General features: G+C 63.4%; 53 protein-coding genes and 2 pseudogenes (1 of these 55 only partly in view). 39 read left to right on the top strand and 16 right to left on the bottom strand.

The features are described from left to right. The 6 genes from Q7J58_RS02315 to Q7J58_RS02290 form a co-directional block, all read right to left on the bottom strand. Positions 1-313, bottom strand: partial view of an aspartate/glutamate racemase family protein gene (locus Q7J58_RS02315; RefSeq protein WP_304822838.1) — the 5' end (the start) only. Its footprint begins 440 nt before the window's first position; only the first 313 of its 753 coding nucleotides appear in the window; it begins with the start codon at positions 311-313; its stop codon lies beyond the left edge, outside the window. 26 nt (positions 314-339) lie between these two features. Continuing rightward, positions 340-1080, bottom strand: a complete 741-nt coding sequence (locus tag Q7J58_RS02310; protein WP_304822835.1) for a GntR family transcriptional regulator — start codon at positions 1078-1080, stop codon at positions 340-342. Continuing rightward, positions 1077-1970 (bottom strand): ABC transporter permease, encoded by an 894-nt coding sequence (locus Q7J58_RS02305; protein WP_304822833.1) that lies wholly within the window; start codon positions 1968-1970, stop codon positions 1077-1079. The genes Q7J58_RS02310 and Q7J58_RS02305 overlap by 4 nt, the downstream gene beginning before the upstream one ends. Before the next feature lie 2 nt (positions 1971-1972). Further along, on the bottom strand, positions 1973-2896 hold the full coding sequence (locus Q7J58_RS02300; protein WP_304822831.1) for an ABC transporter permease: 924 nt from the start codon (positions 2894-2896) through the stop codon (positions 1973-1975). A gap of 158 nt (positions 2897-3054) precedes the next feature. Next, positions 3055-4341 (bottom strand): extracellular solute-binding protein, encoded by a 1287-nt coding sequence (locus Q7J58_RS02295; RefSeq protein WP_304822829.1) that lies wholly within the window; start codon positions 4339-4341, stop codon positions 3055-3057. Positions 4342-4385: 44 nt separating this feature from the next. Then, positions 4386-5390 (bottom strand): ABC transporter ATP-binding protein, encoded by a 1005-nt coding sequence (locus Q7J58_RS02290; protein ID WP_304822827.1) that lies wholly within the window; start codon positions 5388-5390, stop codon positions 4386-4388. A 193-nt stretch (positions 5391-5583) separates the two neighbouring features. On the opposite strand from Q7J58_RS02290, the gene dapF reads away from it, so the two are divergent. The 6 genes from dapF (at position 5584) to Q7J58_RS02260 (ending at position 11263) form a co-directional block, all read left to right on the top strand. Then, positions 5584-6459, top strand: a complete 876-nt coding sequence (gene dapF / locus Q7J58_RS02285) for a diaminopimelate epimerase (protein WP_304822824.1) — start codon at positions 5584-5586, stop codon at positions 6457-6459. A 30-nt stretch (positions 6460-6489) separates the two neighbouring features. Next, a complete protein-coding gene (locus Q7J58_RS02280) occupies positions 6490-7155 on the top strand; it encodes a DUF484 family protein (protein WP_304822821.1) in 666 nt (221 codons plus the stop codon). A 91-nt stretch (positions 7156-7246) separates the two neighbouring features. Next, positions 7247-8254, top strand: coding sequence for a tyrosine recombinase XerC (locus Q7J58_RS02275; protein WP_304822818.1), 1008 nt, complete (start codon positions 7247-7249; stop codon positions 8252-8254). A 192-nt stretch (positions 8255-8446) separates the two neighbouring features. Then, positions 8447-8836, top strand: coding sequence for a DsrE family protein (locus Q7J58_RS02270; protein WP_304822861.1), 390 nt, complete (start codon positions 8447-8449; stop codon positions 8834-8836). Between the two features lie 84 nt (positions 8837-8920). Next, complete coding sequence (locus Q7J58_RS02265; protein ID WP_304822816.1) at positions 8921-10117, top strand: class I SAM-dependent methyltransferase; 1197 nt, start codon at positions 8921-8923, stop codon at positions 10115-10117. 78 nt (positions 10118-10195) lie between these two features. After that, positions 10196-11263, top strand: coding sequence for a GTP-binding protein (locus Q7J58_RS02260; RefSeq protein ID WP_304822813.1), 1068 nt, complete (start codon positions 10196-10198; stop codon positions 11261-11263). 471 nt (positions 11264-11734) lie between these two features. Here Q7J58_RS02260 and Q7J58_RS23175 read toward each other — a convergent pair whose 3' ends face one another. Then, positions 11735-12148 carry a hypothetical protein gene (locus Q7J58_RS23175; RefSeq protein WP_336623464.1) on the bottom strand — a complete coding sequence of 138 codons (414 nt, stop codon included), beginning with the start codon at positions 12146-12148 and terminating at the stop codon, positions 11735-11737. On the opposite strand from Q7J58_RS23175, the gene dksA reads away from it, so the two are divergent. The 21 genes from dksA (at position 12147) to Q7J58_RS02155 (ending at position 36250) form a co-directional block, all read left to right on the top strand. Further along, positions 12147-12647 carry an RNA polymerase-binding protein DksA gene (gene dksA / locus Q7J58_RS23170; RefSeq protein ID WP_336623463.1) on the top strand — a complete coding sequence of 167 codons (501 nt, stop codon included), beginning with the start codon at positions 12147-12149 and terminating at the stop codon, positions 12645-12647. The two genes, Q7J58_RS23175 and dksA, sit on opposite strands and share 2 nt — an antisense overlap. A gap of 45 nt (positions 12648-12692) precedes the next feature. Further along, complete coding sequence (locus Q7J58_RS02250) at positions 12693-14549, top strand: STAS domain-containing protein (protein ID WP_304822810.1); 1857 nt, start codon at positions 12693-12695, stop codon at positions 14547-14549. A gap of 97 nt (positions 14550-14646) precedes the next feature. After that, a complete protein-coding gene (gene hslV, locus Q7J58_RS02245) occupies positions 14647-15192 on the top strand; it encodes an ATP-dependent protease subunit HslV (protein ID WP_304822808.1) in 546 nt (181 codons plus the stop codon). Between the two features lie 93 nt (positions 15193-15285). Beyond that, complete coding sequence (gene hslU, locus Q7J58_RS02240; RefSeq protein WP_304822805.1) at positions 15286-16620, top strand: ATP-dependent protease ATPase subunit HslU; 1335 nt, start codon at positions 15286-15288, stop codon at positions 16618-16620. A 483-nt stretch (positions 16621-17103) separates the two neighbouring features. Beyond that, positions 17104-17532 (top strand): division/cell wall cluster transcriptional repressor MraZ, encoded by a 429-nt coding sequence (gene mraZ, locus Q7J58_RS02235; protein WP_304822856.1) that lies wholly within the window; start codon positions 17104-17106, stop codon positions 17530-17532. Between the two features lie 9 nt (positions 17533-17541). Further along, positions 17542-18465: a 16S rRNA (cytosine(1402)-N(4))-methyltransferase RsmH gene (rsmH, locus tag Q7J58_RS02230; RefSeq protein WP_304822802.1), complete on the top strand. Its 924-nt coding sequence runs from the start codon at positions 17542-17544 to the stop codon at positions 18463-18465. 73 nt (positions 18466-18538) lie between these two features. Beyond that, positions 18539-18844, top strand: coding sequence for a cell division protein FtsL (gene ftsL, locus Q7J58_RS02225; protein ID WP_304822799.1), 306 nt, complete (start codon positions 18539-18541; stop codon positions 18842-18844). A gap of 58 nt (positions 18845-18902) precedes the next feature. Beyond that, positions 18903-20636, top strand: a complete 1734-nt coding sequence (locus Q7J58_RS02220) for a penicillin-binding protein 2 (RefSeq protein ID WP_304822796.1) — start codon at positions 18903-18905, stop codon at positions 20634-20636. Then, a complete protein-coding gene (locus Q7J58_RS02215) occupies positions 20636-22183 on the top strand; it encodes a UDP-N-acetylmuramoyl-L-alanyl-D-glutamate--2,6-diaminopimelate ligase (RefSeq protein ID WP_304822793.1) in 1548 nt (515 codons plus the stop codon). Before Q7J58_RS02220 ends, Q7J58_RS02215 begins: the two co-directional genes overlap by 1 nt. After that, positions 22180-23619, top strand: a complete 1440-nt coding sequence (murF, locus tag Q7J58_RS02210; RefSeq protein ID WP_304822790.1) for a UDP-N-acetylmuramoyl-tripeptide--D-alanyl-D-alanine ligase — start codon at positions 22180-22182, stop codon at positions 23617-23619. The genes Q7J58_RS02215 and murF overlap by 4 nt, the downstream gene beginning before the upstream one ends. Beyond that, positions 23609-24787 (top strand): phospho-N-acetylmuramoyl-pentapeptide-transferase, encoded by a 1179-nt coding sequence (gene mraY / locus Q7J58_RS02205; RefSeq protein ID WP_304822787.1) that lies wholly within the window; start codon positions 23609-23611, stop codon positions 24785-24787. Before murF ends, mraY begins: the two co-directional genes overlap by 11 nt. Then, positions 24784-26622 (top strand): UDP-N-acetylmuramoyl-L-alanine--D-glutamate ligase, encoded by a 1839-nt coding sequence (murD, locus tag Q7J58_RS02200; RefSeq protein WP_304822785.1) that lies wholly within the window; start codon positions 24784-24786, stop codon positions 26620-26622. Before mraY ends, murD begins: the two co-directional genes overlap by 4 nt. Further along, on the top strand, positions 26619-27929 hold the full coding sequence (gene ftsW / locus Q7J58_RS02195) for a putative lipid II flippase FtsW (protein WP_304822782.1): 1311 nt from the start codon (positions 26619-26621) through the stop codon (positions 27927-27929). The genes murD and ftsW overlap by 4 nt, the downstream gene beginning before the upstream one ends. An 82-nt stretch (positions 27930-28011) precedes the next feature. Then, entirely contained in the window at positions 28012-29091 is a 1080-nt protein-coding gene (gene murG / locus Q7J58_RS02190) for an undecaprenyldiphospho-muramoylpentapeptide beta-N-acetylglucosaminyltransferase (protein WP_304822779.1), read from the top strand. Continuing rightward, complete coding sequence (murC, locus tag Q7J58_RS02185; RefSeq protein ID WP_304822777.1) at positions 29088-30506, top strand: UDP-N-acetylmuramate--L-alanine ligase; 1419 nt, start codon at positions 29088-29090, stop codon at positions 30504-30506. The genes murG and murC overlap by 4 nt, the downstream gene beginning before the upstream one ends. Next, entirely contained in the window at positions 30503-31474 is a 972-nt protein-coding gene (locus Q7J58_RS02180; protein ID WP_304822774.1) for a D-alanine--D-alanine ligase, read from the top strand. Before murC ends, Q7J58_RS02180 begins: the two co-directional genes overlap by 4 nt. A 10-nt stretch (positions 31475-31484) precedes the next feature. After that, on the top strand, positions 31485-32279 hold the full coding sequence (locus Q7J58_RS02175) for a cell division protein FtsQ/DivIB (RefSeq protein ID WP_304822772.1): 795 nt from the start codon (positions 31485-31487) through the stop codon (positions 32277-32279). A 12-nt stretch (positions 32280-32291) separates the two neighbouring features. Continuing rightward, positions 32292-33521, top strand: a complete 1230-nt coding sequence (gene ftsA / locus Q7J58_RS02170; RefSeq protein WP_304822770.1) for a cell division protein FtsA — start codon at positions 32292-32294, stop codon at positions 33519-33521. Positions 33522-33745: 224 nt separating this feature from the next. Next, the gene (gene ftsZ / locus Q7J58_RS02165) at positions 33746-34966 is read left to right on the top strand and encodes a cell division protein FtsZ (protein ID WP_304822767.1); all 1221 of its coding nucleotides are present in this window, start codon (positions 33746-33748) and stop codon (positions 34964-34966) included. A gap of 172 nt (positions 34967-35138) precedes the next feature. After that, a complete protein-coding gene (gene lpxC, locus Q7J58_RS02160; RefSeq protein ID WP_304822765.1) occupies positions 35139-36062 on the top strand; it encodes a UDP-3-O-acyl-N-acetylglucosamine deacetylase in 924 nt (307 codons plus the stop codon). 11 nt (positions 36063-36073) lie between these two features. Then, a complete protein-coding gene (locus tag Q7J58_RS02155) occupies positions 36074-36250 on the top strand; it encodes a hypothetical protein (protein WP_304822762.1) in 177 nt (58 codons plus the stop codon). Positions 36251-36271: 21 nt separating this feature from the next. Here Q7J58_RS02155 and ruvC read toward each other — a convergent pair whose 3' ends face one another. From ruvC to Q7J58_RS02120, 7 genes are all read right to left on the bottom strand, one after another. Continuing rightward, positions 36272-36820 (bottom strand): crossover junction endodeoxyribonuclease RuvC, encoded by a 549-nt coding sequence (ruvC, locus tag Q7J58_RS02150; RefSeq protein WP_304822759.1) that lies wholly within the window; start codon positions 36818-36820, stop codon positions 36272-36274. Next, positions 36817-37806 carry a phosphatidate cytidylyltransferase gene (locus tag Q7J58_RS02145; RefSeq protein WP_304822756.1) on the bottom strand — a complete coding sequence of 330 codons (990 nt, stop codon included), beginning with the start codon at positions 37804-37806 and terminating at the stop codon, positions 36817-36819. Before Q7J58_RS02145 ends, ruvC begins: the two co-directional genes overlap by 4 nt. Then, entirely contained in the window at positions 37807-38403 is a 597-nt protein-coding gene (locus Q7J58_RS02140) for a lysophospholipid acyltransferase family protein (protein WP_304822753.1), read from the bottom strand. A 64-nt stretch (positions 38404-38467) separates the two neighbouring features. Next, positions 38468-39253, bottom strand: a complete 786-nt coding sequence (locus Q7J58_RS02135; RefSeq protein ID WP_304822750.1) for a transglycosylase domain-containing protein — start codon at positions 39251-39253, stop codon at positions 38468-38470. Between the two features lie 9 nt (positions 39254-39262). Continuing rightward, positions 39263-40129 (bottom strand): TonB family protein, encoded by an 867-nt coding sequence (locus Q7J58_RS02130; RefSeq protein ID WP_304822748.1) that lies wholly within the window; start codon positions 40127-40129, stop codon positions 39263-39265. Between the two features lie 42 nt (positions 40130-40171). Continuing rightward, positions 40172-42241, bottom strand: coding sequence for a ribonuclease catalytic domain-containing protein (locus Q7J58_RS02125; protein ID WP_304822745.1), 2070 nt, complete (start codon positions 42239-42241; stop codon positions 40172-40174). 41 nt (positions 42242-42282) lie between these two features. Beyond that, entirely contained in the window at positions 42283-42894 is a 612-nt protein-coding gene (locus Q7J58_RS02120) for a YqiA/YcfP family alpha/beta fold hydrolase (RefSeq protein WP_304822742.1), read from the bottom strand. 94 nt (positions 42895-42988) lie between these two features. Here Q7J58_RS02120 and rodA point away from each other — a divergent pair, with 94 nt between their 5' ends. The 4 genes from rodA to Q7J58_RS02100 all read left to right on the top strand — a co-directional run bounded on the left by rodA (position 42989) and on the right by Q7J58_RS02100 (position 47530). Beyond that, complete coding sequence (gene rodA, locus Q7J58_RS02115; protein ID WP_304822739.1) at positions 42989-44143, top strand: rod shape-determining protein RodA; 1155 nt, start codon at positions 42989-42991, stop codon at positions 44141-44143. Between the two features lie 81 nt (positions 44144-44224). Next, on the top strand, positions 44225-45685 hold the full coding sequence (tldD, locus tag Q7J58_RS02110; protein WP_304822736.1) for a metalloprotease TldD: 1461 nt from the start codon (positions 44225-44227) through the stop codon (positions 45683-45685). Positions 45686-45913: 228 nt separating this feature from the next. Then, the gene (locus tag Q7J58_RS02105; protein WP_304822734.1) at positions 45914-47053 is read left to right on the top strand and encodes a 3-deoxy-7-phosphoheptulonate synthase; all 1140 of its coding nucleotides are present in this window, start codon (positions 45914-45916) and stop codon (positions 47051-47053) included. A gap of 156 nt (positions 47054-47209) precedes the next feature. Then, a complete protein-coding gene (locus tag Q7J58_RS02100; RefSeq protein WP_304822731.1) occupies positions 47210-47530 on the top strand; it encodes a hypothetical protein in 321 nt (106 codons plus the stop codon). 32 nt (positions 47531-47562) lie between these two features. Here Q7J58_RS02100 and mpl read toward each other — a convergent pair whose 3' ends face one another. Next, positions 47563-49017, bottom strand: coding sequence for a UDP-N-acetylmuramate:L-alanyl-gamma-D-glutamyl-meso-diaminopimelate ligase (gene mpl, locus Q7J58_RS02095; RefSeq protein WP_304822729.1), 1455 nt, complete (start codon positions 49015-49017; stop codon positions 47563-47565). 77 nt (positions 49018-49094) lie between these two features. On the opposite strand from mpl, the gene Q7J58_RS02090 reads away from it, so the two are divergent. The 8 genes and pseudogenes from Q7J58_RS02090 (at position 49095) to Q7J58_RS02055 (ending at position 55492) form a co-directional block, all read left to right on the top strand. After that, positions 49095-49721: a hypothetical protein gene (locus tag Q7J58_RS02090; protein ID WP_304822726.1), complete on the top strand. Its 627-nt coding sequence runs from the start codon at positions 49095-49097 to the stop codon at positions 49719-49721. Next, positions 49718-50245, top strand: a complete 528-nt coding sequence (locus Q7J58_RS02085) for a TlpA disulfide reductase family protein (RefSeq protein ID WP_304822724.1) — start codon at positions 49718-49720, stop codon at positions 50243-50245. Before Q7J58_RS02090 ends, Q7J58_RS02085 begins: the two co-directional genes overlap by 4 nt. Positions 50246-50522: 277 nt before the next feature. Then, entirely contained in the window at positions 50523-50984 is a 462-nt protein-coding gene (accB, locus tag Q7J58_RS02080; protein WP_304822721.1) for an acetyl-CoA carboxylase biotin carboxyl carrier protein, read from the top strand. Positions 50985-50998: 14 nt separating this feature from the next. Then, the gene (gene accC, locus Q7J58_RS02075; protein WP_304822718.1) at positions 50999-52348 is read left to right on the top strand and encodes an acetyl-CoA carboxylase biotin carboxylase subunit; all 1350 of its coding nucleotides are present in this window, start codon (positions 50999-51001) and stop codon (positions 52346-52348) included. Between the two features lie 31 nt (positions 52349-52379). Beyond that, complete coding sequence (gene prmA / locus Q7J58_RS02070) at positions 52380-53264, top strand: 50S ribosomal protein L11 methyltransferase (RefSeq protein WP_304822853.1); 885 nt, start codon at positions 52380-52382, stop codon at positions 53262-53264. Positions 53265-53377: 113 nt separating this feature from the next. Then, positions 53378-53482, top strand: a pseudogene (locus Q7J58_RS02065) (zinc-ribbon domain-containing protein); the annotation flags it as partial. A gap of 639 nt (positions 53483-54121) precedes the next feature. Beyond that, positions 54122-54568, top strand: a complete 447-nt coding sequence (locus tag Q7J58_RS02060; protein WP_304822850.1) for a DUF3426 domain-containing protein — start codon at positions 54122-54124, stop codon at positions 54566-54568. Positions 54569-54586: 18 nt separating this feature from the next. Then, positions 54587-55492, top strand: coding sequence for a carbohydrate kinase family protein (locus Q7J58_RS02055; protein WP_304822715.1), 906 nt, complete (start codon positions 54587-54589; stop codon positions 55490-55492). 338 nt (positions 55493-55830) lie between these two features. Here Q7J58_RS02055 and Q7J58_RS02050 read toward each other — a convergent pair. After that, a pseudogene (locus Q7J58_RS02050) lies at positions 55831-56319 on the bottom strand (hypothetical protein); the annotation flags it as partial.

Below are 56319 nucleotides of genomic sequence, written 5' to 3'. Positions count from 1 at the left end.
AGGCGGCTTCGGCCAGACCGGTGACCGGCACCGGGCTGCTTTCGCGCAGCGCCAGCAGACCGGGGTCGCCAAAGCAGCCGATCAGCACCGCATCGGGTGGTCTGGCCGTGCTGGCCAGCGTGGCGGCCCAGGCGTCGAGCGTGGCGTGGGCGGCCACCGCGTAGCTGGCTTCGTCGGCGATGTAGGGTGAGCCGAAGCGCGCTGTGACGGTGCGCACCTGCACATGCGTGCCCGCTGCCTGTTGCACATGCTGTTGCAGCAGGTCGGACACGTGCCCGGAGGTGTTGGGGTTGATGACGAGCAGCTGGCGCATGGGGTGTGGCGGCGGTGGACCGGCGTTCAGAAGGCCCCGACAGGCGCAAACAGGCTTTCCAGGTCGGGGGTCTGGTCGTTGGATGGCGTGAAGTCGAGTTGGGCTTCGAGCCGGTCGAGGTGCTCGCGCATCAGGCGCGCGGCCTCGGTGGCGTCGCGCAGACGAATGGCTGCCAGCAGGGCGCGGTGTTCCTGGCAGCCGCAGGCGGTGGCGTCGCGCCGTGTTTGGCTGTGGCTGGTGCTGTAGGTCATGAGGATGAGCGAGGTGCGCGACACCAACTCGCGCAGGATGCGCCCCATGGTCTGGTGCCCGGAGCGGTCGGCGATGTGCAGATGAAAGTCGCCCGAGAGCCGAATGGCGCGGCGCATTTCGCCGGCGCTGCGTGCGGCTTCCTCGTCCTGGATGCATTGCGTCAGCAGCGCGATGTCGCTGGCGACTGCGCAGGCCACAAAACGCTCCACCAGCCGCGACTCGATCATGCGGCGCACCTCGAACACCTCGCGGGCCTCCTGCTCGGTCGGTTGGGCAATGGCCGCGCCGCGGTTGGGGGTGAGGGTGACCACCTGTTCGTTGGCCAGGCGCACCAGCACCGGGCGGATGCGGGTGCGCGAGACGCCAAACGCGCTGGCCAGCCGGTCTTCGACGAGCTTGGTGCCGGGGGGCAGTTGGTGGTCGAGGATGGCCGAGACCATGCGGTCGTAGATGGCGTTTTCAGAGGCGGGGCCCGTGTCTTCGATGGCGGCGCTGGCGCGTGTGCGGGGGCTCATGCGGACGCCCCCGGTGTGTGCCGTCGACCCAGCCACAGGGCCAGACCCACGGCCGCGCCCATCACCAGCAGCGAGACCACGGTGGTGACGGTGCCCAGCGCATAAATGGCCGGTGTGGTGACGGTGGAGGTGAGGCCTTGCAGTTCCAGCGGCAGGGTGTTCACATCGCCAATGGCCTGCGAGGTGCGGGCGATCTCGTCCCAGCTGAGCGTGAAGCCGAACATGCCCACACCCACCACCGACGGGCCAATCAGCGGCAGCACCACGTGGCGGAAGGTTTGCCAAGGCGTGGCCCCGAGGTCGCGCGCGGCTTCTTCATAGGCCGGGTTGAAGCGGTTGAACACGGCAAACATGATGAGCAGACCAAACGGCAGCGTCCAGGTGAGGTGCGCACCCAGGGCCGAGGTGAACAGGCCCAGCGACGTGCCGTAGCCCTCCAGCGTGCTGGTGGCGCCCACGGTTTCGAGCAGCCATTTGAGCCCGCCATCGAGCAGGCGAAACTGCAAGCCAATGCCCAGCGACACGATGATGGACGGCATGATCAGGCTCGCCACCGTCACGTAAAACAAGGCGTTGCCGCCGCTGAGCTTTTTGCGGAACGCCAGCCCGGCCAGCACCGAGAGCAGCACGGTCAACAACATCACCACGCCGCCCAGCATGAGCGAGCGCAGAAAGGCCGAACCGATGTCCACCGTGCCCAGGCCCTCGGCGAGCTGGCGGAACCAGTGCAGCGACACCCCCCGCAGCGGGAAGGTGAGACCGCCTTCCGGCCCCTGGAACGAGAGCACGAAGATGACGAACATCGGGCCGTACATGAACAGCACGAAGAGCGCGAAGACGGCCGCCAGCGGCCAGAAGCCGGGAGCGCGCGATTCGGTGGTGTGGGCCATGGTCAGAGTTCCTTTCGGATGTCCACGAGGCGTGTGAGGCCCCAGATGATCATCAGCACCACCGCAAGCAGGATCACCGCGTTGGCCGCTGCCAGCGGAAATTGCAGGTAATTGGTCTGCACCTGGATGATCTTGCCGACCGAGGCGATCTGCTGGCCGCCCATGACGCCGATGGTCACGAAGTCGCCCATGACGATGGTGATGACGAAGATGGAGCCGATGATGATGCCGGTCTTGCACAGCGGCACGACCACGTTCCACAGCGTCTGCCAGCCGCTGGCGCCGGCATCGCTGGCGGCTTCCAGCAGGCTGCGGTCGATGCGCATCATGCTGTTGAAGATCGGCACGATCATGAACATGGTGTAGAGGTGCACGAAGGCCAGCACCACGGAAAAGTCGGAAAACAGCAGCCATTCGATGGGCTGGTCGATCAGACCGACGCCTTGCAGCGACTGGTTGACCAGGCCGTTGCGTCCGAGCAGCGGCACCCAGGAAATCATGCGGATGACGTTCGAGGTCCAGAACGGCACGGTGCACAGCACGAACAGCAGCGTCTGCATGCCCGGCGAGCGCACGTGAAACGCCAGAAAGTAGGCCACGGCAAAGCCCAGCACCAGTGTGATCAGCCACACCAGCACGCTGAATTTGAGCGTGGACAGATAGGTGGAGAGCGAGACGCACAGGTCACCGTGTTCGGTCAGGCTGGAGCAGCCCTCAAAAATGGCGGCGTAATTGCGCAGTGTGAACGCGGGCAGCAGCTCGTATTCGTTGAAGTCCCAGAAACTGACCATCAGCACCAGGCCCAGCGGGATGAGGAAGAACAGCACGAACACCAGTGTGTACGGCGCGGCCTGCCACCAGGCGTGCAGCGTGCGGTTGGGGCTGTCGGTGACCGGTGCCGCGGTGGAGGTGGATGGACTGCTCATGGGTTCACGCAATCAAACAAAGATGTAGGGGGAGGGGTGTTTGCGCGGCGAGCGCAGCGAAGCCCCCTCCAGGCCACCGCGGAACCGGCATTGCCGGGCCGCCAGTGGCGCCCCCCTCCGGGGGGTGACGCCGCAGGCGGCGCGGGGGGCAGAGTTCGTCACGCAGCGACGAACTCGTTCCATTTCCTGACCATGTACTCGTTCTCGTCCATCACCGCGTTCCAGCAGGCGATGCCGCCCATGCGCGCTTCGTAGCTGCCGCCGTCGCGCACCGCGCCGGCCTTGGCCAGCACATCGCCGTTCGGGCTCTTGATGTCCTGCGCGGCGGGCTTGCCTTCCATCCAGTAGGCCCACTCGTAGGCTTCCATCTGGGACTTGGCGGTGTCGAGCACGGCGCTGTAGTAGCCCTGGCGGTTGAGGTAGGCGCCGGCCCAGCCGTCGAGGAACCAGTTGATGAACTCGTAAGCGCCATCGAGTTTGCGGCCCGACAGCGTGGCCGGCAGACCGAAGCCGGCGGCCCAGGCGCGGTAGCCCTCTTTCAGCGGCTGGAAGTTGCAGGCGATGCCTTTGGTGCGCACGGCGGTCACGGCCGGGCTCCACATGGACTGGATCACCACTTCGCCCGAGGCCATCAGGTTCACCGACTCGTTGAAGTCCTTCCACAGCGCGCGGAACTGGCCGGCCTTCTTGGCTTCGATCAGGGTCTTGATCGTCAGGTCAATTTCCTTCTTCGTCATGTTGCCCTTGTCGGGGTACTTGTAGAGGCCCATGGCTTCCACCACCATGGCCGCGTCCATGATGCCGATGCTGGGGATGTTCAGGATCGCGGCCTTGCCCTTGAATTCGGGGTTCAGCAGCTCGGCCCAGGAGTTGATGGGGCGCTTGATCAGGTCGGGGCGGATGCCCAGCGTGTCGGCGTTGTACACGGTGGGGATCAGGCTCATGAACTGGGTCGGGCTCTTGGCGAAGACCTTGCTCTTTTCGCCTTCCAGGAAGATCACCTTCTTGGGCGCGGTGCCCTGGTCACCCACGGCCTTGCCGGCCACGCTGCCGGTGGTGAACAGCGGGGTGATCTTGTCGGCGTTCTTGATCTTCTTGACGTCGATGCCCTTGAGGTTGCCGGTGGGCACGATCTTCTTGAGCGAGAAGTACTCGGTGTCGATCAGGTCGAAGCTGTTGGGCGCGGTGACGGCGCGCTTGGTCACGTCGTCGGTGGTCACGGCCACGTACTGGATCTTGATGCCGGTGTCTTTTTCGAACTTGTCGCCGATGGCCTTGTCCTGGTTCACTGCGGTGCCCAGGTAGCGCAGGGTGATCTTTTCCTGGCCGATGGCCGGTGCGATGCCGCTGGCCAGGATACCGGCCATGCCAGCGGTGCCCTGCAACAGACTGCGGCGCGAAATGCCGGTGGTGTCGGCGGGCTTGGAATCAAACGTGTCGGACATGGAACAACTCCTGGGTGGGTGGAAAAGAAACAGCGGGATGGGGTTCAGGCGGTGAGCGTGTGGGCCAGGGCGGGGTCCCAGCTCAGGTCCACCCGCTCGCCAGGGGCGTAGGGGCGCTGCACAAAAGTGGCCTCGGGCAGCATCACCGAGACCGGGCCGGTGGCCTCGCCGTCGAGCTGCAGACCCAGCAGCACGTAGGTGCCCTGGTACTCGACATCGCTCACGGTGGCGGGCCAGCCGGTGCTGCTGGTGGGGGCGAGTTGGATGTGGTCGTTGCGCACGGCGACCTTGCCTTGGGTGGTGGCGAATACGTTGTGGCCACCCATGAAGCGCGCCACGAACTCGCTGGCGGGCCGGTTGTAGATCTCGCGCGGGGCGCCCACCTGCTCGATACGGCCGTGGTCCATCACCACCATGGTGTCGGCCAGCGCCATCGCTTCTTCCTGCGAGTGGGTGACGTGGATGAAGGTGAGGCCGAGTTCGCGTTGCCAGTGGCGCAGTTCGGCCCGCATCTGGGTGCGCAGAAATGGGTCCAGCGCCGAGAGCGGTTCGTCCAGCAGCAGCACGCGGGGCTGCGTGATCAGCGCCCGCGCCAGCGCCACACGCTGTTGTTGTCCACCCGAGAGCTCGCCCGGTTTGCGGGTGCTGAGGTGTCCCATGGCCACCCGTTCCAGCAAGGCTTGCGCTTGCTGCTGGCGCGTGGCTTTGTCCACGCCTTTCATCTTCAGGCTGAAGGCCACGTTGTCCCGTGCCGAGAGGTGCGGGAACAGCGCAAAGCTCTGAAACATCATGGCTGTGCCACGGTTGGCCGCGGGCAGCGCGGTGATGTTGCGGTTCTCCAGCAGGATGTCGCCGCTGGTGGTGCTTTCGTGGCCTGCAATCATGCGCAGCGTGGTGCTTTTTCCGCAGCCCGATGGGCCCAGCAGGCAGCAATAGCTGCCGCTGGCGATACGCAGGTTGATGCCGTCCACCGCCACACTGCCTTGGGCGTAGCGTTTGGTCAGTGCAATCAGTTCGATGCCGGCGGGGGAGGGCTGTGGGGCGTTCATGCCAATCTGTCTTGCACAAGCCGTGCCAGGCTTTTTGTACGCAATCTGGTCAAAATTGCATACAAAAATGCACGCGAATTGTGCGCACTGTGGGTGTGTCCGTGCGAGCCAGCCCTTGGTGGTGCGCGGTGCCGTGGTTCGGTGCACCGCGGCGGCGCCCAGCGGGCCGGCGCTGTGGACGGATAATCCGCCCATGCACATCCGATTCACCAAAATGCAGGGCGCGGGCAACGACTTTGTGGTGCTCGACGAAACCCGTGGCCGTCTGGGCCTGAGCACAGCCCAATACCGGTGGATGGCCGACCGGCACTTTGGCGTGGGTGCCGACCAGATCCTGAGCGTGCGCCCGTCGCCCGCGCCGGGGCTCGACTTCGAATATGTGATTCACAACGCCGATGGCGGCGAGGTGGAGCACTGTGGCAACGGCGCGCGCTGCTTTGTGCGCTACGTGCATGAAAAAGCCTTGAGCGCGCGCAACCCGCTGCGGGTGAAGGTGCAGCAGGGCGAGATTGAACTGCGCATGGACCCCGACGGCCGCGTCACGGTGGACATGGGCGCACCGGTGTTTGACCTGGCGCGCGTGCCCTTCGATGGCCTCGGTCTGAGCCCACAGCCCCTGTCTGGCTTTGAACGCTGGCCGCTGGCGCAGCCCGACGGCAGCGAGGCGTGGGTGTCGGTCTTGTCCATGGGCAATCCGCACGCCGTGCTGCTGGTGGACGACGTGGACACCGCACCGGTGCAGGCGCTGGGCCCGTTGATCGAGCGGCACGCGCGTTTCCCGCGCCGTGTCAACGTGGGCTTTTTGCAGGCGGTGACCCGCAGCCAGGTGCGCTTGCGCGTGTACGAGCGCGGCGCGGGCGAAACGCTGGCCTGCGGCACCGGCGCTTGCGCGGCCGTGGTGGCGGGTATTCGCCTGGGCCTGCTCGACGCCCGGGTGGACGTGCACACCCACGGTGGCGTGCTCACCATTGAATGGCACGACAGCCCCTTACACGATGGCGCGGTGCGGATGACCGGCCCGGCCACCACCGTTTTTGAGGGCGAGATCGATGTGCCGGACCTGCCCTGACCCGTTTAACCCTCTATGAAGCAAGAACCGATGGCCCCGATCACCGAAGAAGAAATAGCGAATTACCTGGCCAATACGCCCGATTTCTTCGAGCGCCACGCCAACCTGCTGGCTGCGGTGCAGCTCAGCAGCCCGCATGGTCATCGGGCGGTGAGTCTGCAGGAGCGTCAGGCCGTTCTGCTGCGCGAAAAAATCCGGGCACTGGAACTCAAGGCGGCCGACATGATCCGCCATGGAACTGAAAACAGCGCCATCGCCGACAAGCTGCAGCGTTGGACGCGCGAGCTGCTGCGCACCCGCGAAGCGCGCGACTTGCCTGCGGTGGCCACGCGGGCCATTGCCACCCAGTTTCTGGTGCCGCAGGTGGCCATCAAGGTCTGGGGCGTGTCGCCCGAGCACGCACACGAACCGTTTGCCCAGGGTGCCAGCGACGACGTGGTGGCGTTGGTCTCATCGCTTACCCGGCCTTATTGCGGTGCCAACCCGGGCCTGGAAGCCGTGCAGTGGTTGGACGATCCCGCTGCCGCTGCCTCGATTGCGCTGATTCCGCTGCGTGAGGGGGCGGGGCCGCAAGCGTTTGGCCTGCTGGTGCTGGCCTCGGGCGACGCCCAGCGCTTTGTGTCCGACATGGGCACCGATTTCCTGGAGCGCATCGGTGAATTCGCCAGCGCGGCGCTGTCGCGCCTGAGGCCTTGATGATTTTGCGCAAATCCTGTTCGTGCACTGCGCGGCCCACCGGGAGCGCTGGTCTGGCCGGGGGCGGCCCGGTGGCACCCCGCTCGCACGCATGAACGCCACCACCCGCGACGACGCTGCCCTGGTGCAGGCCTACCTGACCCATGTGCGGGTGGAAAAACGGCTGGCCGAGCGCACGGTGGCGCTCTACACCCTGGATCTGGAAAAACTCGTGGCCAACGCCACGGCGGCTGGGCTGCCTTTGCGTTCGGTACAGAGTCCGCATATTCGCCGCTGGGTGGCGCACATGCACAGCGGCGGACGCAGTGCCCGCGGTATTGCGCTCATCTTGTCGGGTTGGCGTGGTTTGTATGTGTGGCTGGGTCGCCAGGGCCTGATGGACCACAACCCGGTGCAAGACGTGCGCGCGCCCAAGGCCGGCAAGCCCTTGCCCAAGGCGCTGGGGGTGGACGACGCGGTGCAGCTGGCGGGGTACGAGCACGAAGCCGACGACCCGATGCTGGAAACCCGCGACCGTTGCATCACCGAGTTGCTGTACGGCTGCGGCCTGCGCATCGGCGAGCTGGTGGGGCTGGACGTGGTGGCCAGTGCACAGGCGCGCGGCTGGATCGATGCCGAGGCCGGCGAGGCCCATGTGCTGGGCAAAGGCGCCAAGCGCCGCAGTGTGCCGGTGGGCCGTGCTGCTCTGGTCGCGCTGGCCGCCTGGCTGGCGGCCCGCAGCGCATGGCCGCAAGAAGACCCGGCGCTGTTCATCAGCGCACGCGGCCAGCGCCTCACGCCGCAGCACATTCGGGTGCGCCTCAAGCGCCGCTCCATGCTCGCGGGACTGACCACGCCGGTGCACCCCCACATGCTGCGCCACTCGTTTGCCAGCCATGTGTTGCAATCCAGCGGCGACTTGCGCGCCGTGCAAGAGTTGCTGGGCCACGCCAGCATCAGCACCACGCAGGTGTATACCCGGCTGGACTTTCAGCACCTGGCGCAGGTGTACGACGCGGCCCACCCGCGGGCGCAGGCGCGCGGCGGTTCGTCTGCCGAGCCCGCCACCGACGAGCCTGGCGCGGCACGGCCCTGCAGCCCGACCACCCCCAACCGCTGAACAACCCTTTCTGACGCCGGGACGTGCTGTGGGGGGCGGGGCCGTCTCGGGTAATCCCTGTAGCATTTCGAAGCGTATGTTTGACAATCCATCGGTCTATAAGCAATGGCTGTCAGTTCTTTTTATCTATTCTGGAGACCCGCTATGTTCAAGATCCTCGCCACCTTCAAGGCTTTGTTGTTCGCTGCTGTCATGGCCACCTCGGTGCAGGCCCAGGCCGCAGACGATGTCATCAAAGTCGTTTACCACATGAGCGAAGGCATTCCCCAAGCCTCGCGCGGGCTCAACAACATCCGCACCCACCTGGCCGCCGACCCCAAGGCCAAGATCGTGGTGGTCACGCATGGCCTCGGTATCGATTTCTTGCTGCAGGGTGCGACCAACCAGATGGAGCAGCCGTTCGCCGGCGCCATCGCCGATCTGGCCAACAAAGGCGTGGAGTTCCGGGTCTGCAACAACACCCTCGTGTCGCGCAAGATCGACGCCAGCAAGCTGGTGATGGAAGCTTCGGTGGTGCCCGCTGGCGTGCACGAAGTGGCCAAGCTGCAGGCCCGTGAAGGTTTTGTTTACCTGCGTCCCTGAGCGTTCTGCGCTCCACGCCAAAAGGCCGGGCCATGCCTGGCCTTTTGTTTTTGGGTCTGGCGTGCAAGCCCGACAATACCGCTCATGAAAACCATACGACTCAAGCCCGGCAAAGACCGCTCCTTGCTGCGCCGCCACCCCTGGGTGTTTGACGGCGCCATTGCCAAAGGCGGGGCCGACGCGGGTGAAACCGTGCGCGTGGAGAGCCATGAAGGGCAGTTTCTGGCCTGGGGCGCCTACTCCCCAGCCTCACGCATCCGCGTGCGGGTCTGGAGCTTTGACGAAACGCAGCGCATGGACGCGGCCTTTTTGCGCACCCTGCTGGCCCGTGCCATCGCTCTGCGCGCCCGCCTGGGCATTCAAAGCGACGGCCTGCGGCTGGTGCACGGCGAGTCCGACGGCCTGCCAGGCCTGATCGTTGACCGCTATGGCGACACCCTGGTGGCTCAGTTCACCGCCTGCGGCGTGGAACGCTGGAAAAACGTGCTGGCCGACGCGCTGATTGAACTCACCGGCTGCCCCCGACTGTATGAGCGCTCCGACACCAGTTCGCGCAAGCTCGAAGGCCTGGCCGAAGCTACCGGCTGGCTGCGTGGCTGCGGCGACACCGCCTTGGTACTGAACGAGCACGGCTGGCGCCTGGGGCTGGACATTGCCCACGGCCACAAAACCGGCTACTACCTGGACCAGCGCGACAGCCGCCAAGTCTGTTACCAATACACCCAACGGCTGGGGTTTGCCCAGGTGCTCAACTGCTTCAGTTACACCGGCGGCTTCACCGTGGCCGCACTCGCGGGCGGGGCAGGGCATGTCACCTCCATCGACTCATCAGGCCCAGCGCTGGAGCAGGCTGCGGCCAACGTGGCGCTCAACGGTTTTGAAGCAACGCGCGCCACCTTCATGGACGCCGATGTCAACGCCTCGTTGCGTCGGTTCATCAGCGAAGGCCGCCAGTTTGACGCCATCGTGCTCGACCCGCCCAAGCTCGCTCCCACCGCCGCACACGCCGAGCGCGCAGCCCGCGCCTACAAAGACATCAACCGCCTGGCCTTCAAGCTGCTGACCCCCGGCGGCGTGCTGTTCACGTTTTCCTGCTCGGGCGGCATTGGCGTGGAACTGTTTCACAAAATCGTCGCCTCGGCCGGTCTGGACGCCGGTGTGGACGGCGCCATTCTGCAGCGCCTGGGCGGTGCCTGCGACCATCCGATGACCGTGAATTTCCCCGAAGGCGAGTACCTCAAGGGCCTCGTCGTCATGAAAAATACCGGATTCAACCCATAACAGACAAACAGCGGGCGGGTCGAATACACTCCCCGGCTGTTGCCTTCCCGTCACCTTGTCGTTCGAGCACCGATCACCATGTCCCTGATTCCCGCCACCATCCTTACCGGTTTTCTCGGCTCGGGGAAAACCACGCTGCTCAAGCGCGTGCTGAGCGAGGCCCACGGCCAGAAAATCGCCGTCATCGAAAACGAATTCGGCGAAGAAAACATCGACAACGAGATCCTGGTGGCCGATACCACCGAAAACATCATCCAGATGAGCAACGGCTGCATCTGCTGTACCATCCGCGACGATCTGCGCGCCACGCTGCAAGACCTGGCCGAGAAAAAGCGCAAAGGCGAACTGGTTTTTGACCGCGTGGTGATTGAAACCACCGGCCTGGCCGACCCCGGCCCCGTGGCGCAAACCTTTTTCATGGACGATGAGGTGGCCGAGCAGTACCTGCTCGACTCCATCCTGACCCTGGTGGACGCCAAACACGCGGCCCAGCAGCTCAACGAGCGCCAGGAAGCCCGCCGCCAGGTGGGTTTTGCCGACCAGATTTTCATCAGCAAGACCGATCTGGTGGACGCGGGCGAGCTTGAAGCGCTGACGCACCGCCTGAAGCACATGAACCCGCGTGCGCCCATGCGGGCGGTGCATTTTGGCGAGGTGTCGTTGAAAGAGGTGTTTGACCTGCGTGGCTTCAACCTGAACGCCAAGCTCGACATCGACCCCGATTTCCTGAAGGTCGAAGACGACCATGGTCACGAGCACCACGATCATGACCACGAGCACGGCGAACACTGCAACCACCCGTCGCACCAGCACGGCCACGAAGGGCACGGTCACCACCACCATCACGACGATGACGTAAAAAGCTTCGTCTACCGGGCCACCCGACCGTTCAATCCGGCCAAACTGGAAGATTTTCTGGGCGCCATCGTGCAGGTGTACGGCCCGCGCATGCTGCGCTACAAAGGTGTGCTCGATATGGAAGGCACCGACCGCAAGGTCATCTTCCAGGGCGTGCACCAGCTCATGGGCAGCGACCTCGGACCGCCATGGGCCGAAGGCGAAACCCGTGTGAGCAAAATGGTGTTCATCGGCATCGACCTGCCGCGCGACATTTTGGTCCAGGGTCTTGACCAATCCCTGGTTTGAAGACCGCTGGGCATGACGACTGTATAAACAAGGTCTGATCGTGCTCTTTGTATCCTTTCTTCAACGTCTTGGCTTTCTTTCTGGGGCCGTTGCGGAGTCTTCGCCGCCAGCCTCGTTACAATCGCGGCCCAAGTCGGTCGCCCAAGGCTCCACCAGACCCGCTAACCGCCAACGCACGGGGATCGCCTTGGAGCCTGACCGCCATGGGGGTATAACAACCGACAAGCCGCTTTCCCCGGCTCAACGTGACGCGCAGCGAACCCCGGTTCGCCGCACCGACCGGCCCCAAGATCCCGCACCGTCAGGTACTGAGAGGAGACCCGTTGTGAAAGCCTCGGCCAACAAAACCGCAAAATCAGGCAATTCCGCTGCAGTGGGGGCCCAAGAACGTTCGGTCGTTGTCCCCGCCAAGGTCCCCGCCGCCAAAGCACCGGCTAAAACTGCGTCCCAAGTGGTGGTCAAACCGGCGATTCAATCCACCTTGTCTGTTGCAGAGATCAAAAAATCTGCGGTGTCAACCAAGTCCAGTTCATCCCAACCCTCCAGCCCGACCGCAAATCCTGCGGTTTTGCCGGCCAAACCAGACAACCAAACCGTGGCCAAATCTGCCGTGAAACCCGCGGCCAAGACCGCGGCCAAAGTGGCAGCCCAACTGCCTGCAAAGCCGACTGTGACCGTTGAAAAAACGGCCGTAAAAATAGCCAAAACCCCCGCCAAAACCCCTGCAAAAACCGCTCGCTCCGCACCCGCGCCGGTCATTGTTGAGCCCACTCCGAGGCCACTGGGCAAACGTGCCGCCAAAAAGGTGATGATGGAGCAGATGACGCAGGCGGCGGTGGTTCCCACCCACGCACCCGATGCCGCCAAGGCGACTTTTTCCACCATGAACGAACGTGCCGTAATGACCCCTCCCGTGCCATCCTCCATCCAGAAAGATCCCACGCGGGCCGACAACTGGAAATCCCTGTCGATCGAGCAGATGACCGACCAAGACGTGTTGGCCATGCCCGACAGCGAGTACATGAGCGATTTGCAATTGGCTTACTTTCGCCGCAAGCTTTCACAGCTCAAAGCCGACATGCTGGCCAACGCGGGCGAAACCACCGAACACCTCCGCGAAGACACGGTGGTGGTGCCCGATCCTGCCGACCGCGCCACCATCGAAGAAGAACATGCACTGGAGTTGCGTACCCGCGACCGCGAGCGCAAATTGCTCAAGAAAATTGAGCAGGCCATTGCCCGCATCGATGCGGGGGACTATGGTTATTGCGAAGAGACCGGTGAAGTCATCGGCGTTGGCCGCCTCATGGCCCGCCCCACGGCCAGTCTCTCGCTCGAAGCGCAGCAGCGTCGCGAGTTGAAGCAAAAAATGTTTGGGGACTGAATGCCAGTCTTCTGCCCTGCTGTTTTTATTCAACGCTGACGTTTCATGGCCAAGGACGACTCCAACGGCGGCTTCCTGTCCAAAATGGTGAAGTTCGTGCGCCACCCGACCACCAGTTGGTCGGAGTTGGACTCGCGCTTGGCCGACCGTGAGAGCGAGTTCAGCAAGGCTGCGCTCAAAGAAATGATTGAGCGCAAAAAGCGCAACGACTTTGTGCGCAAGCGCGAATTTGACCTGCTGCGCAAGGTCCGCAGCCGCGAAGCGGCTGCGGGTGAAGGTCAAGAGGGTGCCAGACCATCGTTTTTCCAAAGCAGTCTGCAGTCCAGGCCGGATGACCGGGCCGGTACCCTCAAGAAAATCGATGAAATCGAAGCGCAGATGTCCATGCAGTGGTGGAAGACCAAAGGCGCCGACTCGCAGTTGACGGTACCAAGTCAGAACGCCGGATCACAAAACATCTCTGGCCTGATGCCTTTTGTGCGCAGGAGCGATGCCACTGATCAAAAAACCTCCGCAGACCTTCAAGAAAAGCGGCGAGTTCAGCAATACAACGAAACCCAGGCGAATCCTTTGGCTCTGGGCGGAGCGGGGCGAGAGCCCTTGGCTGCGCCAGCCGACACCGAACCGCTGTCTATCCGCAAAGGGTGGACGCCAACCCAACAGAGCAAGCCGACTGCGCATGCGCCCGCCGTGCCTGCAGCCAAAACCGCTCGCACGGGACTGATGGCCCCAGCCACCCAGGGCGATTCCAAAAACGTCAATTCGGTGTTTTCAGCGTCCCACTTTTTGGCCCTCGATATGCAGGAGATTGCCCAAGATCCTGAGGTCGAAGAAGCTGCCATCCGCTTCGCCAATGGGGACGACGCAGGTGCCGAGCAAGGCCTCCTAGATGCACTGGGCGAAGGGGGTGCACGGAGCAATCAGCAGGAGGATTGGCTGGCTTTGTTCGATCTGTACCGCTCAACGGGGCAGTTGGCTTTGTTCGAGAGCCATGCGGTGGATTTCGTCAACCGATTCCATCGGTCGGCACCCCAGTGGTTCAGCATGCCAGAGATCGTCTCCAGCATGCAAGGTAAAAACACCCAGCATTCGGCTGTGTCCAACCGTGCGGTTTGGGTGTGCGAGCCACTGATCGATGCGCACGCGGTGGGCACACTGCAAAACGTGCTTACGCGCGCCAGCCAACCCTGGGTGCTGGACTGGTCGCCAGTGAAGTCGATTGATCTTAAGGCTGCCCGTGCCTTGCTGGGTATTTTCACGCTGTGGGGCGACCAGGATGTGGCTTTGCGCTTTTGCGGTACCAATGAGTTGAGTCACCTCCTCAAAACGCTCACGCCGTCGGGGCAGCGCGATGTGGAGCAGCTCTGGTGGGAGCTGCGCATGGCGGTCTTGCGTGTTATGAATCGGCCGGATGAGTTTGAACTCACTGCGCTCGACTTTTGCGTCACGTACGAGCTGTCTCCGCCCGGTTGGGAGCGGCCCCGCTGCCATTTTCGGGAGGTGTCTGGTGAGGGTTTGGTTGAATCCGGCAAGCCCTCACAGGGCGACCTCGATTCGAAACTGGGGCATTCGTCTTTTCTCAGCGATTCCGTCATGGACGGACCGGTTTCCGATTTCAACCAACTGGGAATGGTGGAGTTGTCGGGTGAAATTCGTGGCGACCCGCAGGACCTGTTGAATGCGCTGGAGCGCCGATTGAAGGGCGCCGATGCGCTCATCATTTCTTGCCGCAACCTGATTCGCGTGGATTTTTCGGCCGCAGGCACCTTGCTGAATTGGGTGTCGGGGCACCATGCTGAAGGTCGCATGGTGCAGTTTGTTGACGCACACCGTTTGGTGTCCGCCTTTTTCCATGTGGTCGGCATCACCGAATACGCCAAAGTGGTGCTGCGCAACGACTGAGCATGCGCGTTTCGGTGTCCACAGTCCCTGCGTTCACCGGCGCTTACACCTTCCCCACCCGGTACCTCATCGGGTCATACAACCCCAGTTAAACACCATGGAATCATTTCACGGAACCACCATCGTCTGTGTGCGCCGCGAGACGCCGGATGGCGTACAGGTCGCCATCGGTGGCGACGGTCAAGTCACGTTGGGCCACATCGTGGTCAAAGGCACGGCGCGCAAGGTGCGCAAGTTGCACCATGGCAAGGTGCTGGCGGGTTTTGCCGGGGCCACAGCCGACGCCTTCACGCTGTTTGAGCGTTTTGAAGCCAAGCTGGAAAAGCACCAGGGACACTTGGTGAGGGCGGCCATTGAGTTGACCCGCGACTGGCGCACCGACCGTGTGTTGCGCCGCCTGGAGGCCATGCTGGCCGTGGCCGACCACAGCGCGGCCTTGATCATCACCGGGAACGGCGATGTGCTGGAGCCCGAGCACGGCGTGGTGGCCATTGGCTCCGGCGGTGCTTACGCCCAGGCAGCGGCCAGGGCTCTGACGCAGCACACCGCTTTGAGCGCCGAAGACGTGGTACGCCAGTCGCTTCAGATTGCCGGCGAGATCTGCATTTACACCAACATGAACCACACCATTGAAGTGCTTTGACGTTTTGGGATGCTTGCTGTGCGGTGCACAGCGCTGTGCAGCACCCCTGCCTTTGGCTTTCTTCAACGCTTAACCGCTTACCGATTGACGCGCATGTCTTCCATGACCCCCCAGGAAATCGTTTCCGAGCTCGACCGATTCATCATCGGACAAACCGGTGCCAAGCGTGCCGTGGCCATTGCGTTGCGCAACCGTTGGCGCCGCCAACAGGTGGACGACAAGTTGCGTCCCGAAATCACGCCCAAAAACATCCTGATGATCGGCCCCACCGGCGTGGGCAAGACCGAGATTGCACGCCGTCTGGCCAAATTGGCCGATGCGCCTTTCATCAAGGTGGAGGCCACCAAGTTCACCGAGGTGGGCTACGTGGGCAAGGACGTGGATTCCATCATCCGAGATTTGGCCGATATTGCGATCAAACAGACGCGCGAGGTCGAGATGCGCAAACAGCGCGTGCGTGCAGAAGACGCTGCAGAAGAACGCATTCTGGATATTCTGATTCCCCCGCCGCGTGCCGTGGGGGCTGAACCCGCTCTGGTGCCCATGCCCGAGAGCACCGCGCGCCAGACCTTTCGCAAAAAGCTGCGCGAGGGTGTGTTGAACGAGCGCGAAATCGAAATCGATTTGATTGAGGCGCGGCCCGCCATGGAAATCATGGGTCCCAGTGGCATGGAAGAGATGACCGAACAGTTGCGCGGTATGTTCAGCCAGCTCGGGCAGGACAAGCGCCGCAAGCGAAAGCTGAAAATTGCCGAAGCTTTGCAACTGCTGATCGACGAAGAAGCGGGGAAATTGGTCAACGAAGAAGAGATCAAGACCCGCGCATTGCACAACGCCGAACAAAACGGGATTGTGTTCATCGATGAGATTGACAAAGTGGCCTCGCGCAGCGATTCAGGCACTGCTGAGGTGTCGCGCCAAGGCGTGCAGCGGGATCTGTTGCCGCTGGTGGAGGGCACCACCGTGACCACCAAGTACGGCATGGTCAAGACCGACCATATTTTGTTCATCGCCAGCGGCGCATTTCACCTTGCAAAACCGAGTGACCTGATTCCAGAGTTGCAAGGCCGTTTCCCGATCCGTGTGGAGCTGCAATCGCTGTCGGTGGACGACTTTGAAGCGATCCTGACACAGACCCACGCCTCCTTGGTGCGCCAATACCAGGCGTTGCTTGCCACCGAAGGCGTCACTTTGGTGTTCACACCCGAAGGCATTCGCCAATTGGCGCAAATTGCCTGTGATGTGAACGAGCGCACCGAAAATATCGGCGCACGCCGCCTGTCCACGGTGATGGAGCACCTGCTGGACGAAGTCAGCTTTGACGCCGCGCGCCTGCAGGGCCAGACCATCACCATCGACGCGCCGTACGTGAACGGTCGCTTGGCCGCGCTCAGCCGCAACGAAGACCTGTCGCGCTACATCCTTTGAGTGCAGGATTGTTCCAGGGCAGTGCATGGGCTGGTACGCTGTGAAGCACTGAACTGACCCGACCACTTGCGTGGGTCGTGGCGCATGCCAGACCAGGTTGGAGGTCAAACCATCTTTGTCGTGCTTGAGTGCGACGTTGCTTAAGACGGTCTGACAAGACCTTCTCCGCAGGCTATTGCCTGCAGCCTTGGTTGCACAGAGGCCGTCTGTGCTCGCCGATCGCCCTTGCTCCTGGATGGGGCATACACCTTGCCCGCCACCAACCCATCTTCGGCAACATTTTGAACGCATCACATGCAAAGCATGCTGTAAGTGCTTGCTTTGGCTGAGTTTTCAAGTGTGCGTATTGTTTCAAAATGTTTGCTAAGTGGTTGATTTCATTGAAAAATAGATTTCTTCACGGTTTTTGTTGCTCGGTTTTCCTGATAAAGTGGGAAGAAGTGCAATTAAGTGGTGAAAAGTGTTTTTTTGGAATCTGCTGCGGTGTTTCAAGGTGCTTCTTCTCTTAGTCTGGATGTCAAGGGGCGGCTTTCGGTGCCGACCCGGCACCGTGACGTTTTGAGCAACGCAGCGTCCAGTCAGCTCACGATCACCAAGCATCCACATGGCTGTCTGATGATTTTCCCGCGCAACGAGTGGGAGAGGTTTCGCGACCGCATTGCGGCCTTGCCCATGCAGGCGCAGTGGTGGAAGCGTATTTTTCTCGGCAATGCCATGGATGTGGATATGGACAGTTCGGGTCGCGTGCTCGTCTCCCCCGAGTTGCGTGCGGCAGCGGGTATCAGCAAAGACGCCATCTTGCTGGGCATGGGTGCTTATTTCGAGCTTTGGGATGCGCAGGTCTATGCCGTTCAGGAAGCCGAGGCGATGAAAGGCAATATGCCCGATGTATTCAAAGATTTCTCTTTCTGAAGGACTGTGGTGCAAGGCGCTTTGATTCATCACACCGTTCTTTTGGACGAAGCCATTGAGTCTTTGGCGATAAACGCAGACGGTCACTATGTGGACGCCACGTTCGGGCGGGGAGGGCATTCGCGCCTCATCCTGCAGCGCCTGTCGCCGCTCGGGCGCCTGACGGCGTTCGACAAGGATCCGCAGGCCGTGGCGGCTGCGCAGGAACTGGCGGCCAGCGATGGCCGTTTTTCCATCCGGCACCAGGGCTTTTGCCATGTGAGCGAGTTGGGGCCGGCGAGTGCCGACGGATTGCTGATGGACCTGGGGGTCAGCTCGCCCCAGATTGACGACCCCGAGCGGGGTTTTTCTTTTCGTCACGACGGTCCTTTGGATATGCGCATGGACACCACGCGCGGCCAAAGCGTGGCTCAGTGGCTGGAAACAGCCGATATTTCCACCCTGGCGGAGGTGATTCGTGACTATGGCGAAGAACGGTTTGCTCAACCGATTGCAAAGGCGATTGATCGTCGCCGACAGGAGCGGGGTCCATTTCGAACCACCCGTGAGTTGGCCGAAGTCGTGGCTGGCGCGGTCAAGACCCGTGAGCCGGGCAAGGATCCTGCAACGCGCACATTTCAGGCTTTTCGGATTTTCATCAACGCCGAGCTTGAAGAACTGCAGCAAGCGCTAGAGGCCAGTCTGCAGGTGCTGCGTCCGAACGGGCAACTGGTGGTGATCAGTTTCCATTCGCTGGAAGACCGGATCGTCAAGCAGTTCATGGCCCGCCATTCCCGTACGGTGGTGGATCGCCGCGTCCCGTTTGCCGAACCTGCGCCCATGCGTCTGCGTGGGGTTCGCCGTATCAAGCCTTCCGACGCCGAAGTCAAGGCCAATCCACGTTCGCGCAGCGCGGTGATGCGGGTGGCCGAACGTTCGGAGGTGGCAGCATGAAGTTTGCGCAGCGTCTTCTTGAGAAAACCATGCCTCGCCGTTTGCCGGCTGTGGCCGGTGGGAGGGCGCGTGCATGATTCGGCTCAACCTGGCGCTTCTGGTTGCGGTGCTGGTCAGTGCGTTTTATCTGGTGCATACCCAGTACGAATCGCGCCGCTTGTACACCGCGCTGGACCGTGCCCAGGCGCTGACGCACAAGCTCAATGCCGAGCACGAGCAGTTGCAGGTGCAAAAGCGCGCGGAGGCCACGCCTGCGCGCGTGCAGCAACTGGCCAGTCGGGAGTTGCAGATGCGCCCGGTGAATCCGGCCATCACACAGTATGTGATGGTGTCCCAATCGCCTGTGGTGGCACCGCAGGGTGGGGTTGCGCAACCATGACGTGCTGCTTTTGCGTGGTGAGCATGCAAGTCTCCGTGTGCAACCGGGGGGCGCTCGCGTGAGCCGAAGCATCAATTACAGCGCCAGCCCTCTGCTGGCGAGCAAGACGCCGGTCTGGCGCAGCAAGCTCATCATGGCTGGGTTGGCTTTGGCGTTTGCGGGTTTGGGCGCGCGTGCAGCCTATGTGCAGGTGTTTGGCAACGAATTTTTCCAGCGCCAGGGTGAGGTGCGGTTTGCGCGCACGCTGGAGCTGCCGGCCAACCGCGGTCGCGTCCTGGACCGCAACGGCTTGATTCTGGCTTCCAGCGTGGTGGCGCAAAGCATCTGGGCCATTCCGGAAGATGTGGACCGTGCCGACCCCAGGTTGCGCGAGTTGGCGAAGTTGCTGGAGATGCCGCTGACCGAGTTGCACAAACGCCTGGGTCCGGAGGACAAAACCTTTGTCTGGGTGAAGCGCCAGGTGGACGAACCGGTGGCCAAGGAGATTGCAGAACTGGGCATCAAGGGCATTTACCAGCGTCGCGAATACAAGCGCCAGTACCCCGAGGGAGAGGCCGCCGCGCACGTGGTGGGTTTCACCAATGTGGAAGACCGTGGGCAGGAGGGTGTCGAGCTGGCGTTCAATCAGCAGCTGTCGGGCAAGGCGGGTTCCCGTCGCGTCATCAAAGACCGGCTGGGCCGCGTGGTGGAAGACATGCGCGATGTGGTGCCGCCGGTGGACGGCCCCGATCTGCAGTTGTCGATTGACAGCAAGGTGCAGTACTTTGCTTACCAGAAGCTGCGCGATGCGGTGCAGGAGCACAAGGCACGTGCGGGCAGCGTGGTGGTGCTTGACGTGCAGACCGGCGAAGTGCTGGCGCTGGCGAATTACCCCAGCTACAACCCCAACCGGCGCCAGAACCTGAGCGGCGAGCAACTGCGCAACCGCGCACTCACCGACAGTTTTGAGCCGGGTTCAACCATGAAGCCGTTCATCGCCGCGCTCGCGTTGGACAAAGGCCTGGTCAGGCCGACCACGCCGATCCAGACCGCGCCTGGGCGCATCAGCATTGGTGGCTCCACCATCAACGATGCACATCCGCATGGCATTCTGACGGTCAACGAGATCATCCAGAAGTCGAGCAACGTGGGCACGGTCAAGATGGCCATGCAGATGTCGCCGCGGGACATGTGGGAAATTTACGCACAGGCCGGCTTTGGCCAGAAGCCGCAAGTGCCTTTCCCGGGGGCGGTGAGCGGGCGTCTGCGGCCCTACAAAACGTGGCGCCCGATTGAGCAGGCCACCATGAGTTACGGTTATGGTCTCTCCGCTTCGCTGTTTCAACTGGCGCAGGCGTACACCATCTTTGCGCGCGATGGTGCGCTGATCCCGGTCAGCATGGTCAAGACCGACACAGCCGCCAGCGGCGTGGCGGTGTTCAGCGAGAAAAATGCCGCGGCCGTGCGCAAGATGCTGGAAATGGCCGCAGGCCCCGGTGGCACCGGCCAGCGCGCCCAGACCATGGGCTATTCGGTGGGCGGCAAGTCGGGTACCGCCCGCAAGCAAGAGGGCAAAGGCTATGCGGACCGAAAGTACCGCAGCTTCTTTGTCGGTCTGGCGCCGGTCGAGTCTCCGCGCATCGTGGTGGCGGTGATGGTGGATGAACCCACCAACGGCGTTTACTACGGCGGTGCGGTGGCCGGCCCGGTGTTCAGCGAGACCGTTCAGCAAACCTTGCGCATCATGGGCGTGCAACCCGACATGCGTGTCAAACCCCAGATCGTGGCCGAAGTGGTCGAGGAGTCGTTCTGATGCTGTCCATGCACCATCCTCAGGTTGTCGCCGACTGGCTGCGCAGCCGCGTGCAGGGTGACTTGCAATGCGATAGCCGCCACATCCGTGCGGGTGATGGTTTCGTGGCCTGGCCAGGGGCCGCCACCGATGGGCGCCGCTTTGTGGCCGGCGCTTTGCACGCCGGCGCTGCTGCCGTACTGGTGGAGACGCAAGGTGTTGAGGCTTTTGGTTTCAACGACCAGCGGGTGCTGGCGGTGCCGGGCCTGAAGGCACAGGCCGGTTCGATTGCGAGCGCGTATTACGGCGACCCGAGCGGCCAGCTCGACCTGATCGCCATCACCGGCACCAACGGCAAAACCTCGACCGCGTGGTGGGTGGGGCAGTTGCTGTCGGCCGTTGGCCAGCCTTGCGCGGTGGTGGGCACGCTGGGCATCGGCCAGCCGCCGCTGGCGGGTGACACTGGCCACGCACTGGTGCCCACCGGCCTGACCACGCCCGACCCGGTGCTGCTGCAGGCGCGTTTGCGCGGCATGGTGGACGCGGGCTTGCGCGCCTGCGCCATCGAGGCTTCGTCCATCGGCCTGGTGGAAGGGCGCCTGAACGCCAGCCGCATCCGTGTGGCGGTGTTCACCAATTTCACCCAGGACCACCTCGACTTTCACGGTAGCATGGACCGCTACTGGTCGGCCAAAGCCAGCCTGTTTGACTGGCCAGGTCTGGTGAGCGCGGTGGTCAACCTGGACGACCCCCGCGGAGCACCGCTGGCCGCCACGCTGGCGGCGCGCGGGCTGGACGTGTGGACCGTGGGCATGAAAGGCGCCGGACATGCGCCGGGCGCCCGGCTGTTTGCACAGGACATTGGCTTCACCGACCACGGCATGTGCCTGGTGGTGGGCGAACGCAACGCCGACGGCGGTATGGCCGAATCACACGCCTTGAGCCTGCCGCTGGTGGGCCGCTACAACGTGTCCAACCTGCTGGGCGTGCTGGCGGTGGCCCGCGCGCAAGGGGTGGCGCTGACCGATGCGGTGCAGGCCTGTCGCGCGCTCACGCCCGTGCCCGGCCGCATGGAGCAGGTGCCCGGCACCGCACCCGGGCAACCGCTGGTGCTGGTGGATTACGCCCACACGCCCGACGCACTGGAAAAAGCCTTGCAAGCGCTGCAACCACTGGCTCAGCAACGCGGTGGCGCGCTCTGGGCGGTGGTGGGCTGTGGCGGTGACCGTGACGCGAGCAAGCGCCCGGTCATGGCGGCGGTGGCCGAGCGCGGCGCACAACATGTGGTGCTCACCAGCGACAACCCGCGCAGCGAAGACCCGCTGGCGATTTTGGCGCAGATGCAGGCCGGACTGACGCAGCCCGACGCCGCCCACACCGAGCCCGACCGCGCTCGCGCCATCGCTTGGGCCGTGCACAGCGCACAAGCGGCGGATGTGGTGCTGGTTGCCGGCAAAGGACATGAGGATTACCAAGACGTGATGGGTATAAAAAAACCGTTTTCTGATCTTGCGCAAGCTCAGGCTGCGCTGCAGCAGCGTGCCGCTGCGTCGGAAGCCTGCGCATGAAAAACCTGGCTCTGTTGCTGACCCAACTCACCGGCGCCAGCGCTGTGGGCACGCTGGACGTGCCCATCACCCGCGTGCACACCGACACCCGCAGCCTGCAACCCGGCGACCTGTTTGTGGCCCTGAAAGGGGAGCGGTTTGACGCGCACGACTTTCTGCCCCAGGCCGCCGCCCAAGGCGCGGTGGCCGCCATCGCCCACGCGGGCCTGGCTGCAGCGGGCTTGCCCGGCGTGGAAGTGCCCGACACCCGGTTGGCGCTGGGTGAACTGGCCCGCCTGTGGCGCGAACAGTTCAACGTGCCGCTGATCGCGGTGACCGGCAGCAACGGCAAAACCACGGTCACGCAAATGGTGGCGTCCATCTTGCGGGCGCAGGCGGGCGAGCAGGCACTGGCCACGCAGGGCAACCTGAACAACGACATTGGCGTGCCGCTCACACTGCTGCGCCTGCGCGAAACGCACCGCCTGGCGGTGGTGGAGCTGGGCATGAACCACCCTGGCGAAATCGCGTACCTGGCGGCACTCACGCAGCCCACGGTGGCGCTGGTGAACAACGCCCAGCGCGAGCACCTGGAATACATGGCCACGGTGGATGCGGTGGCCGCTGAAAACGGCGCCGTCATCAGCGTGCTGGCGCCCGACGGCGTGGCCGTGTTCCCGAGCGACGACGACCACACCCCGCTGTGGCGCACGCTGGCCGCTGGCCACTCTGTGCTGACCTTCAGCGACACCGATGACCGTGCCGACGTGCACACGCTGCAAACCACCTGGGCCGATGGCGCATGGGCCTTGCGCTGCGCCACACCCGCAGGCGTGCTGAGCTGCCGCCTGCGCATTGCCGGGCGGCACAATGTGCGCAACGCCCTGGCCGCCACCGCCTGTGCGCTGGCCGCTGGCGTGCCGCTGGACGCCATCGGGCGCGGGCTGGATGCTTTTGAACCCGTGGGTGGCCGTTCGCGGGCGCTGTCGCTGCACGTGGCGGGCCGTGCGGTGACCCTGATTGACGACACCTACAACGCCAACCCCGACTCGGTGCTGGCCGCCATTCGGGTGCTGGCCGAACTGCCCGGCCCGCGCCTGCTGGCGCTGGGCGACATGGGCGAGGTGGGCGAGCAGGGCCTGGCCTTTCACCTCGAAGTGCTGCGCCATGCCCAAGCCTGTGGCATTGAAACCGTGTATTGCGTGGGCGACTGGATGCAGCAAGCCACGGCTGCCCTGCAAGCCGCAGGCGAGCCCGCGCCCACGCATGGGGCCGATGTGCCCGCCCTGGCGGCCCAGGTGTGCGCCACCGTGACCGCCACCGGCACCGCCAGTGTCCTGATCAAGGGTTCGCGCTTCATGCGCATGGAACGCGCCGTGCAGGCGCTGCAAGCCCTTGTGGCGGCACCTGCAGAGAACCCCCAACAACAAGAAACCAAGGAAGCCCATGCTGCTTAGCCTGGCCCTGTGGCTGCAAACCCTCGGACCCGAGTTCGGGTTTCTGCGCGTCTTTCAGTACCTGACCTTTCGCGCCGTCATGGCCGCCCTGACGGCGCTCATCGTTGGTCTGGTCGCAGGCCCTTACTTCATTCGCCGCCTGGCCGCGCTCAAGATTGGCCAGCCCATCCGCGAATACGCCATGCAAACGCACCTGAGCAAGGGCGGTACGCCGACCATGGGCGGCGTGCTGATTTTGTTTGCCATTGCGCTGTCCACGCTGCTGTGGTTTGACCTGTCCAACCGCTTTGTGTGGATTGTGCTGCTGGTGACGCTGGGCTTTGGTGCCATCGGCTGGGTGGACGACTGGCGCAAGGTGGTGCACAAAGACCCCGAGGGCATGCGCTCGCGCGAAAAGTACTTCTGGCAGTCGGTCATCGGCCTGGTGGCCGCGCTGTATTTGGTGTTCAGCGTGTCTGAAACCAGCAATATGCGGGTGCTGGAACTGTTCATTCAGTGGGTGGCCTCGGGCTTCACTGTGGATCTGCCGCCGCAAGCCGGGCTGATGGTGCCGTTCTTCAAGGAAATCAGCTACCCGCTGGGCGTGTTCGGCTTCGTGGTCATGACCTACCTGGTGATCGTCGGGTCGAGCAATGCCGTCAACCTCACCGACGGGCTCGACGGCCTGGCCATCATGCCGGTGGTGATGGTGGGCTCGGCCCTGGGTGTGTTCGCCTACGTGACGGGCAGCGCGGTGTTTTCGCGCTATCTGCTGCTGCCGCACATTCCGGGTACCGGCGAGCTGCTCATTTTCTGCGCCGCCATGGCCGGCGCCGGACTGGCCTTTTTGTGGTTCAACGCCCACCCCGCCCAGGTGTTCATGGGCGACGTGGGTGCACTCGCACTCGGTGGCGCCCTGGGCACCATTGCCGTCATCGTGCGCCAGGAAATTGTGCTGGCCATCATGGGCGGTATTTTTGTGGTGGAAGCCTTGTCGGTCATGCTGCAAGTGGGGTATTTCAAATACACCAAGCGCCGCTTTGGCCAGGGCCGCCGCCTGTTCCAGATGGCGCCACTGCACCACCATTTTGAGAAAAAAGGCTGGAAAGAAACCCAGGTTGTGGTCCGGTTCTGGATCATCACCATGCTGCTGTGTCTGGTCGGCCTGTCCACGCTGAAACTCCGATGAACGCCCTGCGCGACCAATCCATTCTCATCCTGGGCCTGGGTCTCTCCGGTCTGTCCATGGCGCGCTGGTGCACGCGCCACGGTGCCCGCGTGACCGTGGCCGATACCCGCGCTGTGCCGCCGCAACTGGCCACCTTGCAGGCCGACTGCCCCAGCGCGCGTTTTGTGTCGGGTGCGTTTGACGACACCCTGCTGGCACAGGAGGCCTGGACCTTGATCGCGCGCAGTCCGGGTCTGGTGCCCGCTCAGTTGGAGCCGGTGCGCACGTGGGTGCAGGCCCATGGTGTGGCGCTGGTGGGCGAACTCGACCTGTTCGCCCAGGCATTGGGTGCCTTGGCCCAACGTGAGCACCAGCCCTACACCCCCCAGGTGCTGGCCATCACCGGCACCAACGGCAAAACCACCGTGACCTCGCTCACCGGTTTGCTGTTGCAGCGCGCAGGTTTGAACGTGGCCGTGGCCGGCAACATTGGCCCAGCCTTGCTCGATGTGCTGAGTCAGGCGCTGGACGCCGAAGCCATGGCCGAAGCCGCTGACGCCGCAGCACAACAAGCCGCTGAAGCTGCAGAAGCCGAAGAAGCCACCACCCAAGCACAGGCCTCAGACGCCCGTGCCTCAACGCCCTGCGCCCCGATGGATGGGGCGCCAGCCCGCGCACCCGACGGTACCGCTGACGCAACACCGCTGCCGACCGAAGAAGAGGCGTTTGCGCCAGAGGCTGGAGAGGGCGAAGAGGCCGAAGGTCCAGCCCTGCTGGTGCCGCCGCCGCTGAAGCCGCTGCCCCCGCCACACCTGCCCCGCGTCTGGGTGCTCGAACTCTCCAGCTTCCAGCTCGACGGCGTGGCCGGCGGCGCCTGGGACCGCGTGCCCACCGCCGCCACGGTGCTCAACATCACCGAAGACCACCTGGACTGGCACGGCTCGTTGAGTGCCTACGCGCAGGCCAAAGCCGCCATTTTTGGCACCCAGGCGCTCATGCTGCTCAACCGCGACGACCCACAGGTCATGGCCATGCAACCACCGCGGGTCACCGTGAAGGTGAGCGGGCGCAACCGCCAGCAGCCCGCGCGCGCCTACGCCACGTTTGGGTTTGACGCGCCCACCCGCCCAGGTGACTGGGGCATTGAGACGGTGAACGGCATGCAATGGCTGGTGCGCGCGGTGGCACTGGACGAAACCCGCAAGCGCGGCCGCGCCGCAGACGGCGAAGATGAGGTGTATTTCCAGCGCATGATGCCGGTGGATGCGCTGCGCATTCGCGGTCGCCACAACGCCGCCAATGCGCTGGCCGCGCTGGCCCTGGCCACGTCCACCGGCGCTGCGCTGGGGGCCATGCTGCACGGTTTGCGCGAATACCGTGGCGAGCCGCACCGCGTGGAGCCGGTCGGCATTCTGGACGGTGTGGAGTATTTTGATGACAGCAAAGGCACCAACGTGGGTGCCACGCTGGCGGCCATCAACGGCTTGGGCGCCGATCGGCGGCTGGTGGCGATTCTGGGTGGTGACGGCAAGGGCCAGGACTTCAGCCCACTGACCGAGGCGCTGGTGCGCCATGCGCGTGCGGTGGTGTTGATCGGGCGCGATGCGCCGCTGATCCGCCGCACCGTGGCCGCCGCCATGGCACAGGCGCAGCAGCCCTTGCTGGACGCCGCCAGCCTGCCCGAAGCGGTGGCGCTGGCCGCGCAGCAGGCCCAGCCGGGTGATGCGGTTCTGATGTCGCCCGCCTGCGCCAGCCTGGACATGTTTGACAACTACGTGCACCGCGCCCGCGTGTTCGTGGCGGCCGTGTCCGAGTTGGCCGCCGAACGGGGCATGGACCTGGAGCACTTCGCATGATGGCAGCCCTGGTCCAGCGACTGGCGAAGTGGCGTGGTGCTGTGGCGTCTGCGCTGCCGCGCTTGGTGGGCCGCGACCTGGCGGGCGCGCTGGCCGGTGGTTCCTCACGAGACGGCTTGCCGGTGCGCCTGTCCAACCGCACCTACGCGGGCACCCGCAACGTGGCCGTGCGGGAACTGGGTTTTGACCAGCCCCTGCTCTGGGTGGTGGTGGCGCTGTTGGCCTGGGGCCTGGTCATGGTGTATTCGGCCTCGATCGCGCTGCCCGACAACCCGCGCTTTGCCAACTACGCCCAGACCCATTTTGTGGTGCGCCATGGCGTTTCCATGGTGATCGGTGTGGTGGCAGGCATGCTGGCCTTCCAGTTCCCCATGCGCAGCTGGGAAAAGATGGCGCCCTGGATGTTCGCCCTGGCCCTGCTGCTGCTGGTGCTGGTGCTGTTTCCCTTCATCGGCAAAGGGGTCAACGGTGCCCGCCGCTGGATCTCGCTGGGCATCATGAATTTCCAGCCCTCCGAGTTGGCCAAGCTGGCCGTGCTGCTGTATGCGGCCGACTACATGGTGCGCAAGATGGACGTGAAGCAGCGCTTCTTCCAGGCGGTCACGCCCATGGCCGTGGCCGTGGCCGTGGTGGGTATGCTGCTGCTGGCCGAGCCCGACATGGGCGCCTTTATGGTGATCGTGGTGATCGCCATGGGCATTCTGTTTCTGGGTGGGGTCAATGCGCGCATGTTCTTTCTCATTGCGGCGGTGGTGATCTCGGCTTTCGCGCTGATGATCATGGCCAGCGACTGGCGCCGCGAACGCATCTTTGCCTACCTTGATCCCTGGAGCGTGGAGCACGCACTGGGCAAGGGTTACCAGCTCTCGCACTCGCTGATTGCGTTTGGCCGGGGTGAGATTTTCGGCGTTGGCCTGGGCGGCAGCGTGGAAATACTGCACTGGCTGCCCGAGGCCCACACCGACTTCCTGCTGGCGGTGATCGGCGAAGAGTTCGGCCTGATCGGCGTGCTGGTGCTGATTGGCCTCTTCATGTGGCTCACCCGCCGCATCCTGCACATTGGCCGCCAGGCCATCGCCCTTGACCAGGTGTTTGCGGGTTTGGTGGCGCAAGGCGTGGGTCTGTGGATCGGTTTTCAGGCCTTCATCAACATCGGCGTGAACCTTGGCGCACTGCCCACCAAGGGCCTGACCTTGCCGTTGATGAGCTACGGCGGCTCGGCCATTTTGTTGAATTTGATTGCGATTGCGATCGTGCTGCGCGTGGATTATGAAAACCGCCAGCTGATGAAGGGTGGCCGCACATGACGCAGCGGTTTCAACAAAACCGGCAGGCAGGCGCGCAGCGGCTGCAGATGCGGCACGCATCGCTGATGAAAGGGGGCCGCGCATGAGCAAGATGCCTTGCGCCCTGATCATGGCCGGTGGCACAGGCGGCCACATTTTCCCTGGCCTCGCCGTGGCAGAAGCCTTGCGTGAGCGTGGCTGGCGTGTGCACTGGCTGGGCGCTCCCGGCAGCATGGAAAGCCGCATCGTGCCACCGCGTGGTTTCGCACTCGAAATGATCGACTTTGGTGGCGTGCGCGGAAAGAGTCTCAAGACCCTGTTTCTGCTGCCTTTGCGCTTGCTGCGGGCATTCTGGCAAGCCTTGCAGGTGGTGCGCCGTGTGCAGCCCGACGTGTTGGTGGGTCTGGGCGGTTACATCACCTTCCCCGGCGGCATGATGGGCACCCTGCTGGGCAAGCCGCTGGTGCTGCACGAACAAAACTCGGTGGCGGGCATGGCCAACAAGGTGCTCGCAGGCATAGCCGACCGCGTGTTCACCGCTTTTCCCAACGTGCTGAAAAAAGCCGAGTGGGTGGGCAATCCGTTGCGGGCCGAATTTTTGCGCCAGCCCGCGCCCGAAGTCCGTCTGGCTGGCCGCACCGGGCCGCTGCGCCTGCTGGTGGTGGGGGGCAGCCTGGGTGCCAAAGCGCTCAACGACACCGTGCCGCAGGCGCTGGCCCTGATTCCTGCTGCCCAGCGCCCGTTCGTGGTGCACCAAAGCGGCGAAAAACAGATCGATGCGCTGCGGGCCAACTACAGCGCCGCGGGTGTGCAGGCCGAGCTCACGCCCTTCATCGACGACACGGCCCAGGCGTTTGCCGATGCCGACCTGATCGTGTGCCGCGCCGGGGCCAGCACCGTGACCGAAATGGCCGCCGTGGGCGCTGCCGCGCTGTTTGTGCCGTACCCGCACGCGGTCGACGACCACCAGACCACCAATGCCCGTTTTTTGGCCGATGCCGGTGGCGCCTGGGTGGTGCAACAGACCGAGCTGACGCCACACATGCTGGCACACAAGCTGCAAACCGTGCAGCGCGAACAACTCATCAACATGGGGCGCAAAGCCAAACACATGGAAAAAACAAACGCTGTGGCGGCCGTGGTGGCCGCCTGCGAGCAGCTCGCGAAAGTGAAACCCACATGAAACATGCCATTCGCCATATCCATTTTGTCGGCATCGGCGGTGCGGGCATGAGCGGCATTGCCGAGGTGCTGCTCAACCAGGGCTACCGTATTTCGGGCAGCGACCTGGGTGAGAACGCGGCCACGCGTCGGTTGGTCGATATGGGGGCCGAGGTGTTTGTGGGCCACGATGCCCGGTACATCGAAGGGGCCGACGCCATCGTCACCTCCACCGCCGTGAAAGAAGACAACCCCGAGGTGGTCGCCGCCCACGCCAAGCTGGTGCCGGTGGTGCCGCGCGCGGTGATGCTGGCCGAGCTGATGCGCATGAAAAAAGGCGTGGCCATTGCCGGCACCCACGGCAAAACCACCACCACCAGCCTGGTGGCCAGCGTGTTGGCGGCGGCCCACCTGGACCCCACGTTTGTGATCGGAGGGCGCCTCAACAGCGCAGGTGCCAACGCGCAGCTGGGCTCGGGCGAGTACATCGTGGTCGAGGCCGATGAGTCCGACGCCTCGTTCCTGAACCTCCTGCCGGTGTTGTCGGTGGTGACCAACATCGATGCCGACCACATGGACACCTACGGCCACGACTTTGGCCGACTCAAAAGTGCATTCGTTGAGTTTTTGCACCGCATGCCGTTCTATGGTGCCGCCGTGGTGTGTGTGGACGACCCGTCCATCCGCGAAATACTGCCGCAGATTGCGCGCCCCATCACCAGCTACGGCTTCTCTGAAGACGCCCAGGTGCGGGCTGTGAATGTGCGTGCCGTGGGTGCCCAGATGCACTTCACGGTGCAGCGCAGAAACGGCATTGAGCTGCCCGACCTGGACGTGGTGCTGAACCTGCCTGGCCACCACAACGTGCTCAACGCACTGGCCGCCATCGGCATTGCGGTGGAGCTGGGTGTGGACGATGCCGCCGTGGTGCAGGCGCTGGCCGAGTTCAAGGGTGTGGGTCGGCGCTTTCAGCGCTACGGTGAAGCTGTGCTGCCCTCGGGCGGCCGTTGCACGCTGGTGGACGACTACGGCCACCACCCGGTGGAAATGGCGGCCACCTTGTCGGCCGCGCGCGGAGCCTTCCCGGGCCGGCGCCTGGTGCTGGCGTTTCAGCCGCACCGCTACAGCCGCACGCGCGACTGCTTTGAAGACTTTGTGAAGGTGATCGGCCAGGCCGACGCGGTGTTGCTGGCCGAGGTGTACGCCGCAGGCGAAGCCCCTATCGTGGCCGCCGATGGCCGTTCTCTCTCGCGTGCGCTGCGCGTGGCAGGCAAGCTGGAGCCCCTGTTTGTGGACGATATCGCCGCCATGCCCCAGGCCATCCTGGACAACGCGCGCGATGGCGATGTGGTGCTGTGCATGGGTGCTGGCTCCATCGGCACGGTGGCCGCCCGCGTGGTGGTGTTGGCGCAAGAGGTGCAAGAGGTGCAAGCATGACAACGGCAGATCGCATGGACGCCAAGCCACTGGGCAAGGTGGCGGTGCTGATGGGTGGTCGCTCGGCCGAGCGCGAGGTCTCGCTGATGTCGGGCGCCGGCGTGCTGGCCGCGCTGCGCTCACATGGGGTGGACGCCCATCCGTTTGATCCCGCCGAGCGCGATCTGGGAGCGCTCAAGCGCGAGGGTTTTGCGCGCTGTTTCATCGCGCTGCACGGCCGTTTTGGTGAAGACGGCACGGTACAGGGCGCGCTGGAGCTGCTGGGCATTCCTTACACCGGCCCCGGTGTGATGGCCTCGGCGGTGGCCATGGACAAGCTCATGACCAAACGCATCTGGCTGGCCGAGGGTCTGCCCACGCCGGCCTGGCGTCATGTGCACAGCGCCGAAGAAACCCGTTCAGCCTTGGATGCGTTGGGCACGCCCATGATCGTCAAGCCGGTGCGCGAAGGCTCTACCATTGGCCTGACCAAGGTGGTTTCGGCCGGGCAGTGCGAGGCCGCTTACGCCCTGGCGTCGCAGCAAGACCCCATGGTCATGTGCGAGCAGTTCATTGCCGGCGACGAAGTCACCTGCCCGGTGCTTGGCTCGGGCCCCCTGGCGCGTGCCTTGCCTGTGATCCGCATCGTGGCGCCCGACGGCAACTACGACTACCAGCACAAATACTTTACCGACGACACGCAATACCTGGTGCCCTGTGGTCTGCCTGAAGGCGAAGAAGCCGCCATTCAGGCGCTGGTGCTCAAAGCCTTTCGCACGCTGGACTGCCGGGGCTGGGCCCGCGCCGATGTGATGATCGACGGCAAGACGCGCCAGCCCTATCTGCTGGAGATCAACACCTCGCCGGGCATGACCAGCCATTCGCTGGTGCCCATGTCGGCCCGCGCCACCGGCCTGTCTTACGAAGACCTGTGTCTGAGCGTGCTGGCCAGCGCCGCGTTGGACAACGCGGCGCCCACCACGGTCTGAGCCCTCAGCCATGACCCAGCCCGTCCTGCCCATCGATGTCAAGCTCATGACCGCGGCCACCCATGCTTTGGTCGCGCTGTTTGCCATGCTGTGCCTGGTCGTACTGGGTGCCTGGGCGGTGCGCCATCCGGTGTGGTCGGTCCAGGCCATCACCGTGCACGGCGATGTGGCGCACCAGAATGCCGTGACCTTCCGTGCGCAATTGGCCACCCAGATGAAAAGCAGTTTGTCAGCCAGCTTCCTCACCGTGGACCTGCAGCAGGTCAAGCGCCTGTTTGAATCGGTGCCTTGGGTGCGTCAGGCGGTGGTGCAGCGCGAGTTTCCCAACCGTTTGCGTGTCACGCTGCAGGAACACGAGGCGGTGGCCTGGTGGGGATCATCGGGCTCTGGCCAACTGGTGAGCCGCCTGGGCGAGGTGTTTGACGCCAGCCCCGACGACAGCGATGGCCTGCCCGAACTGGCGGGTCCTGCCGCACAGTCGGCCGAGTTGTGGGCGCTGTACCAGCGGCTCAGTGCGGAACTGGCCCGGCTGGAGCTGGGCCTGGCCCGGTTGGAACTCACCGAGCGAGGCAGCTGGCGCGCTGAGCTGGACAATGGCGCTCGCTTGGAACTCGGGCGCGGCACCCCCGACGAGCTGGTGGCACGCACACAGCGCTTCACAGCCACATTGAGCCAGTTGACCCAACGCTACGCTGGCGCGGTGCAGTCGGTGGACTTGCGCTACCCCAACGGTTACGCGCTGCGCATGCGCGGCGTGACCACGGTCACCGAAAACACCGTGACCTCCACACCGAGAACCAGGTAACCAAAAACAATCATGGCCAAGGAATACAAGGATTTGGTGGTCGGACTTGACATTGGCACCGCCAAGATCATGGTGGTGGTGGCCGAGGTCCAAGCCAACGGCCAACTCAAGCTGGCCGGACTGGGCGTGTCGGCCAGCCACGGTTTGAAGCGCGGCGTGGTGGTCAACATCGACGCCACCGTGCAGAGCATCCAGGCCGCGCTGAAGGAGGCCGAGCTGATGGCCGACTGCCGCATTGCACGGGTTTACACCGGCATCACCGGCAGCCACATCCGCGGCATCAACTCCAGCGGCATGGTGGCCATCAAAGACCGCGAGGTCACGCCTGCCGACGTGGCCCGCGTGATTGAAACCGCCAAGGCCATCAACATCTCCACCGACCAGCGCCTGCTGCTGGTGGAGCCGCAAGAATTCGTCATCGACAACCAAGAGGTGAAAGAGCCCATTGGCATGAGCGGCATTCGCCTGGAGGCCAAGGTGCACATCGTCACCGGTGCGCAGAGCGCGGCCGAAAACATCATCAAATGCGTGCGCCGCTGCGGTCTGGAGGTGGACCAGCTGATGCTCAATCCACTGGCTTCCAGCCAGGCCGTGCTGACCGACGACGAAAAAGAGCTGGGTGTGGCGCTGGTGGACATTGGCGCGGGTACCACCGACGTGGCCATTTTTGCCGGAGGCGCCATCCGCCACACCGCTGTGATTCCGATTGCGGGCGACCTCATTACCAGCGACATTGCCATGGCGCTGCGCACCCCCACCAAAGACGCCGAAGACATCAAAGTGGAGCACGGCTGCGCAAAGCAGCTGCTGGCCAACCCCGACACCCAGGTGGAGGTGCCCGGTCTGGGCGACCGCGCCCCGCGCATGCTCAGCCGCCAGGCGCTGGCCGGTGTGATCGAGCCCCGGGTGGAAGAAATCTTTGCCTTGGTGCAACAAGTGGTGCGCGATTCGGGCTACGAAGAGATTTTGTCTTCGGGCATCGTGCTCACGGGGGGCAGTGCCGTCATGCCGGGCATGGTAGAACTGGGCGAAGACATTTTTCTGAAGCCGGTGCGTCGGGGCGTTCCCAACTACAACAGTGCCCTGTCCGACATGGTGGCGCAGACGCGCGCAGCCACGGTCATGGGTTTGCTGGAAGAGGCCCGGCTGGCCCGTGTGCGAGGGCACAAGGTGGCGCAAAAAGCAGGTTCCATGCAGGGCGTGCTGGAGCGCATGAAAAACTGGTTTGTGGGGACCTTCTGATGCACGGTATGCACACGCTGAACCTTCGCTTTCGGACGGCTGTTCCTGCTTCATCGCACTGCCGTTTTGCCGGGCTCTACCCGGTCCACCGATATTCCGAGTACACCGGGCCGCCAGGGTGATGCCTATGTCACCATCCGGCCCTTTTTTCGCCGAATCGCTGAGATTTTTTATTGATAGCTGCCCGATACAGATAGGTTACCGGGTACCAACAGGAGAGAGAAATGAGCATCGACATGATTGAAATTGAAGAATTCAACCAAGGCACCCAGATCAAGGTGATTGGTGTGGGTGGTGGTGGTGCCAACGCGGTGGAGCACATGATTTCGCGCAGTGTGCAGGGTGTCGAATTCATTTGCGCCAACACCGACGCGCAGTCTTTGTCCCGCAGCACGGCGCACAAAACCATCCAGCTCGGTGCCACCGGTCTGGGTGCTGGCAGCAAACCTGAAAAGGGCCGCAACGCCGCTGAACTGGCCGTGGACGAAATCCGCTCAGCCATCGAAGGCGCCCATATGCTGTTCATCACCGCCGGCATGGGTGGCGGCACCGGCACCGGTGCAGCACCCGTGATCGCCCGTGTGGCCAAGGAAATGGGCATCTTGACCGTGGGCGTGGTCACCAAACCGTTCGACTGGGAAGGTGGTCGCCGCATGAGCAATGCCGACAGCGGTCTGACCGAACTCGAAGCCAATGTGGATTCGCTGATCGTGGTGCTCAACGAAAAGCTGTTGGACGTGCTGGGCGATGACGTGACCCAGGACGAGGCTTTTGCACACGCCAACGACGTGTTGAAAAACGCCGTGGGCGGCATAGCCGAAATCATCAACGAGTACGGCAATGTCAACGTGGACTTTGAAGACGTGCGCACCGTGATGGGTGAGCCCGGCAAAGCCATGATGGGCACCGCTGTGGCCTCCGGTCCGGACCGGGCCCGCATTGCGGCCGAGCAGGCGGTGGCCTGCCCGCTGCTGGAAGGTGTGGACCTCTCAGGTGCCAAGGGCGTGCTGGTGTTGGTGACGGCATCCAAAGACTCCCTGAAGCTCAAGGAATCCAAGGAAGCCATGACCGCCATCAAGGCCTACGCGTCACCCGACGCCCATGTGATCTTTGGTGCCGCCTACGATGAGGGCTTGGGCGACAGCATGCGCGTGACCGTGGTGGCCACCGGCCTGAGCCGTCAGGGCAGTATGCGCCGCACCGCGCCACCGTTGCAGGTGCTGCGTACCGGCACCGACAACGTGCCGTTCAACAACGTACCCACCGTCAACACGGTGGTGGGTGGTGCGGGCGCTGGCGCCTCCCAGCCCGACTACAACCCCATGACCGTGCCGAGCGTCTGGCGCACCAACCGCACCCAGGCTGCAGCCAAGGTGGACGCCTTGTCTTCAGGCGGTATGGACGACTTCGAGATCCCTGCCTTCCTGCGCAAACAAGCCGATTGAAAAGCTCCCCCCGCGCCGCCTGCGGCGTCACCCCCAGGGGCAACACCTGCGGCCCGGCAAAGCCGGTTCCGCGGTGTTCTTGGCTCGGGGCCTCTCTGGCCATCGGTGGTGTCCATCACCGGGATAGTTTTCCTGCCGAGCGCGAAACCGTTCAAAAAATTAAAATCACTGGATGCTTGCACAACGTACCCTCAAATCCCTGACCAAAGCCGTTGGCGTGGGCTTGCACAGCGGTCAGCGGGTGGAGTTGACGTTGCGCCCTGCGCCGCCAGACACCGGGATTGTGTTTCGGCGCGTCGATCTGCCCGAGCCGGTGGAGATCGCGGTCACGGCGCAGGCGGTGTCGGACACCAAGCTGGCATCGACCATCTCCAACGGCGGTGTGAAGGTCTACACCATTGAGCACCTGATGAGTGCAGCCGCCGGGCTGGGGCTGGACAACCTGTATGTGGATATCACCGCCGAAGAGGTGCCCATTCTCGACGGTTCATCGGCTTCGTTTGTCTACCTGCTGCAAAGCGCGGGTATCGTGATGCAGAAAGCGCCCAAGCGCTTTATTCGGGTGACCCAGCCGGTGGAGGTGCGCGAGGGTGAGGGCCGCACGCTCAAGTGGGCGCGGCTCGACCCATACCACGGCTACAAGCTCGCTTTTGAAATTGAGTTTGATCACCCGGCGGTCACGTCAACGGGGCAGCGCGTGGAGTTTGACATGGGCAGCGGTACCTACGCCCGCGAGATCGCGCGGGCCCGCACCTTCGGTTTCACGCGCGATGTGGAAATGATGCGCTCACACGGTCTGGCCATGGGCGGCGGGCTGGACAACGCCATCGTGATGGACGATGTGAAAGTGCTCAACGCCGACGGCCTGCGCTACCAGGACGAGTTCGTGAAACACAAGATCCTGGACGCCATTGGCGACTTGTACATTGTGGGCAAACCGCTGCTGGCCGCCTACAGCGCGTTTCGCAGCGGCCACGGCATGAACAACCAGTTGCTGCGCGCTTTGCTGGCCCGCCCAGATGCGTATGAGGTGGTCAGTTTTGAGCGCGACCGCGACGCCCCGGCCGGCTTTGCACAATTGGCTCCGGCCTGGTAAGGCCTGCGGACATGCTGTTGTTTCGCTTCACCATATTCTTTTTGCTCATCGCCGCGGGCGTGTGCTTTGCGTTTTACATCGGCACCGGCAAAGCCTACTTTCGCCAGTGGGGCTTGATCATCCTGAAGTGGACCGTGATTGCCGCGCTGGGCTTTTTCGGCGTTTTGGTGCTGGAGCGGCTGTTGTAGAACCGCATCGGGTGCTGGGGTTCAGTAGCTGCGCCCACCTTTGTAAGCCGCGTGCGTGCGCGCCTGCAAGGCCGACACTTTGTTGATGGCCGCCACCGAGCGTGCCACCTGCGCGTGGGTGATGCACAGGCCCAGGGCGTCGGCGGCGTCTTTGCCGGGCAGGCCGGGCAGTTGCAGCAAGCGTTTCACCATCTCTTGCATCTGCGCCTTGTCGGCCCGGCCGTAGCCCACCACCGCCTTTTTCAGTTGCAACGCGGTGTACTCGGCCACATTCAGGCCATTGGCCACCAGCGCGGTGAGGCAGCATCCGCGCGCCTGGCCCAGGAGCAGCGTGGCTTGCGGGTTCACGTTCACAAACACGATTTCGCAGACGGACACCCCGGGCTGGTAGCGCGCCACCACCTCGCTGATGCCGTCAAACAGAATCTTCAGCCGCTCGGGCAGCAGCGCGCCGTCTTTGGGGCTGGTTTGAATGGTGCCGCTGGCCACGTAGTGCAGGTCGGCGCCTTCGGCATCAACCACGCCGAAACCGGTGCACTGCAGTCCGGGGTCGATGCCGAGAATTCTCATAGGTTGAAGGTCCAGCGCACCGAGTGGAAGAACACCGGGGCTGCAAAACAGAGCGCGTCCACCCGGTCCAGCAAGCCGCTGGCGCCGGTGACCGAGCGACCCGCGCTGCCCCAGTGCGTAACGCCACGGTCGCGTTTGATGGCTTTCATGACAAGGTGGCCCAACGAGCCCGCCACACACGCCACCAAGGCCATACCCAGCGCCTGCAGCGGTTTGAACGGCGTGAATCCCGAGAGCAGGGCGCCCACCAGCCCGCCGGCCAGCAACCCCCAGACCCAGCTGCGCCAGTGAAAGCTGGCGCTGATGGCGGGCGCGGCGGGACGGCTGAGCCCGCGCGCCGCCAGGTGTTGCACCAGCATGCAGGTTTGCACCACCAGCACCAGAAAAAAGACCAAAAACGCTTCGCGTCCGGCAAACCGGGGGAAGTTCAGCAGCATCAGGGCCGGCACGTGGCTCATGCCGTACACGCACACCATGATGCCCCACTGCAGCTTGGCGTTGCGCTCCAGGAAACGCTGTGGATCGTTGCCCAGCGCACTCACCACGGGAATGGCGAGAAACACATACACCGGAATGAACACGGTGAAGAGGTTGAAATGTTGGGTCCAGACCAGCGCATATTGCAGCGGCAGCACCAGAAAGAACGCCAGCACCAGGCTGCGGTGGTCGCTGCGGCGCGTGGGTGACAGGCTGATGAACTCACGCAGCACAAAAAACGAGAGCAGGCCAAACAGCACAATGCCCGCGCCATCGCCCAGCGCCCAGCCGATCCAGAACACCCAGGCCATCACCCACGAGGTGCGCAGCAGGGCACGGTTGTCGTGCCGGCGCAGGGCGCGGCGGGCTTCTTCGTCGCTGGGGGGGTGCCGCTCACGGAGCGACAGCAACACCGCCCCAACGCTGGCCAACACCAGCAAGCCGAACACCCCCACAAACAGCAGGCTGACCTGTTGTTCCGGCGTGAGGCTGCGCAAAAAGGAGCCCATTCAGACCTCCCGCAAGGCCATGACGGCGGCCCGGGCGCGCTGCAGAAAGTCGGCACGGGGCTCGCCAGGCGCCAGCTTCATGGGCTCACCAAAGGTGACCGAGCACAGCACCGGCACCGGCACCACTTCGCCCTTGGGCATGACGCGTTGCACGTTGTGGATCCAGGTGGGCACCAGCACCACGTCGGGAAAGCGCTGGGCCAGGTTGTACAAACCGCTTTTGAACGGCTGCGGATCTTCTTCAAAACCGCGCGTGCCTTCGGGAAACAAAATCAACGAGTCGCCGCTTTCCAGGGCGCTGATCAGCGGTTGCAGCGGGTCTTCGTCGCCCTTGCGTTCACGCTCCACATACACCGCGTTGAATACCTCGGTGGTCATCCAGCGCTTGAACCGGGACGCGGTCCAGTAATCTTTGGCCGCGATGGGGCGGGTGATGCTGCGCAGCGCGGTGGGCAGCGCCGCCCAGATCAGCACCAGGTCGGCGTGGCTTTGGTGGTTGGCGAAATAAATGCGTTGTTCGGCCTTGGGTGGGCAGCCGTGCCAGCGCGCTTGTGCGCCGGTGAGCAGGCGCACAAAGCCCAATAGGAACGTGCCCATGGCGTGGGCCGCCAGCCTCACAGTGCCCTCTCTTTGGGCCCATACGGCATGCCCGAGCGCTTGTTCACGGCGCGTTCACCGCGCCCATGCGCGCCACGATGGTGCCGGTGCGGCGTGCGAGATAGGCCGAGTTCTGGCGGTTCTCAAAAAACTTCGGGCTGGGCAGCATCACGGCGAGCCGCGCGGCCTCGTGCGGGCTGAGCTGGGCGGCCGACTTCTTGAAATACCGCTGGGCCGCGGCTTCAGCGCCAAAAACGCCCTCGCCCCACTCCACACTGTTGAGGTAAATCTCCAGAATGCGCTGCTTGCTCAGCAGCGCTTCGAGCGTGAGCGTGAGCAGCAATTCTTGCCCCTTGCGCAGCAGGTTGCGCTCGCCCGAGAGCAACAGGTTCTTGGCCAGTTGTTGGGTGATGGTGGAGCCACCCACCACCTTGGCGGGCTTGATCGCCTTGACTGCGGCCTCGGCAGCTTCGGGTTTTTTGGCCAGACGCCGTTCGATCTGTTCGGCGCGCTTGTCGGCCAGTTCCTGCCGCTTCTCATTTTTTTTCCAGGCTGCTTCGATCGCGCCCCAGTCCACGCCACCGTGGGTGACAAAGCCCGCATCTTCCGAGGCCATCACCGCGCGCTTGAGGTGTGGGCTGATCTGGTCGTAGTCCACCCACTGGTGCGACCAGCGCCCCTCTTTCTCGCTGCCCAGGCTGGCACCCGCGATGCGCCAGGCCTCGGAGCGCATGAACGCTGTGCTGTGGGGATTCACCACCACCATGAGCGCCACCCGCAACACAAAAAAGAGCTGCAGTGCTGCGCCGGCCAGCAACAACCACAACACCCAGCGTCCGAAAGATTTCATGGGGCGTTCTTATTGGCTTGAAAGCTGGGTTTGCAGCGTTTCGTCGCGCATGAATCGAAAGCGTGAGACGACCACAATCTCATCGGCTCGGCGACGCATGGCGTCGCTGAAGCGGCCAAAGTCCAGTCCGCGCACGATAGCCTGGGCTCGGCGATCCAGCGTGGCGTTGCCCGAGGTTTGCACCACTTCGGTGTTCAATACGTTGCCCGTGTGGTTGACGGTGATGATCATGGTGAGCTCGCCGTAGAGTTTGCGGCCCCCAGCCTCCGGGAAGTTGCTGGTGCCACGGTCTTCTATCTTGCGGCGCAGCGCATCGTAATAAATGGCATAAACCTCTTCCCGTGTGGCTGGGCTGATGTAGCGCTTCTTCGGGCGAGCGTTTTCTTCGTTGATGCGTTTTTCAATCTCGGCCAGGATTTTGATCAGTGCCTGGCGTTTTCGCTCGCGCTCAATCACGGCCGGGTTGGTGTTCAGCGCGTCCAGATCGGGCGGCGGCATGCTGGCCAGTTGCTGGCGAACCTGCGCCAAAATTTGGTTTTGCCGCTTCTTGAGTGCTTCAATCCGCTGTTCGTCTTCTTCGGTGGTGTCACCCATGCGCACTTGCGTGTTGGGCGGCAGCGGCGAGGTGGCTCGGCCTGTGGCCGCCTCACCACCGCCCGCGAGCGATGCCTGGGCAATGGCTTTGGCCTGGTCCGGGCGTTCGTCGCTTTTGGCGTTGACCAAAATGACTTCCAGCGGCGTGTCCTGAAACACCCGGTTGAAGCCTTCGGGGTCCACAAAACGCACGGTCAGCAAGGCCGCATGCACGGCCACCGAAATGCCCAGCGCGAGCTGCAGCGTGCTCAGTTTTTGGAGGAACGTCAGGGCGGGTTTCACGCCAGAATTATCGGTGCTGCGGGGCGTCTGAATCCCGGAGGGTCAGACGGCATTCTCGGTGGTCGTCGCCTCGGCCGGTGTGCCCGCGTCGTCCACGTCAATCGCCAACGCCAGCGGCGCCGCCAGTGCTTCGTCGTCTTCACCCGAGTCGCTGCTGTCATCGGCCAGGTCTTCTCCCGGCAGGTCCAGGCGCTCGACCACCGTGCCGTGAATGTCCAGCGTGATGTCGTCCACCGCACCCAGCCGCACGCGCACATGGGCGCCGCGCGGCAGGCCATCGGCACCCATCACCGGCAGCACCAGGGGCAGGTTGTCGGCGCGCACCAGGTTGTCTTTGAACAGGGTGGCGGTCAGTTCGCCAATGTTGTTTTGCTTCAGGTATTGCAGCGTCCAGTAGCGCTCCATGCCGTTCTGGAAGCCGTTGTAGGCGGTGTAAGCAGCGTCAAACGCGCTGATCACCGCAAACAATTGCGCGTCTTTGGGCTTGAACGGTGCAGCCAACGCAGCGGTTTTTCCGTGGCGCACACAGGCAATGATCTGCCACTGGTTCACCATGTCCACATAGCGGCGCAGGGGCGAGGTGCTCCAGGCGTAGCTGGGCACACCAATGCCGGCGTGCGGCTGCGCTTTGGTGCCCATGCGCACCTTTACGCCGGGTTGCAGGCTGGCCTGGCTGCGGTAAATGCCGGGCACACCGCATTCGGCCAGCCACTGGCCCCAACTGCTGTTGGCCAAAATCATGGCCTCGGCCACCATCAGGTCCAGTGGCGCACCGCGCTGGCGCGTGCCGATCACCACCGTCTCATGGCCCGCAGGCTCGCTGCCCGAGACGCCTTCGAGGCGGAAGGTGTAGTCGGGCCGAGAGAAGTTTTCGGGCTTGCCGCGCACCACCTCGCGCTGCGCTTTCAGGTGGCGCGCCAGCCTGAAGATGAAGGCCAACTGGGGTTGCAGCGCTTCAATGTGCGCTTCAACAAGGGCCTCGCTGGCGGGGGCTGCGCCGTTCAGCCACTCTTCGGTGATCACGGTGTCCAGCTTGTCGTGGCGCAGGTTGTGGGCGATCGGCACACGTTCCAGCGCGGTGCGCCGGTCTTGAATGGTCAGCGTGGCTTCGTCCAGCGTCACATACAGCGACAGGGCAGGGCAGTCGCGCCCGGCTTCGAGCGTGTAGGCCTGCACCACCTCGTCGGGCAGCATGGTGATTTTGTGGCCCGGCATGTACACCGTGGACAGGCGGTTGCGCGCCACCTGGTCAATGGGGCCGTCGGGCAGCACCACCAACCCAGGCGCGGCAATGTGAATGCCCAGCGTGACGGTGCCCGTGCCCAGGCCTTGAATCGAGAGCGCGTCGTCGATTTCGGTGGTGTGCGAGTCGTCAATGGAAAACGCCTGCACCGGCGCCAGAGGCAAATCGTCTGCAATGACCGGGGCCTGCAGCGCCGGAAAGCCCGTGCCTTTGGGGAACTGGTCGAACAAAAACCGCTGCCAGTGGAACTGGTAGGCGCTGCTGATGGCGCCCGCGTTTTGCAGCAGCGCCAGTGGGGCGGTGTGGCTGTTGCGGGCGGCCTCCACCACCGCCTTGTACTCGGGCGCGTTTTTGTCGGGTTTGAACAAAATTTTGTACAGCTGCTGGCGCACCGGCTCGGGGCATTGGCCGTTGGCCAGCTCGGCGGCCCAGGCCTCAATCTGTGCCTGAACCTGTTTTTTCTTTTCGATCGCGGCCAGCGCCTGCGCCAGGATGTCGGCAGGCGCCTTTTTGTAGCGACCTTTGCCGGCACGGCGAAAGTAATGCGGTGAGCCGTGCAGGCACAGCAGCGCCGCCACCTGCTGTTCGGTACCCGCGCTGGCACTGAAGTACTCTCGCGCCAGGTCGGCAAAGCCGAACTCGTCCTCCGGGGCAAACTCGTAAGCCATTTCCAGTTCCATGCTCTCGGCCAGCGCGGTGGCGGCGGGCATGAGCTGGGCCGGGGCAGGTTTTTCAAAGCGCAGCAAGGCGTTGGCCGCCTTGACCTTCACGCGCTTACCGGTATCCAGCTCAACCTGGAGCGAGCTTTCGGCCTCTGACAGGAGGCGGCCGGTCAGCAGTTTGCCGGCTTCGTCAAACAAAATGTGCATGGGCGAGATTGTCCCATGCGGGCGGTTTTGCTCCGCCGGTCTCAGCGGTGCAAGTTCAGAAAGTCGAACACGGCGTCGATGTGTTCCTCAAAGTTGCTGATGGCGTGGTCGCTCCCCGGCAGCAGACGCACCGCACCGCCGGCGCAAAACGCTTGCATTTCACGCCAGTCCAGCACCTCGTCACCCTGCGCCACGATGGCCCATTGGCGTTCTGGCGTGGCCGGCCGCAGCGCCGCGAGGCTGGCAATGTCGCTTTCCAGGGCGCGCAGTTCGTCCACGTAAGTTGGCTGAAAAACGAAGCGTTCGCTTGGGTCGTGCCAGCTGGTCTGTTCGCCCACGTACTTGAGCAGGTCGCGCGCGGGAAACACGGCCGGGTTGAGCAGCAGGGCCTTGGCGCAGCCGGTTTGCAGGGCCAGCCAGCGGGCATAGAAACCACCCAGCGACGACCCAGCCACCGCCATCGATTCGCGGGGCCAGTCGCGCACGCCATCCATCACCAGCGCCATGGCTTCCTTGGGCGAAGGGGGCAACTGTGGGCACCACCAGACCACACCCGGGTGCTGCGCGGCCACCCGGTTGGCCACTTTTTGCGCCTTCATCGATTGGGGCGAGGAACGAAAACCGTGCAGGTAGAGCAGGTGGGTGGTGGTCATGGGGGCGATGATACGGACGAAAAATGTCTCTGTGCGGGAGGTGTGGTGGGGTCGACCCCCATCTTGGTGGCCTTGGGCACGGGATAATCGCGGTATGTCCACCGCCTTCGACAAGCCCAACCCGCTGCAACGCATCGCACCTATTTTTCAGGGGTTCGATGGCCCTTTGGTGTTGGCGATTGTGCTGTTGGCCGGGCTGGGCCTCATGACCATGTATTCGGTGGGTTTTGACCACGGCACACGGTTCGCCACCCATGGGCGCAACATGTTGATGGCCGCTGGCGTGTTGTTTTTGGTGGCGCAAGTGCCGCCGCAGCGGCTCATGGCACTGGCGGTGCCCATGTATGTGTTGGGTGTGGCCCTGCTGCTGGCGGTGTTTCTGTTCGGTATTGAGAAAAAAGGGGCTCAGCGCTGGCTCAATATGGGCGTCGTGATTCAGCCCAGCGAGTTGCTCAAAATTGCCATGCCGCTGATGTTGGCGTGGTGGTTCCAGCGTCGCGAGGGGCAGTTGAAAACACTGGATTTTGTGGTCGCCGGCTTGTTGCTGGCGGTTCCGGCGGCGCTGATTTTGAAACAACCCGATCTGGGTACCACCCTGCTGGTGGTGGCTTCGGGCCTGTTTGTGATTTTTTTTGCCGGCCTGAGCTGGAAGCTGATCGTGCCGCCTCTGCTCATCGGTGCGGTGGGCATCATCGTGCTGATTGCGATGGAACCCCAATGGTGCGGCCCCGATGTGGACTGGAAAATTTTGCGCGAATACCAGCGCCAGCGGGTGTGCACGCTGCTGGACCCCTCCAAAGACCCGTTGGGCAAAGGGTTTCACATCATCCAGGGCATGATCGCCATCGGTTCGGGTGGCGTGTGGGGCAAAGGTTTCATGCAGGGCACCCAGACGCACCTGGAATTCATTCCCGAGCGCACCACCGACTTCATTTACGCGGCTTTTTCGGAGGAATTCGGCCTGATGGGCACCCTGGGTCTCATGGCCGCATTCATTTTCCTGGTGGTGCGCGGCCTCATGATTGCCCTGGAGGCGCCCACCTTGTTCTCCCGCTTGCTGGCGGGTGCGCTCACGCTCAATATCTTTGTGTACGCCTTTGTCAACATGGGCATGGTCAGTGGCATCTTGCCCGTGGTGGGCGTGCCGCTGCCTTTCGTGAGCTACGGCGGCACAGCCATGATCACCCTGGGCGTGGGGCTGGGCATGTTGATGTCGATTGCCAAGTCCAAGCGGCTGATGCAGTCCTGAATGTTGGGTGTGGCGCTGCGCAGACGCGGCGCCAAGACCATGCCCCCGGCGCGTCCCCCCGGTCCTTCTTACAATGGGGCCATGATTGCACGTGAACCCACCTTGGCCCGACTGGCCAGCGCCCAGAGCCTTCTGCTCGATCCCTATGGCTTGACCACCACGCACCTGCAGCGTGCGCTGGGCGACATCATGTCGCACGGCGTGGACGACGCCGACCTGTACTTTCAGTACACCCGCAGCGAGGGCTGGAGCCTGGAGGAGGGCATCGTCAAGACGGGCAGCTTCAGCATCGACCAAGGCGTGGGCGTGCGCGCGGTCAGCGGTGAAAAAACCGCGTTCGCTTATTCGGACGATTTGTCCTGGGACTCCTTGATCGATGCGGCGCACACTGTGCGCTCCATATCCGCCCAAGGCCAGGGCCGCCGGGTGCGAAAACCCAGCACCAAAGTGGCCCAATCGCGCTCGCTGTACCCCGGCCTGGACCCCATTGGCACGCTGGACAGCACCGCCAAAGTGGCCTTGCTGGAGCAGGTCGAGCGCATGGCCAAGGCCAAAGACCCGCGCGTGGTGCAAGTCATGGCCGGGCTGGCCAGTGAATACGACGTGGTGCTGGTGGCCCGCGCCGACGGCACCCTGGCCGCCGATGTGCGCCCGCTGATCCGCCTGTCGGTGACGGTGATTGCCGAGCAAAAAGGCCGCCGTGAAGTGGGCTCGTCGGGCGGCGGCGGTCGCTTTGGTTTGGCCTACTTTGACGAAGCCATGGTGCAAACCTATGTGGACGAAGCCGTATCGTCGGCGCTGACCAACCTGGATGCACGCCCCGCACCGGCTGGTGAAATGGTGGTGGTGCTGGGTTCGGGCTGGCCCGGTATTTTGTTGCACGAAGCGGTGGGTCACGGCTTGGAGGGCGACTTCAACCGCAAGGGCTCCAGCGCTTTCGCCGGGCGCATCGGCCAGCGTGTGGCGGCCAAGGGCGTGACGGTGCTCGACGACGGCACCATCGCCGACCGCCGGGGTTCGCTCAATGTGGACGACGAGGGCCACCCGTCGCAGAAAAACGTGTTGATTGAAGACGGCATTTTGCGCGGCTACATCCAAGACTCGATGAACGCGCGCCTCATGGGCGTGAAGCCCACCGGCAATGGTCGGCGCGAAAGCTACGCCCATGTGCCCATGCCGCGCATGACCAACACCTACATGCTCGGCGGTGACAAAGCGCCCGAGGAAATTGTGGCCAGCATCAAAAAAGGCCTGTACGCCGTGAACTTCGGCGGCGGGCAGGTGGACATCACCAGCGGCAAATTTGTGTTTTCGGCCAGCCAAGCCTATTGGGTGGAAAACGGCCAAATCCAATACCCGGTCAAAGGTGCCACCTTGGTGGGCAACGGCCCCGACTCGCTCACCCGCGTCAGCATGATCGGCAACGACATGAAGCTCGACAGCGGCGTGGGTACCTGCGGCAAAGAAGGCCAAAGCGTGCCCGTGGGCGTGGGCCAGCCCACCTTGCGCATCGAAGGCCTGACCGTGGGCGGCACCGCCTGAGGGGCGCTGTAAGACAGGTGTCATACCGTCTGTGCTACATTGGCCACCCATGAAAACGCGTTTCGCTTTTGCCTTTTATTTTTGGTTCTCAGTCCCTGGCGGACGAGAGGCGAGGCTGTAAGCGCATCACCGAATCTCGATCAAACCGCCGGAGCCACCAGCCCGGCGGTTTTTTTTCGCCCCTGCTGTTCCCACTTTTTGTACCAACCGCACTTGAGGAGTCCCGCGATGAATGCACAGACCACCCCGGCCAGCAGCGATGCCTGGCATGCCCGTCCTGTCGACAAAACCAGCCAGACCGACGACGAACGCATCAAGGACATCACCGTGCTACCGCCTCCAGAACATTTGATCCGCTTCTTCCCCATTGGCGGCACACCGGTGGAGGCGCTGATCAGCCAGACCCGCCAGCGCATTCACAACATCTTGCACGGCCAGGACCAGCGCTTGCTGGTGGTGATCGGGCCTTGTTCGATCCACGATCCGGCTGCCGCCATCGACTACGCCCGTCGCTTGAAGCCGCTGCGTGAAAAGTACGCCGACACGCTGGAGATCGTCATGCGCGTGTACTTTGAAAAACCGCGCACCACGGTGGGCTGGAAAGGCCTCATCAACGACCCCTACCTGGACGAGAGCTTCCGCATTGATGAGGGCCTGCGCATTGCGCGCCAGTTGCTGATTGAAATCAACCGACTGGGTCTGCCTGCCGGCAGCGAATTTCTGGACGTGATCTCGCCGCAATACATTGGCGACCTGATCAGTTGGGGGGCCATTGGGGCGCGTACCACCGAAAGCCAGGTGCACCGTGAACTGGCCTCCGGCCTGTCGGCGCCCATCGGTTTCAAAAACGGGACCGACGGCAACATCAAGATTGCCACCGACGCCATTCAGGCAGCGGCGCGCGGTCACCACTTTCTGTCGGTGCACAAAAATGGCCAGGTGGCCATCGTGCAGACCAATGGCAACCCGGACTGTCATGTGATCTTGCGCGGTGGCAAAGCGCCCAACTACGACGCCGCCAGCGTGGCCGCTGCGGTGAAGGACCTCGAAGCCGCCAAGTTACCGGCACGTTTGATGGTCGACTGCAGCCACGCCAACAGCAGCAAACAGCACCAAAAGCAGTTGGATGTGGCGCGCGACATTGCAGGCCAGATCACCGCTGGCTCGAGCAGCGTATTTGGCGTCATGATTGAAAGCCACATTGAGGCCGGCGCACAAAAATTCACCCCTGGCAAGGATGGTATGGATACCCTGACTTACGGTCAGAGCATCACAGACGCCTGTCTCGGCTGGGAGGACTCTCTGCAAGCCTTGGAGGTGCTGTCGCAAGCGGTTGCCCGCCGCAGCGCCGGTGGTCAAGCCGGCTGAAGGCCTTTGTTGACCCCGATCGCCATGGATGAATCGGGTGTTTGATTGCCTTGTGGCTTGTACTCGTCGGCGATGGAGCGCTTCCTGGCGGGTTGCTCAAGGCACAATGTGGGCGTGTCTTTCAATACCCTCTAACGTATCCAAGGAGTCGTTTTTATGCGCAGCCACGTGACCGTGATCTGGGGTGAGCCATTCACCTACCGCTTTGATCTGGAAGAAGTCCAGCCCATGCCGCACGACATGGCCCGCAGCTGGCTGGACGAGCAGTTCACCTTTCTGGGCTGCGAACCGATCCGGGCCACCGGCAAGGTACTGACCGCCGACAAGGTGCTGTGTGTGGCGCAGGCCGCTGGCGAAGCGCGTTTTCGCGATGAGGCGCACCACGCGTGGGCCGTGGCCTTTGCCAAAGCGGCCAGTGCCGCATTGGCAAAGCCTGTGGTGTCGGTGGACGTGCAGGCCATGACGCTGTCTTACTGATTCGCGTCCAGCGGGGTTGCCGGGCTGCTTGATCAGGTGCAGGACTGGGTCAACGCGCTCAGCAGGCGGGCATGCACGCCGCCAAAGCCACCGTTGCTCATGCACACAATGTGATCGCCGGGCTGCGCGGCAACGCTCACCTGCGTTACCAGCTCGTCTATGTTGTGCGCCACCCGCGCACGCGCACCCATGGGTTTCAGGGCGTCATTGGCATCCCAGTCCAGCCCGCCCGCGTGGCAAAAAGCCAGGTCAGCGGCTTCCAGGCTCCAGGGCAATTGCGATTTCATGGTGCCGAGTTTCATCGTGTTGCTGCGAGGTTCAAACACCGCCAGGATGCGGCCTGACGGGCCTGGGTTCTGCTGCAACCGGCGCTTCAGCCCGTCCAGCGTGGTGCGGATGGCTGTGGGGTGGTGGGCAAAGTCGTCGTATACGGTGATGGCTTGTCCTTGCTGCGTCACCGTGCCGCGAACCTCCATGCGGCGGCGAACGTTTTCAAAACGGGCCAAGGCCTGGGCCGCCAACGCTGGGGGCACGCCCACGTGGTCGGCCGCCGCAATGGCTGCCAGCGCATTGAGCTGGTTGTGGGTGCCGCTCAGCGCCCATTCCACCCGGGCCACCACCTGGCCGCGCTGCAGCACGTCAAAGGCGTGTGGTTCGCCTTGGGCCGTGAAGTCGCTCACCGCTGCGCCAAAGCTGCGCAGTTCGCTCCACAGCCCCGTGTGCAGCACCCGGTCCAGCGACTCTTCCAGCCCATTCACCACCACCCGACCCGAGCCGGGCACGGTGCGCACCAGATGGTGAAACTGGCGTTCAATCGCCGCCAGGTCGTCAAAAATATCGGCGTGATCGAACTCCAGGTTGTTCAAAATGGCGGTGCGTGGCCGGTAGTGCACAAACTTGCTGCGTTTGTCGAAAAACGCGGTGTCGTATTCGTCGGCCTCGATCACGAAAACAGGTGCTTTTGCTCCGGAGCCATCGCTTATCGAAGCCGCGCCTTGCGGGCGCTGTGCTGCGCCTAGTCTGGCTGAAACGCCAAAATTCATGGGCACGCCGCCAATCAGAAAGCCCGGTTCCAGACCCGCCGATTCCAGAATCCAGGTGAGCATGGCGGTGGTGGTGGTTTTGCCGTGGGTGCCCGCGACCGCCATCACATGGCGCCCTTGCAACACGTGCTCGGCCAGCCACTGTGGGCCACTGGTGTAGGGTGCACCGGCTTCCAGGATGGCTTCCATGAGCGGGAATTTGGGGCTGCCATCGGGGCGCCGGGCTCGGCTGACCACGTTGCCCACCACGTACATGTCGGGTGCCAAGGCCATCTGGTCGGCCTCAAAGCCTTCCACCAGGTCAATGCCCAGTGCACGCAGCTGGTCGCTCATCGGCGGGTAAACGCCAGTGTCACAGCCGGTCACCCGGTGTCCAGCCTCGCGCGCCAGCGCGGCCAAGCCGCCCATGAACGTGCCACAAATGCCCAGAATATGAATATGCATCCGGCGATTTTAGGCGCCCATACCGGGTATGGCGGGCGGGTGCCGCAGGCCTGCAGTGCAGCGGGCACAATGGCACCATGGATTGGAATCGAGACAGCAACCACAACGATATTGCCGCCGTGGCCGCCCGTCTGGTGGTGGAGGAGGGGCTGGAATACGCTGCCGCGAAGCGCCGCGCTGTTAAACAGTTGGGCCTGCAGGCACGGGCGCCTTTGCCCGACAACGCTGCCATGGACGCGGCGGTGCGCGAATACATTGCGGTGTTCTGCCCGGAAACCCAGGCCGCCGAGCTGCGGGCTCTGCGCGAGGTGGCGCTGTTGTGGATGGGCCGTCTGGCCGCGTTCCGCCCGCACCTGGGCGGTGCGGTCTGGCACGGTACCGCCACCCGGCACAGCGATATTTATGTGCAGCTGTTTTGCGACGATCCCAAGTCTGCCGAATTCGCGCTGCTGGACCACCGCGTGGAATACCACCCGGGCACGGTCAACGGCTGGCGCGGCGAGCCGGTGCAATCGCTCACGCTGCGAACCCGTTGCAATGCGCTGGGGCAATGGGTGCTGGTGCACCTGATGGTGCACGACCTCGACGACCTGCGCGGCGCCCTGAAGCCCGACGCCCAAGGCCGCAAGCCCCGGGGTGATGCACCCGCTCTGCGTGCGCTGATGGCCCAAACCCTTACAGAAACACAAGAGCACATGCCATGACCCTGAACCGACGCACAATTTGGATGACGGGGGTGGCCACTGCGGCGGGTGCAGCGGGTGTCGGTGTGGCCTGGTGGCGCTACCAGCCCAACGCGGTCGCCACCGACGCCGAGGCCACCTTCTGGGCCAGCCAGTTTGAAGATCCCCATGGCGATGCATTGAACCTGGCGGCTTGGCGTGGCAAACCGCTGCTGGTGAATTTTTGGGCCACCTGGTGCCCGCCGTGTGTGGAAGAGCTGCCGCTGCTCAACGCCTTTTACCGCACCCACGCGGCTCGGGGTTGGCAGGTGCTGGGGCTGGCGGTGGACCAGCCCAGTGCGGTGCGCAGTTTCCTGCAGAAACTGCCGTTGGACTTTCCGGTGGGCATGGCAGGCTTGGCGGGCACCCAGCTTAGCCGCGAACTGGGCAACCCCACCGGGGGACTGCCTTACACCGTGGTCATGGGTGCAGACGGTGCCGTGCTGCACCGAAAAATCGGCAAGGTGTCCGAGGCCGATCTGGCCCAATGGGCCTTGCTGGCCTGAGCGTGGCTGCGTACGCAGTTTTCTCAGGCCCGTCTGGCGCCCAAGGAGCGTCTTCTTGTTACATCCGGCAACGTTCTTTGAAAAACGGTTAAAGTTCGCCAACACCGTCGCTCAGGGCTTGCTGGCCCAAGAAAATGGCGTCTTTTTCAGCCGATACACGGCGCTCTCAACGGTGCTGCCATCGTGTACACTGCGCCACCCGATGGGTTGATATGCCCCAATTTGTGTGAATTTGGTGGTATTTGGGTCAACTTAAGCGATTTTCGTTGGAGAAACCATGGATTTGAGAAAACTGAAAACCCTGATCGATCTCGTGTCAGAGTCGAACGTGTCGGAGCTGGAAATCACCGAAGCCGAAGGCAAGGTGCGCATCGTCAAGAGCGCGCCTGTTGGGTTTGCAGCGCCCATGGCCTATACCATGGCACCAGCGCCCCAGGCGGCACCTGCGGTGATCGTGGCTGAGTCAGCGGCACCTGTGGTGCCCACACCCGTCGCAGAGCCCACAGGCCATATTGTGAAGTCGCCCATGGTTGGTACGTTCTACCGTGCTTCCAGTCCAGGTGCCAAGCCTTTTGTTGAATTGGGTGACTCCATCAAGGAGGGCGAGACCATCTGCATCGTTGAAGCCATGAAAATTCTCAACGAAATCGAGGCCGACAAGTCCGGCACGGTAACCAAGATTCTGGTGGACAACGGCCAGGCCGTGGAGTACGGCCAGCCCTTGTACGTGATCGAATAAAGGGCTTGGCGCGCATGTTCAAGAAAATTCTGATAGCCAACCGGGGAGAGATTGCACTGCGGGTGCAGCGGGCTTGCCGGGAGATGGGCATCAAAGCGGTGATGGTCTATTCCGAAGCCGACCGCGACGCCAAATACGTGCGCCTGGCCGACGAGGCCGTCTGCATCGGGCCCGCATCGAGCACGCACAGCTACCTCAACATGCCGGCCATCATTTCTGCAGCCGAGGTGACCGACGCCGAGGCGATTCATCCTGGCTACGGTTTTCTGTCGGAAAACGCCGACTTTGCCGAGCGTGTGGAAAAAAGCGGCTTCACTTTCATCGGCCCTTCGCCTGAGTCCATCCGCCTGATGGGTGACAAGGTCTCGGCCAAGCAGGCCATGATCCGCGCTGGCGTGCCTTGTGTTCCCGGTTCCGAAGGCGCTCTGCCCGACGACCCGGTGATCATCAAACGCACCGCCAAGGCGGTCGGTTACCCGGTGATCATCAAGGCTGCTGGCGGCGGCGGTGGGCGTGGCATGCGCGTGGTGCACACCGAGGCAGCCCTGCTGCACGCGGTGCAGACCACCAAGGCCGAAGCTGGGGCAGCGTTTGGCAACCCTGAGGTGTACATGGAGAAGTTTCTCCAGAACCCGCGCCACATCGAAATTCAGATTCTGGCCGACACGCACCGCAACGCGGTGTATCTGGGCGAGCGCGACTGCTCCATGCAACGCCGTCACCAGAAGGTCATTGAAGAAGCGCCCGCGCCGGGCATTCCGCGCCGCCTGATTCAGAAAATTGGTGAGCGTTGCGCGGCAGCCTGTAAAAAAATCAGTTACCGGGGCGCTGGTACCTTTGAGTTCCTCTACGAAAACGGCGAGTTTTATTTCATTGAAATGAACACCCGTGTGCAGGTCGAGCACCCGGTGACCGAGTGGATTTCGGGGGTGGACATTGTTCGCACCCAAATTGCGGTGGCCGCTGGCGAAAAATTGCCGTTCACACAGCGCCAGGTGGAGCTGCGTGGGCATTCGATCGAGTGCCGGATCAACGCCGAGGACCCTTACAAGTTCACGCCGTCGCCCGGTCGCATCACCACCTGGCACGCACCCGGCGGCCCCGGTGTGCGCGTCGATTCGCACGCCTACACCAATTACTTTGTGCCGCCGAACTACGACTCCATGATCGGCAAGATCATCGTGCACGGCGATACCCGCGAGCAAGCGCTGGCCCGCATGCGCACCGCGTTGGCCGAGACGGTGATCGAAGGCATCAAGACCAACATCCCGCTGCACCGCGAACTGATGGTGGACGCGAGCTTCATCGCTGGCGGTACCAATATCCATTACCTTGAAGAATGGTTGTCACAGCGTGAGCGTTGAATTGGAAAACACTTCCCCGTCGGCAGGAAGCTTGTTTGAGCTGGTGTTGCTGGCGCCCGAATCTGCCGTGGAGTCGGTGGGCGATGCGTTGGTGGCGCTGGATGCCTTGAGCGTGTCGGTGGAAGACGCCGATGCCATGACGGCTGCCGAGTCGGCCTTGTTTGGCGAGCCGGGCATGCCGCCGCCCAAAGCCGGTTGGCAGCGTTCCCGCGTGGTGGCGCTGTTCCCCACCGAAGCAGCGGCCCGAGAGGCGGCTGGCTTGCTGCTGCTGCAAGACTTCTTTGAAGGCTGTGCGGTGCAAGGCGTGCAGGCGGTGCCCGAACAGGACTGGGTGCGTTTGACCCAATCGCAGTTTGCACCGGTTGAAATCACCCCCAGTTTCTGGATCGTGCCCACCTGGCACGAACCGCCGGCAGCGGCAGAGCAGGTGATTCGTCTGGACCCTGGTCTGGCGTTTGGCACCGGCACCCACCCCACCACCCGCATGTGCCTGCGCTGGACGGCACAGCACGACTGGGCAGGGCAGCGGGTGCTCGATTACGGCTGTGGCTCGGGTATTTTGGCCATTGGCGCGGCCAAGTTTGGGGCGCACGACATCGTCGCGGTGGACATCGACCCCGCTGCGGTCGAATCGACCCAACTCAATGCCGCGGCCAACCATGTGACGCTGGCCGCGGGCTTGCCCGAGTTGGCTGCGGGGGCGTTTGATCTGGTGCTGGCCAATATTCTGGCCACGCCGCTCAAGGTGTTGGCACCCTTGCTGTGCGCCCATGTGCGTTCTGGCGGGCATTTGGTGCTGGCCGGTATTTTGGCGCGCCAGGCCGACGAGTTGCGTGAGGCCTACGCGCCTTGGATGGCGCTGGAGGTGAGCGACGAAACCGACGGCTGGATTCTCATGACCGCGGTCAAAGGCTGAGCGTTTTTTCATGGTGATCCGCACGCTGTTGGGGTCGGTCATGCAGCGGCCCCTCTTTTCATGGCGTACCGGTGCCTTGGGTGTTGTCATCGCCGGTGCGGAATAATCTGCCCATGCATTTCACCACCCGCTGTCCCGCTTGCGGCACGATGTTCAGGGTTGTTCCCGACCAGCTCAAAATTTCCGATGGCTGGGTCCGGTGTGGCCATTGTGCTGACGTGTTTGACGCCACGCTGTACCTCGAAACCTGGGTGCCTCCAGCACCTTCAACCACAGGCGATCCCGTCAGCCGCAGGCAGCGGTCGGGGTCCTCAGGTGAGGTCACGCCGTCTGGTCTGGATGCGACTTCCAACGGGCACCGGCCTGCTGTCCATTCTCTGGAGCGCATCGAAACGACTGTGCTGAGGGAGCGTGAGGTGTTGGCTGTAGACCCCAGCGCAGAAGCGCGGCTTGCGGGGGGCGTGTTCCAGCCGCATTCTGTGGTTGCACCAACTCCTGCATTGGTCTCTGCCGAAAATTCGCCACACACCTTCGCGAGTGACAGGTCTGCAGCGCCAGCACCGCAGCGGCTGGTGGATGAATCTCCAGAAACCCGTGTTACCGCGGTGCCTCCAACGCCAGACGCGGATCACCAGACCGATATCCCGGGTTTCTCTGCCAGCACGTTGGGTGCGGTCGCAGATCAGATGCCGGTTGATTTGGGTTTGGGCCCTGCAGGACCGGATGGGGTTGACCGTGCGCAGCAGGCCTCGCAGCCCGCTGACCATCCGAAATTGGTGGAACCTGAGCCCAGTTTTGTCAGGCAGGCGCGCCGCCGGGCGTTTTGGCATTCGCCTGGAATACGGGTGTTGTTGTCGGTGTTCGTGCTGTTGCTCACCCTGGCTCTGGGTTTGCAGTGGGTCTTGCACGAGCGCGATACCCTGGCGGCTTGGCAGCCCCGGTGGGCGCCCACGCTCAAGCAGCTGTGTGCACCGCTGGGTTGCGAAGTGGCACCGGTGCGCCGAATCGATGCCATCGTCATCGACAGTTCGACGCTGGTGCGTCGGTTGGGCAACTTTTACTCTTTTGACTTGGTGCTGAAAAACACCGCGTCGATACCGCTGGCGGTGCCTGCCCTTGAACTGAGCCTGACCGACACCCACGATGCGGTGATTGCGAGGCGCGTTTTCTTGCCCGAGGAACTGCCTGGAGCGCTGGTGCTGTTGCCGCCACAAGATTCGGTGACCATCAGCCTGCGTCTCTCGCTTGCGGTGGGTGCATCCATGCCGATGGCAGGCTATCGAGCCCTGGTTTTTTACCCTTGATTCTGGAAACAACGCTTCATGTCCATCCTCGTTTGCGGTTCGCTGGCCTTTGACACCATCATGACCTTTGAGGGTCGCTTTGCCGAGCAGATCCTGCCCAGTCAGCTGCACATTCTCAACGTCTCTTTTCTGGTGCCCGGTTTGCGCCGCGAATACGGGGGGTGTGCCGGCAACATTGCCTACGGTCTGCGCCAGCTGGGTGCGCAAGCCGTGCCGTTGGCCATGCTGGGTAACGATGGTCAAGACTACCTGGCGCGCCTGCAGGCCTTGGGTGTGGACACGCAGCACGTGGGCTCTTCGGCCGACTGCTACACCGCCCAGGCCATGATCATGACCGACCGTGACAACAACCAGATCACCGCTTTTCATCCCGGTGCGATGTCCCAGGCGCACGACAACCCGGTGCCCGCACGGACCGATATCTCCTTGGGCATCATTTCGCCCGATGGCCGTGAAGCGATGCTGAGCCACGCCCGTCAGCTGCACGCAGCGGGTGTGCCGTTTGTGTTCGATCCAGGCCAGGGCCTGCCCATGTTCAACGGGGAAGAGTTGTTGCAATTCGTCGAACTGGCCACCTGGGTCGCGGTGAACGATTACGAAGCCCGCATGCTGTCGGACCGTACCGGTTTCTCGCTGGAAGACCTGGCGGCGCGTGTGCAGGGCCTCATTGTGACCCTGGGTGCGCAGGGTTGCGAGGTTTGGGAGGGTGGGCAGAAAACGGTGGTGCCCGGTTTGTCTGTTGCCGATGTGGTGGACCCGACCGGTTGTGGCGATGCGTTTCGCGCCGCTTTGCTGCACGGTCTTGAGCTGGGTTGGGCGTTGCAACGCTGTGCCGAATTGGGGAACCGCATGGGGGCCGCCAAAATTGCCAGCCGCGGTGGCCAGAACTACCTGTTCAGCGTTCAACCTAGAAACGGCAGTTGACCGCGCTCAACCGCTGGGGATACCTGTGAATGCTGAGAATTTTGCCCACGGGCAAGCTCACCTTGTGGGGAGTGCGCTACAGGTTCAGGCCCGATTGAGCCGCCAGGGCGCGCGCTGCGGCGTTGTTCCTCCTGGCGGGCAGTAGCCCGCTGCGTCGTCGCGCCTTGCCAGCAAATACCCTGACAGCCCACTCGGACCTGTCCAACTGCCGTTTCTTGGTTTAACGCGCGTTGGCGACCCTGGCAAGGTTGTCAGCTCGTTCCTGGATTCTTTTTGCCGGGCGACAAATGAAAAAAGCCCGGGGCCAAAGCACCGGGCTTGTTGTTTTGCCGACGGCTTCAGGGTTTGCTGGAGGTCGGAAATGGCCAGGCTGCTTGAGGCGTCAGCTTGGTCTGTGCTGCTGGGGCGGCAGGTGCAACCGATTTCTTGGTCGCTGCTGCTTTCTTCACAGGTGCAGCAGCCTTCTTGACAGGCGTTGCTTTCTTCGCAGGAGCAGCCACCGCCTTCTTGGCCGGAGCGGCTTCCTTGGCGGGTGCAGCAGCCTTTTTGGCTGGCACTGCTTTCTTCGCGGGAGCCACCGCCTTCTTGGCTGGAGCAGCCTCCTTGGCGGGTGCAGCAGCCTTCTTGGCAGGCGCTGCTTTCTTCGCGGGAGCAGCAGCCACCGCCTTCTTCGCAGGAGCAGCCACCGCCTTCTTGGCCGGGGCGGCTTCCTTGGCGAGTGTAGCAGCCTTTTTGGCTGGCACTGCTTTCTTCGCGGGAGCCACCGCCTTCTTGGCTGGAGCAGCCTCCTTGGCGGGTGCAGCAGCCTTCTTGGCAGGCGCTGCTTT

This window comes from Hydrogenophaga sp. (genome assembly GCF_030656115.1).
In the GTDB taxonomy this organism is placed as follows: Bacteria; Pseudomonadota; Gammaproteobacteria; order Burkholderiales; family Burkholderiaceae_C; genus Hydrogenophaga.
This window is presented reverse-complemented; position numbering and strand designations above follow the sequence as displayed.

What these genes read in the sequence shown, in the direction of transcription:
- Q7J58_RS02310 (WP_304822835.1), bottom strand. Translation starts at nt 1,080, where the DNA reads ATGAGCCCCCGCACACGCGCCAGCGCCGCCATCGAAGACACGGGCCCC.
- Q7J58_RS02305 (WP_304822833.1), bottom strand. Translation starts at nt 1,970, where the DNA reads ATGGCCCACACCACCGAATCGCGCGCTCCCGGCTTCTGGCCGCTGGCG.
- Q7J58_RS02300 (WP_304822831.1), bottom strand. Translation starts at nt 2,896, where the DNA reads ATGAGCAGTCCATCCACCTCCACCGCGGCACCGGTCACCGACAGCCCC.
- Q7J58_RS02295 (WP_304822829.1), bottom strand. Translation starts at nt 4,341, where the DNA reads ATGTCCGACACGTTTGATTCCAAGCCCGCCGACACCACCGGCATTTCG.
- Q7J58_RS02290 (WP_304822827.1), bottom strand. Translation starts at nt 5,390, where the DNA reads ATGAACGCCCCACAGCCCTCCCCCGCCGGCATCGAACTGATTGCACTG.
- dapF (WP_304822824.1), top strand. Translation starts at nt 5,584, where the DNA reads ATGCACATCCGATTCACCAAAATGCAGGGCGCGGGCAACGACTTTGTG.
- Q7J58_RS02280 (WP_304822821.1), top strand. Translation starts at nt 6,490, where the DNA reads ATGGCCCCGATCACCGAAGAAGAAATAGCGAATTACCTGGCCAATACG.
- Q7J58_RS02275 (WP_304822818.1), top strand. Translation starts at nt 7,247, where the DNA reads ATGAACGCCACCACCCGCGACGACGCTGCCCTGGTGCAGGCCTACCTG.
- Q7J58_RS02270 (WP_304822861.1), top strand. Translation starts at nt 8,447, where the DNA reads ATGGCCACCTCGGTGCAGGCCCAGGCCGCAGACGATGTCATCAAAGTC.
- Q7J58_RS02265 (WP_304822816.1), top strand. Translation starts at nt 8,921, where the DNA reads ATGAAAACCATACGACTCAAGCCCGGCAAAGACCGCTCCTTGCTGCGC.
- Q7J58_RS02260 (WP_304822813.1), top strand. Translation starts at nt 10,196, where the DNA reads ATGTCCCTGATTCCCGCCACCATCCTTACCGGTTTTCTCGGCTCGGGG.
- dksA (WP_336623463.1), top strand. Translation starts at nt 12,147, where the DNA reads ATGAACGAACGTGCCGTAATGACCCCTCCCGTGCCATCCTCCATCCAG.
- Q7J58_RS23175 (WP_336623464.1), bottom strand. Translation starts at nt 12,148, where the DNA reads ATGGTGGAAAAAGTCGCCTTGGCGGCATCGGGTGCGTGGGTGGGAACC.
- Q7J58_RS02250 (WP_304822810.1), top strand. Translation starts at nt 12,693, where the DNA reads ATGGCCAAGGACGACTCCAACGGCGGCTTCCTGTCCAAAATGGTGAAG.
- hslV (WP_304822808.1), top strand. Translation starts at nt 14,647, where the DNA reads ATGGAATCATTTCACGGAACCACCATCGTCTGTGTGCGCCGCGAGACG.
- hslU (WP_304822805.1), top strand. Translation starts at nt 15,286, where the DNA reads ATGTCTTCCATGACCCCCCAGGAAATCGTTTCCGAGCTCGACCGATTC.
- ftsL (WP_304822799.1), top strand. Translation starts at nt 18,539, where the DNA reads ATGATTCGGCTCAACCTGGCGCTTCTGGTTGCGGTGCTGGTCAGTGCG.
- Q7J58_RS02215 (WP_304822793.1), top strand. Translation starts at nt 20,636, where the DNA reads ATGCTGTCCATGCACCATCCTCAGGTTGTCGCCGACTGGCTGCGCAGC.
- murF (WP_304822790.1), top strand. Translation starts at nt 22,180, where the DNA reads ATGAAAAACCTGGCTCTGTTGCTGACCCAACTCACCGGCGCCAGCGCT.
- mraY (WP_304822787.1), top strand. Translation starts at nt 23,609, where the DNA reads ATGCTGCTTAGCCTGGCCCTGTGGCTGCAAACCCTCGGACCCGAGTTC.
- murD (WP_304822785.1), top strand. Translation starts at nt 24,784, where the DNA reads ATGAACGCCCTGCGCGACCAATCCATTCTCATCCTGGGCCTGGGTCTC.
- ftsW (WP_304822782.1), top strand. Translation starts at nt 26,619, where the DNA reads ATGATGGCAGCCCTGGTCCAGCGACTGGCGAAGTGGCGTGGTGCTGTG.
- murG (WP_304822779.1), top strand. Translation starts at nt 28,012, where the DNA reads ATGAGCAAGATGCCTTGCGCCCTGATCATGGCCGGTGGCACAGGCGGC.
- murC (WP_304822777.1), top strand. Translation starts at nt 29,088, where the DNA reads ATGAAACATGCCATTCGCCATATCCATTTTGTCGGCATCGGCGGTGCG.
- Q7J58_RS02180 (WP_304822774.1), top strand. Translation starts at nt 30,503, where the DNA reads ATGACAACGGCAGATCGCATGGACGCCAAGCCACTGGGCAAGGTGGCG.
- Q7J58_RS02175 (WP_304822772.1), top strand. Translation starts at nt 31,485, where the DNA reads ATGACCCAGCCCGTCCTGCCCATCGATGTCAAGCTCATGACCGCGGCC.
- ftsA (WP_304822770.1), top strand. Translation starts at nt 32,292, where the DNA reads ATGGCCAAGGAATACAAGGATTTGGTGGTCGGACTTGACATTGGCACC.
- ftsZ (WP_304822767.1), top strand. Translation starts at nt 33,746, where the DNA reads ATGAGCATCGACATGATTGAAATTGAAGAATTCAACCAAGGCACCCAG.
- lpxC (WP_304822765.1), top strand. Translation starts at nt 35,139, where the DNA reads ATGCTTGCACAACGTACCCTCAAATCCCTGACCAAAGCCGTTGGCGTG.
- Q7J58_RS02155 (WP_304822762.1), top strand. Translation starts at nt 36,074, where the DNA reads ATGCTGTTGTTTCGCTTCACCATATTCTTTTTGCTCATCGCCGCGGGC.
- ruvC (WP_304822759.1), bottom strand. Translation starts at nt 36,820, where the DNA reads ATGAGAATTCTCGGCATCGACCCCGGACTGCAGTGCACCGGTTTCGGC.
- Q7J58_RS02145 (WP_304822756.1), bottom strand. Translation starts at nt 37,806, where the DNA reads ATGGGCTCCTTTTTGCGCAGCCTCACGCCGGAACAACAGGTCAGCCTG.
- Q7J58_RS02140 (WP_304822753.1), bottom strand. Translation starts at nt 38,403, where the DNA reads ATGGGCACGTTCCTATTGGGCTTTGTGCGCCTGCTCACCGGCGCACAA.
- Q7J58_RS02135 (WP_304822750.1), bottom strand. Translation starts at nt 39,253, where the DNA reads ATGAAATCTTTCGGACGCTGGGTGTTGTGGTTGTTGCTGGCCGGCGCA.
- Q7J58_RS02125 (WP_304822745.1), bottom strand. Translation starts at nt 42,241, where the DNA reads ATGCACATTTTGTTTGACGAAGCCGGCAAACTGCTGACCGGCCGCCTC.
- Q7J58_RS02120 (WP_304822742.1), bottom strand. Translation starts at nt 42,894, where the DNA reads ATGACCACCACCCACCTGCTCTACCTGCACGGTTTTCGTTCCTCGCCC.
- rodA (WP_304822739.1), top strand. Translation starts at nt 42,989, where the DNA reads ATGTCCACCGCCTTCGACAAGCCCAACCCGCTGCAACGCATCGCACCT.
- tldD (WP_304822736.1), top strand. Translation starts at nt 44,225, where the DNA reads ATGATTGCACGTGAACCCACCTTGGCCCGACTGGCCAGCGCCCAGAGC.
- Q7J58_RS02105 (WP_304822734.1), top strand. Translation starts at nt 45,914, where the DNA reads ATGAATGCACAGACCACCCCGGCCAGCAGCGATGCCTGGCATGCCCGT.
- Q7J58_RS02100 (WP_304822731.1), top strand. Translation starts at nt 47,210, where the DNA reads ATGCGCAGCCACGTGACCGTGATCTGGGGTGAGCCATTCACCTACCGC.
- mpl (WP_304822729.1), bottom strand. Translation starts at nt 49,017, where the DNA reads ATGCATATTCATATTCTGGGCATTTGTGGCACGTTCATGGGCGGCTTG.
- Q7J58_RS02090 (WP_304822726.1), top strand. Translation starts at nt 49,095, where the DNA reads ATGGATTGGAATCGAGACAGCAACCACAACGATATTGCCGCCGTGGCC.
- Q7J58_RS02085 (WP_304822724.1), top strand. Translation starts at nt 49,718, where the DNA reads ATGACCCTGAACCGACGCACAATTTGGATGACGGGGGTGGCCACTGCG.
- accB (WP_304822721.1), top strand. Translation starts at nt 50,523, where the DNA reads ATGGATTTGAGAAAACTGAAAACCCTGATCGATCTCGTGTCAGAGTCG.
- accC (WP_304822718.1), top strand. Translation starts at nt 50,999, where the DNA reads ATGTTCAAGAAAATTCTGATAGCCAACCGGGGAGAGATTGCACTGCGG.
- Q7J58_RS02055 (WP_304822715.1), top strand. Translation starts at nt 54,587, where the DNA reads ATGTCCATCCTCGTTTGCGGTTCGCTGGCCTTTGACACCATCATGACC.